Source organism: Micromonospora sp. NPDC050200 (genome assembly GCF_040656135.1).
Classification (GTDB): Bacteria; Actinomycetota; Actinomycetes; order Mycobacteriales; family Micromonosporaceae; genus Micromonospora.
This window is the reverse complement of the sequence record NZ_JBFALG010000048.1, coordinates 1-51,249: the sequence shown is the minus strand read 5'-3', so window position 1 is coordinate 51,249 and position 51,249 is coordinate 1. Positions and strand designations below refer to the sequence as shown.

At 69.2% G+C, this 51,249-nt stretch carries 30 protein-coding genes and 8 pseudogenes; 22 read left to right on the top strand and 16 right to left on the bottom strand.

Annotated features, from left to right (window positions below; genetic code table 11):
• Positions 1–1,110 precede the first annotated feature (1,110 nt).
• The 4 genes and pseudogenes from AB0I41_RS26170 to AB0I41_RS26155 all read right to left on the bottom strand — a co-directional run bounded on the left by AB0I41_RS26170 (position 1,111) and on the right by AB0I41_RS26155 (position 4,100).
• Positions 1,111–1,617: a hypothetical protein gene (locus tag AB0I41_RS26170; RefSeq protein ID WP_357112672.1), complete on the bottom strand. Its 507-nt coding sequence runs from the start codon at positions 1,615–1,617 to the stop codon at positions 1,111–1,113.
• Between the two features lie 336 nt (positions 1,618–1,953).
• Positions 1,954–3,188, bottom strand: a pseudogene (locus AB0I41_RS26165) (IS3 family transposase).
• A 33-nt stretch (positions 3,189–3,221) separates the two neighbouring features.
• Positions 3,222–3,497 (bottom strand): hypothetical protein, encoded by a 276-nt coding sequence (locus tag AB0I41_RS26160; protein ID WP_357112669.1) that lies wholly within the window; start codon positions 3,495–3,497, stop codon positions 3,222–3,224.
• Positions 3,498–3,833: 336 nt separating this feature from the next.
• Positions 3,834–4,100: a hypothetical protein gene (locus AB0I41_RS26155; protein WP_357112666.1), complete on the bottom strand. Its 267-nt coding sequence runs from the start codon at positions 4,098–4,100 to the stop codon at positions 3,834–3,836.
• Positions 4,101–4,309: 209 nt separating this feature from the next.
• On the opposite strand from AB0I41_RS26155, the gene AB0I41_RS26150 reads away from it, so the two are divergent.
• On the top strand, positions 4,310–4,777 hold the full coding sequence (locus AB0I41_RS26150; RefSeq protein WP_357112663.1) for a hypothetical protein: 468 nt from the start codon (positions 4,310–4,312) through the stop codon (positions 4,775–4,777).
• A 608-nt stretch (positions 4,778–5,385) separates the two neighbouring features.
• Here the strand turns inward: AB0I41_RS26150 and AB0I41_RS26145 are convergent.
• Entirely contained in the window at positions 5,386–6,336 is a 951-nt protein-coding gene (locus AB0I41_RS26145; RefSeq protein ID WP_357112660.1) for a tyrosine-type recombinase/integrase, read from the bottom strand.
• Positions 6,337–6,777: 441 nt separating this feature from the next.
• Here AB0I41_RS26145 and AB0I41_RS26140 point away from each other — a divergent pair, with 441 nt between their 5' ends.
• Positions 6,778–7,017 (top strand): hypothetical protein, encoded by a 240-nt coding sequence (locus AB0I41_RS26140; RefSeq protein ID WP_357112657.1) that lies wholly within the window; start codon positions 6,778–6,780, stop codon positions 7,015–7,017.
• Here AB0I41_RS26140 and AB0I41_RS26135 read toward each other — a convergent pair whose 3' ends face one another.
• On the bottom strand, positions 7,018–7,269 hold the full coding sequence (locus tag AB0I41_RS26135) for a helix-turn-helix domain-containing protein (RefSeq protein ID WP_357112655.1): 252 nt from the start codon (positions 7,267–7,269) through the stop codon (positions 7,018–7,020).
• Between the two features lie 295 nt (positions 7,270–7,564).
• Between AB0I41_RS26135 and AB0I41_RS26130 the strand changes: the two genes are divergently transcribed.
• Complete coding sequence (locus AB0I41_RS26130; RefSeq protein WP_357112652.1) at positions 7,565–8,551, top strand: hypothetical protein; 987 nt, start codon at positions 7,565–7,567, stop codon at positions 8,549–8,551.
• A gap of 519 nt (positions 8,552–9,070) precedes the next feature.
• Here AB0I41_RS26130 and AB0I41_RS26125 read toward each other — a convergent pair.
• Positions 9,071–9,247, bottom strand: a pseudogene (locus AB0I41_RS26125) (IS30 family transposase); the annotation flags it as partial.
• Positions 9,248–9,267: 20 nt separating this feature from the next.
• On the opposite strand from AB0I41_RS26125, the gene AB0I41_RS26120 reads away from it, so the two are divergent.
• From AB0I41_RS26120 to AB0I41_RS26105, 4 genes and pseudogenes are all read left to right on the top strand, one after another.
• Positions 9,268–9,624, top strand: coding sequence for an IS3 family transposase (locus tag AB0I41_RS26120; RefSeq protein ID WP_357112650.1), 357 nt, complete (start codon positions 9,268–9,270; stop codon positions 9,622–9,624).
• A gap of 53 nt (positions 9,625–9,677) precedes the next feature.
• Entirely contained in the window at positions 9,678–9,842 is a 165-nt protein-coding gene (locus AB0I41_RS26115; RefSeq protein ID WP_357112647.1) for a hypothetical protein, read from the top strand.
• Positions 9,843–9,990: 148 nt separating this feature from the next.
• Positions 9,991–10,417, top strand: a pseudogene (locus tag AB0I41_RS26110) (response regulator transcription factor); the annotation flags it as partial.
• A gap of 113 nt (positions 10,418–10,530) precedes the next feature.
• Positions 10,531–13,470 carry a M20/M25/M40 family metallo-hydrolase gene (locus AB0I41_RS26105; protein WP_357112645.1) on the top strand — a complete coding sequence of 980 codons (2,940 nt, stop codon included), beginning with the start codon at positions 10,531–10,533 and terminating at the stop codon, positions 13,468–13,470.
• A 1,122-nt stretch (positions 13,471–14,592) separates the two neighbouring features.
• Here AB0I41_RS26105 and AB0I41_RS26100 read toward each other — a convergent pair.
• Together AB0I41_RS26100 and AB0I41_RS26095 are read right to left on the bottom strand one after the other, a co-directional pair.
• Positions 14,593–14,820, bottom strand: a pseudogene (locus AB0I41_RS26100) (IS5/IS1182 family transposase); the annotation flags it as partial.
• A 22-nt stretch (positions 14,821–14,842) separates the two neighbouring features.
• Positions 14,843–15,259: a DUF2809 domain-containing protein gene (locus AB0I41_RS26095; protein ID WP_357112642.1), complete on the bottom strand. Its 417-nt coding sequence runs from the start codon at positions 15,257–15,259 to the stop codon at positions 14,843–14,845.
• Positions 15,260–15,849: 590 nt separating this feature from the next.
• On the opposite strand from AB0I41_RS26095, the gene AB0I41_RS26090 reads away from it, so the two are divergent.
• The 3 genes and pseudogenes from AB0I41_RS26090 to AB0I41_RS26080 form a co-directional block, all read left to right on the top strand.
• A complete protein-coding gene (locus AB0I41_RS26090) occupies positions 15,850–25,500 on the top strand; it encodes an RHS repeat-associated core domain-containing protein (RefSeq protein ID WP_357112639.1) in 9,651 nt (3,216 codons plus the stop codon).
• A 10-nt stretch (positions 25,501–25,510) separates the two neighbouring features.
• Positions 25,511–27,814, top strand: coding sequence for a hypothetical protein (locus AB0I41_RS26085; protein WP_357112636.1), 2,304 nt, complete (start codon positions 25,511–25,513; stop codon positions 27,812–27,814).
• A gap of 111 nt (positions 27,815–27,925) precedes the next feature.
• A pseudogene (locus AB0I41_RS26080) lies at positions 27,926–29,329 on the top strand (BTAD domain-containing putative transcriptional regulator); the annotation flags it as partial.
• Between the two features lie 396 nt (positions 29,330–29,725).
• Here AB0I41_RS26080 and AB0I41_RS26075 read toward each other — a convergent pair.
• Positions 29,726–32,932, bottom strand: coding sequence for a LamG-like jellyroll fold domain-containing protein (locus AB0I41_RS26075; protein WP_357112633.1), 3,207 nt, complete (start codon positions 32,930–32,932; stop codon positions 29,726–29,728).
• Between the two features lie 129 nt (positions 32,933–33,061).
• On the opposite strand from AB0I41_RS26075, the gene AB0I41_RS26070 reads away from it, so the two are divergent.
• On the top strand, positions 33,062–35,812 hold the full coding sequence (locus AB0I41_RS26070; RefSeq protein WP_357112630.1) for a BTAD domain-containing putative transcriptional regulator: 2,751 nt from the start codon (positions 33,062–33,064) through the stop codon (positions 35,810–35,812).
• Positions 35,813–36,155: 343 nt separating this feature from the next.
• Positions 36,156–36,941 (top strand): AAA family ATPase, encoded by a 786-nt coding sequence (locus AB0I41_RS26065; protein ID WP_357112628.1) that lies wholly within the window; start codon positions 36,156–36,158, stop codon positions 36,939–36,941.
• On the opposite strand, the gene AB0I41_RS26060 is transcribed toward AB0I41_RS26065, so the two are convergent.
• Together AB0I41_RS26060 and AB0I41_RS26055 are read right to left on the bottom strand one after the other, a co-directional pair.
• Positions 36,834–37,901: an integrase core domain-containing protein gene (locus AB0I41_RS26060; protein WP_357112625.1), complete on the bottom strand. Its 1,068-nt coding sequence runs from the start codon at positions 37,899–37,901 to the stop codon at positions 36,834–36,836. The two genes, AB0I41_RS26065 and AB0I41_RS26060, sit on opposite strands and share 108 nt — an antisense overlap.
• Before the next feature lie 556 nt (positions 37,902–38,457).
• Entirely contained in the window at positions 38,458–39,666 is a 1,209-nt protein-coding gene (locus AB0I41_RS26055) for a hypothetical protein (RefSeq protein WP_357112622.1), read from the bottom strand.
• Between the two features lie 271 nt (positions 39,667–39,937).
• On the opposite strand from AB0I41_RS26055, the pseudogene AB0I41_RS26050 reads away from it, so the two are divergent.
• A pseudogene (locus tag AB0I41_RS26050) lies at positions 39,938–40,069 on the top strand (IS5/IS1182 family transposase); the annotation flags it as partial.
• 47 nt (positions 40,070–40,116) lie between these two features.
• On the opposite strand, the gene AB0I41_RS26045 reads toward AB0I41_RS26050, so the two are convergent.
• The gene (locus tag AB0I41_RS26045; protein ID WP_357112619.1) at positions 40,117–41,067 is read right to left on the bottom strand and encodes a LysR family transcriptional regulator; all 951 of its coding nucleotides are present in this window, start codon (positions 41,065–41,067) and stop codon (positions 40,117–40,119) included.
• 74 nt (positions 41,068–41,141) lie between these two features.
• Here AB0I41_RS26045 and AB0I41_RS26040 point away from each other — a divergent pair, with 74 nt between their 5' ends.
• The 9 genes from AB0I41_RS26040 to dapB all read left to right on the top strand — a co-directional run bounded on the left by AB0I41_RS26040 (position 41,142) and on the right by dapB (position 49,721).
• Complete coding sequence (locus AB0I41_RS26040; RefSeq protein ID WP_357112616.1) at positions 41,142–42,347, top strand: FAD-dependent oxidoreductase; 1,206 nt, start codon at positions 41,142–41,144, stop codon at positions 42,345–42,347.
• Complete coding sequence (locus tag AB0I41_RS26035; RefSeq protein ID WP_357112613.1) at positions 42,344–42,655, top strand: (2Fe-2S)-binding protein; 312 nt, start codon at positions 42,344–42,346, stop codon at positions 42,653–42,655. The genes AB0I41_RS26040 and AB0I41_RS26035 overlap by 4 nt, the downstream gene beginning before the upstream one ends.
• Positions 42,540–44,060: an NAD(P)/FAD-dependent oxidoreductase gene (locus AB0I41_RS26030; protein WP_357112610.1), complete on the top strand. Its 1,521-nt coding sequence runs from the start codon at positions 42,540–42,542 to the stop codon at positions 44,058–44,060. Before AB0I41_RS26035 ends, AB0I41_RS26030 begins: the two co-directional genes overlap by 116 nt.
• Entirely contained in the window at positions 44,057–45,499 is a 1,443-nt protein-coding gene (locus tag AB0I41_RS26025) for an aldehyde dehydrogenase family protein (RefSeq protein WP_357112608.1), read from the top strand. The genes AB0I41_RS26030 and AB0I41_RS26025 overlap by 4 nt, the downstream gene beginning before the upstream one ends.
• A gap of 37 nt (positions 45,500–45,536) precedes the next feature.
• Positions 45,537–46,379 carry a transporter substrate-binding domain-containing protein gene (locus AB0I41_RS26020; RefSeq protein WP_357112674.1) on the top strand — a complete coding sequence of 281 codons (843 nt, stop codon included), beginning with the start codon at positions 45,537–45,539 and terminating at the stop codon, positions 46,377–46,379.
• Between the two features lie 112 nt (positions 46,380–46,491).
• Complete coding sequence (locus AB0I41_RS26015; protein WP_357112605.1) at positions 46,492–47,211, top strand: amino acid ABC transporter permease; 720 nt, start codon at positions 46,492–46,494, stop codon at positions 47,209–47,211.
• Positions 47,208–48,035 (top strand): amino acid ABC transporter ATP-binding protein, encoded by an 828-nt coding sequence (locus AB0I41_RS26010; RefSeq protein WP_357112602.1) that lies wholly within the window; start codon positions 47,208–47,210, stop codon positions 48,033–48,035. The genes AB0I41_RS26015 and AB0I41_RS26010 overlap by 4 nt, the downstream gene beginning before the upstream one ends.
• 11 nt (positions 48,036–48,046) lie before the next feature.
• Complete coding sequence (gene dapA, locus AB0I41_RS26005; RefSeq protein WP_357112599.1) at positions 48,047–48,946, top strand: 4-hydroxy-tetrahydrodipicolinate synthase; 900 nt, start codon at positions 48,047–48,049, stop codon at positions 48,944–48,946.
• Positions 48,947–48,950: 4 nt separating this feature from the next.
• Positions 48,951–49,721 carry a 4-hydroxy-tetrahydrodipicolinate reductase gene (gene dapB, locus AB0I41_RS26000; protein WP_357112597.1) on the top strand — a complete coding sequence of 257 codons (771 nt, stop codon included), beginning with the start codon at positions 48,951–48,953 and terminating at the stop codon, positions 49,719–49,721.
• 124 nt (positions 49,722–49,845) lie between these two features.
• On the opposite strand, the gene AB0I41_RS25995 is transcribed toward dapB, so the two are convergent.
• From AB0I41_RS25995 to AB0I41_RS25985, 3 genes and pseudogenes are all read right to left on the bottom strand, one after another.
• The gene (locus AB0I41_RS25995) at positions 49,846–50,616 is read right to left on the bottom strand and encodes an integrase core domain-containing protein (RefSeq protein ID WP_357112595.1); all 771 of its coding nucleotides are present in this window, start codon (positions 50,614–50,616) and stop codon (positions 49,846–49,848) included.
• 66 nt (positions 50,617–50,682) lie between these two features.
• Positions 50,683–50,988 (bottom strand): annotated as a pseudogene (locus AB0I41_RS25990) (hypothetical protein); the annotation flags it as partial.
• Between the two features lie 155 nt (positions 50,989–51,143).
• Positions 51,144–51,249 (bottom strand): annotated as a pseudogene (locus AB0I41_RS25985) (electron transfer flavoprotein subunit alpha/FixB family protein); the annotation flags it as partial.

Below are 51,249 nucleotides of genomic sequence, written 5' to 3'. Positions count from 1 at the left end.
GCGACGAGTCGCAAGCACGGTTCGGGCGGGCGGCCTGCGGAAACGGACTGATGGCAACATCAACACCGCGCCGCAGGCCGACCCCACGGCGGCCCGCAACGGGCCGCACGCGCCGCCGCCAGGGCGCGCGCCGGCCGCTGCCGCTGTCGCTCTGCGACCGTCACGCCTGATGCCCGGCGGCTGGCGCGGAGAGCGGGGAGCCCGGGGCCGCCGCAGACGGGATAGCGGGGAGAGTGGTGGAGGTTCGTTGCCGGCAGCCGGCCGCGCCGCGCCTGAGCAGCGCGGCGCAGGAGAGGGCGCGCCGGGTCCGCGCGGCAAGCCCCAAGCATGGGGGCGGTGTCCGCCGAGGGCATGCAGATCGTCCAGGAGCCGGGTCCGCAGCCGCTGAGGGTCAGGTCAACCGCTCACCTGGGAGGGGGAGGGTGGCCGCCGGTGGCCAGGTCCGACCCCAGGAGCCGGGTCCGTGCCGGGCGAGGTTGGGTCAACTGCGCCACTGTGGCGGTGTCCGCCGGGGACGCGGTCCGTGACACGAGAGCCGACTCAGTCTGTTCCGGCAGGGTCCGTACGTGCGTCAAGATCCGCTTGACGTGGCGGACCGGGCGCGGCTCGACGAGAGGCCGGACCTACCACCACTTTGGATACCACCTGAGCACCTTCTCCGCTGGCTCTGGCGCCTGCGGTTCTCGGGATGACTCGCGTCGGCCGAAGCCATACGACCACTGGATAGCGAGCATGCCTGCGCCCATGAGGAGCCAGGCCACGAAACCCCGGTGCAGCAACTGGCCGACGACGCCCGCTGCGAGGAAGAGCGCCCAGCCAACGAATGCCGATGCCCTGCGAAGGCGCGCGTGCGTCACAAGTTGATCCTAGAGCAGCCACCTTGACACGGCGATGGTCCGCCGGTCGTTGCATATAGCAGCGTGAGGTGGGTGACTATCTGGGTGACGACGGGTACGAGCGGTGGTGGACGTCCACGGACTCTGGTGGAAGGTAGCCACAGCTTAATCCCTTGGCGGTGCAGGTTAGCGAGCCGTGTTGGTTGCCTGGGGGTCAAGGTCGACTATCGGGCACGGGCACGGTCAGCCTCGTTCGCCGAGGATCATCGATCATCTACGGGACGGCCTCGAAATCCTCCGGCACTTTGTACCGCTTGGCCAAGTGGCCAACGAATGCCGCCAATGCAAAGGCGAAGCCAGCCAGTGCGTCAGCCCAGAGAAGACTGAGTTCACCGTCGAATGCGGCCATGTATGCCGCGATCGACGTCGCGACCCAACAGACATAGCCAACCGGCGAGGCCACCACCAGCCAGCGAGGGGTATCGTCACGCCACCGCCACGTGGGCGGCTCCAGCCGACGGCGTCGGCTCCGCCGATCCCACCACTCCAACAGCGACGCGGCCACTGCCATCATCACCCATGTCAGCGCGAACCCGCCCAGGCTGAACTCTCGCGGCGGCACCTCACCGCGGAGCAGGTTCATCACAAGTACCAGGACGTGCCAACTGCCGACCGCGGCGACCATCCCGAACAGTAGTGCCCACCAGCCGAAGCGCTGGCTCAGTCTCCTCACCAATGGCGTGCTGTGGCCCGCGTCGGTGCTGCCCTCCGCGGGGATCATGGAATGCAGTATATGGGCCGCGTCTACGTAAGACAGGCCCTCCCGGCCCAGCTCCGTGCCCGCCGCGTGCCCGTTCGGTCGGTCGGCAGGGGGCAACAACGGAGTCATCGACCGGACGGCCCGACACAGAAAGTTACGGCTACTCCTGGTCAACCGCCCTGCCCGAGGGATCAAAGGTGCACCTTCCAAACTGACGGTGGCTGCATGAAGATCGAACTCACGAGGTTGAGGAAGCTCGGACGACCCGAGGGAGCAGGCGTGAAGCACAGGCGGCGCGACCGCAAACGTTGGGAGCAGGTCGTGGAGTGTCAAGCCCCGGGTTTGGTGGAGAGTTGGTTAGCTGGTTTTCAGGTGTGCGGTGACCGGGTGGGTCATCGCGTGTAGGGCCTCGTGTTCGGCGGGTGGGACGTGTCCGAGTTCGCCGTGCAGCCGGCGGTTGTTGTACCAGTCGATGTACTCGACGGTGGCCATCTCCAGGTCGTCGAGTCCGCGCCAAGGCCCCTTGTTGCGGACGAGTTCAGCCTTGTACAGCGAGTTGAACGCCTCGGCCATCGCGTTGTCGTAGGAGTCGCCCTTGGAGCCGACGGAGGCGACGGCGCCGGCCTCGGCGAGCCGCTGACTGTAGCGAATCGCTCGATACTGGACTCCCCTGTCGGAGTGGTGGACCAGGTTGCGCAGGTCAGCGCCCTGGCTCTCGCGGCGCCAGATCGCCATCTTCAGCGCGTCGAGGGCCAGATCGGTGTAAAGGCTTGTCGAGACCTGCCAGCCGACGATCATGCGGGAGTACACGTCGAGGACGAACGCGGCGTACACCCAGCCCACGCTGGTACGCACGTAGGTCAGGTCCGCGACCCACAGCTGGTTCGGATGTTCCGCGGTGAAGTTGCGTTTGACCAGGTCAGCGGGCCGGCTGGTCTCGGGCGCGGGCCGGGTCGTACGCGGCGACTTGTCGCGCAGCAGCCCACGCAGCCCGGACTCACGCATCAGCCGCTCGACGGTGCACCGGGCCACCCGCATGCCACGCCGGAGCAGCTCGTGCCAAATCTTGCGGGCGCCGTAGACGCCGTAGTTCTCCGCGTGGATCTGCTCGATCAGCGCGGTCAGCTCGTCGTCGCGCCGTGACCGGGCGCAGGCGGGGCGGGTCTTGGCGGCATAGTAGGTCGACGGTGCGATCTGTGCCGGCGTGCCTTCAAGCGCCTGCAGGACCGGCTGGACACCGTGTTCGACCCGCTGGGAGTCGACGAACTCGACCTTCATCGCGACGGACGGTCCAGCTCCGCCGCGAAGAAAGACGCCGCGGAGCGCAGGATCTGGTTCGCCCGCCGCAGCTCACGCACCTCCCGCTCAAGAGCGGCGAGGCGTTCCGCGTCGCTGCTGCTGGTGCCCGGCCGCTCCCCGGCGTCGGTCTCGGCCTTCTTCACCCACGTACGCAACGCCTCCGGATGAACCCCGAGCTGACCAGCGATCCGCCGGATCGCTCCGACCGCGCTGGCCGGATCCCGGCGGGCCTCGACCGCCAACCGGGTCGCACGCTCACGCAGCTCATCGGAGTACTTCTTCGGTGCAGGCATCGCTGGTGTTCCTCCCAGGTTTCGATGTCTCCATCAAACCCGGTGCGGGACAGACAGTCGGACGGATCCCTCGGAGGCCGCGCTTCCAGAGTCGGCCGATTGAGGGAAGGCCACGAATGCGACCACGACGTTCCGTTCCCGCTGATCACGCGAGTCTCGCAGTTGGCTGACACCGAAGCCGCCAAGCACAACGCCGACCACGAAGGCGGCGACGAGGCGCAGGGTCATCTTCTGTCTGACCACGAGACGGTCATGGGCGGTGGTATCCGACTCCGCCGACTGGTGATTGTGCTCGTCCAGGTCGATCACTGCATGCTCCCCGACATGGGCGTCAGCCTAGGGTCTCTTCACACCAGCAGGTCGCCCGGCCGTAGAGCCGCCCGTACAGCCAAGGCCATCCGCAGACGCCGACCAAGCCCGACAACGACGGACAGGCTGCCCAGGCCTGCAAAGCCGGACCAGCCACCCCTGATGTTCTTCTAACCGGAAGGCCAGCATGGGCCATCCGTGGGCCAGTAACCGTGGCGCGCAGCGGGCACGAGCGGGCATGAGACGCAACCGGACCGGCCGCCGCCCGCAGGCGTCTCGGGCATCGCGACCGCCTGAGCGCACTCTTCCAAACTGGCGCTCCGGGTCCAGCGCCAGCTACGCCGACAACTGCCGATATGCCGCGAGAATTAGCAGAGCGATGCCGACCACCGTGGTTGCCCAGCCGGCGCGCAAAGTTGCCGTTGGATGGCGAGGCCACCAGCCGCCCGGAGCCCAGGCAGGAAGGAGCGGTTCCTTGCCGCGGGATCGACGCCGCCGGTACACATAGCCTTGCCCAACGGAGATGAGGCCAAGGACGATGACCAGCAGCGCGGCGAGCGCCAGTTCGAACGGCCGGGCTTCGGCTCCCGCTGCAACACGCATGGCTGCGACGGTAGGCAGAGCTGCCCTTGCCCGCCACCCTCTGGGGCCAGCCGTACAACCATTTGTACAGCCAAGCCTGCCGGCGAGCGCCGACGCTGCCCGACAAGGACGGACGGGCTGACCAGGAGCGCGATCACCTGACCAGCCATCCGCGATCTTCTTCTAATCCCAAGGCCGGCGCGCTTACGGCACCCCGATACGGTGCGGCCATGCTCAGGGAGTTTGCGCGGCGGGAGTTCTCCAGGCTGACTGCATGGACTGGCGACGACGGTCCGGTGCCGGCTGAGGCTGACGTGGTCGGTGTTGAGTACCGGGGCCGCCTCGGGCATCCGTCCTCGTACGGCTTGCTTATGGCGCGTGCTGCCGACTCTCCAGGGGTGCAGATCGACCTCAGCCCGATGTCCGTCGCGCTGTCCGTTCGAGGTGATGAAGTCACGCTCGGGCTGACCGAGCCGGAGTACGCCGGCGCCCTTCATACCGCGGGCCGCTCGCTCTGTAGAAGCTTGGTCATCACGGGCGTAGGCGAGGGTCTGTATGGTTCCTCGGTTGTGGTCTTCACCCGTCTGGTGGCTGTCGTATCCCTGCTGTTGGCAGCAGGCCTCATGCCGGTCGACGAAGCCGACCTCTGGGCAACCTGGGACGACGCTTGGCCTGACCCGCCGGCAGTGTGGCGTTAGGACGAGGCGCGCCAGCGCGTGGCTTGCTGCTTGGTTGCCGTGGAGCGTCGGGCCATCCACGGGCCACAAGGTGGTGTCACCAGAGGCCAAACAAGGCCGTCGACGGCCAGGCCGACGAGGCGACCGTACGCCGCACCGGTCTTGTGCGATTCCCACGCTGACAGTCGCGTGCCCCTTGCGTGCCCGTTCGGATGGGTGCCGACGGTCAACGGCGGTCAGCTTTTGGACGTGGCGGCCAGCGTGGCGAAGCAGGTCAAGCCAGGTCACTGCCGAGCGGCTTCCGCCCGTGTCCACACTTCCTAAACCGCGTGCTGCGGTCGCCGGAGCGTGCCAGCGCCCGGGGACCAGGTGGGGACCACACGTCGTGCGCGATGGTGGCCGGCATGCCGTCGACTACACGGCCTGATCTTGGGGACGGCGTGCGTGACGTGCGCAGACGTGTGCCGAATCGTCCTGGGGGTCAAGGGGTCGTCGGTTCGAATCCGGCCGTCCCGACAGTAAAACAGCAGGTCAGGGCCTTGATTCACTTCGGTGGGTCGAGGCCTTCTTGCTGTTCCGTCTCACAGTTCATCACGTACGCGCGTACTGCTGAATTTCGGACGCTGGAGTCACCTGAACAGCCCTGATTCGAGGTGCTCGGCTGCCACCTTCAGGTGGCTGCTGTCCGGGTGAACGTAGACCCGCTTGGCGAGCGTGCCGCCGTCCGCGTGACCGGCCCAAGCCGCCAGCACGACGTCCGGCACTCCGGCGCCGGCGAGGTAGGTCAGGCAGGCGTGGCGGGCGTCGTACGGCCGGACCTTGCGAACCCCCACCTTGGCCATCAGCTCGTACACCCGTCGACGGAGCCAGTCGGTGCGTTGCGGCTGGCCGAGTTCGTCGACCAGGACGTACCCACTGTCGACGTAGACATCACCCGCCTTCAGGCGCTCCTTCTTCTGCAGGGTGTGGAACGCCTTCAGCGCCTTCGCGACCCTCCCCGGCATCGGAAGGCCGCGTTTGCCAGCCGCCGACTTGGCCTCCTTCTCCTCGATCTCGCCGTCGACGAGCGTCCGCGTGTTCTCCCCGGCCGCGATCGTGCCGGCCTCGAAGTCGACATCGGACCAGCGCAGCCCGCACACCTCGGCCGGCCGGAGGCCCATCAGGGACAGCAGGCAGGGGGCGTAGAGGCGCTCGCCCGTGATTCCCGTCAGGAACGCCTTCACCTCCTCCTGCGTCCAGGGCTTGCGCTCCGCCCGCGCGTCTGCGGCGGCCTTTGCTGCCGCCCTGGGAATGGTTACGAACGCGGCGACATTCCGCACCACGAGCTGACGCCGAACCGCCACGTTCAGCGCGGTTTGAAGGCGGCCGAGCGTCAGGCGCACCGACCGGACACCGAGCCCCGTTCCCGGCTTGCCGCCGCGTCGCCGGCCCTCCGTCAGCATCCAGTCGATCAGAGCCTCGATGTCGGCCTCGGTGACGTCCTGGAGTGTCTTGCTGCCAAGGCGGGCGCGGACCGGCAGCAGCGCATCGCGGTAGTTGGCGGCGGTGGCCTTCTCGACATCGCGGGTGGCAGACGTCAACCATTCGTCGAGGAAATCGTCGACCGTGATCTTGCCGGGTTTGACGTACGTGCCGCGGTCGCTCTCGTGCTTGATCCGGGCGTACTCCGCCTTCGTTTCCTTCCTGGTGTCGAAGGTGTAGGTCCGCTGGTCCCGACGTCCGTCCGGCTTGCGGCCGACGTGAACGACGAACCGGTAACGGGTCTTGCCGCTGCGAAGCGTGACCTTCTTGATCGGGTTCCGAGGTGCTCACGTGGTCCTGCTCCTTTCGCGAGGGAGGGGCTAACGCCCTGCCTTCAGTGCCTGAAACGGCGGCGAGCTTGATGGCCATGGTACCCAGAAGTGGTACCAAATTGCGGTCCCGAGGTAGCCCGTGCGATGGCGGTTGGTGATAGGCGATGTGGAATGTGGGAACCTCAACTCGTCGTTCAGCCGTTCGAGCGCTCGCCGAGGAGTTGAGGCATGCCGCGACAGCGTCCTGTCGCCGAGAACCTGCCGCCGTTGCCGGCGCGCGAGAAGCGGGATCAGCAGGTCAAGATCCGGCTCACGCCTTCGGAGATGGAGAGGCTGGCGGTGATGCGGCCTGACCTCACGCCATCCGGGATTGTCGCGTTGCTCGTCGATGACGTGCTCGCCGGGCGGTACCGGCCGGCGTGGGCGGCCGCTGCGCCCGACGAAGCCGGCCGTCAGCGAGAGGCGTAGTCACGGGTCCGTCCGGGCTGGAGGTTCCTCGCGGCCGGGCTGCTGCCGTTCGATGCCGACGATCCTGAGCAGGTCCGCTGTGCGTACGCGGTAGGTGGTTCCGATCCGAAGCACCGGGCAGGGGAAGGCGCCGCTCTTCGCCAGTTCGTAAGCCTTCGTGCGGCCAACGCCGAGAGCGCGAGCGGCGGTCGCGAGATCGATCATCGCGGGTAGTTGGAGTAGCTCGTCCCGGTTGAGAGTGCTGACGGTCATCACCCTGCTCCTTAAGTCGAGGGAAGCGGACGCCGGGCGTCCGGCTGGAGAGGCACGGTCTGACTTGCCTCGACACGACCATCCGGTCTGCGCGTTGCTTGTGGCACTACCTCTCCTTGGCTGCGTGACCCGGAGCGTTGGTAGCGCCTCGTTCATCCGGCACCGGCCGCCGCTGAACGCGTCGACAGCAACGCAACCGGCAGGACCGCAGATTCGCGGGATGGGAGTTCGGCAGCCTGATCACGCGAGGTGGGTGATCCCGTGGCTGGTGAGGGTCACCTAGACTCTCTCGATCATGGGAGAGACCTTGTTGCTCGGAGAGGTGACGTGCCCGTCAGGAGAACTCGTCCTGATGGACGGTGGTTACCTCGAGTTGTGGTCCGGAGACCGGTCACCCGACGAGGTCGACGGCATCAAGGACATGCCAGCGTCCGACTTCGAGATCGTCGGCCCCGACGCGGACGCTGCGGCGAGGTCGTTCGATCGCCAGTCCGGCCGGATGCTGTACGACATCCCGCAGCACGGTACCGACGAGTTCTCGAGGCTGTTCGCCCAGCATTGCCGTGAACACGCCCATGACGCTTCGCTGCGCCCGTTCCCCCAGCGGATCTCGCATCGGGACCGAGTTCGACGGGCAATCGCCGAGGGGGATCCTGACTTCCTGATCACGGGTGTGCCGGTCGTCCCCGTCGGGGGTGTGCCAACAGACCGGCCGTTTCCGGTGACCGCGGTGCCGGGGGAGTGGGGCTGGTCGCAGGTCCGCATCGGGCTGCGCGAGGACGCTGCCGTGGCTACCCGCCGGCTCGGCAGTGTCGGGGTGGACTACGCCCGGTTCGTCTTTGCCGACGCGGACGCACTCGGTTCATGGGTGCACGAGCATCCCCTTGACGGGCTCGCGGACGTGGTGTTCTGGGGGCGGGACGAGGAGCAGGTCGCGGCCGAGTTCGGCGCCCAGCGCACTGGTACGCCGGGGGAAGACGGCTACGGTTGGCTCAACCTCCCGATACGAGATGCCTACGCGCGGGCGGTCGTGCTCAACGACCGCAAGAACGCTGCGCCGCCCCGAAAGTTCGCCTTCGATTTCCGTCCACACTCACACCACTGGCAGGTCATGGCAGGCGTGCGCGCGTCCGAGAACGAGGCCGCCACCATCGGAATCGGCGGTGCTCAGATCATGATGGCAATGACCTCCGTCGGCGACGGTTTCTTCCCCGTCGACCTGGACGTCAACGCCGCAGGGAATCCCGTCGCCGTCCGGGTCACGGTGGAGGGAGACGACTGACACCGCCGGCTCGGCCGTGCTGTTCTACGCGCAACGGCTTGCAACTTCGACGGCTGCGAGGCGATGCCGACCACCGCTGGGTCGAAGTCGAGCAGCATCAGGTGGTCGCGCTCCAACCACGACTCGTACCCGACATGCCCGCCGGTCGTCGGCGACCACCACAGACCCGGAAAGTTGCGCTGCCGCTTGTACGACGGGAAGCCGCGTACCGGCTTCACCAGCTCGAACCGCACTCCAGCCGAGTCGATCAAGGAGGCACGGGCCTCCGTCCCCTCGGCGCCAACGAACCCGACCTCGAACTCAGCCGTCAGCGGCTCACCCAGGCCCGGCACCGCGCGCAGCACCCCGGCACCGTACCGGAGGTGCCACCTTGGCGTGTTCGAGGCCTGACCCATAGCGACACTGGCCGTAGAGCAGGCATGTGACGGCAGCCCCTATCGTGCTGGGGTGCGATGGATTCGGTGGATAGCGACTGCCCTGGCGGTCGGTTCGGCGCTGGGCACCTGCGCGGCTGTGGTCATACCCGACCGGCGACGACACACCCGCCCCCGCGGCCGCGTCCTCGGTCATCACACCGCGACTGATCGCAGCCCAGAACTTGACCCGGTCCTCACGCCACGCCACCGTCGGTCGACCCGGCGAAGGAATCTGACCCCGATACTCCCGAACCCGCTTCTGCCCCGGCCCACTGCCCACCGCTTCACCCTTCCGACAAGGTGTTGCGACGACCGGTTGAATCCGCCAACTACACATCGTTCCGCTTCACGGAACGCTTGCAGGACAACGGGATCCTGCCGTCGATGGGCTCCGTCGGCGACTCGTACGACAACGCCCTGATGGAAAACTTCTGGTCCACGTTGAAGATCGAACTCGTCTACTGCACGAGCTGGCGCACCCGCGACGAGGCCGAGAACGCGATCTTCGCCTACATCGACGGCTGGTACAACACCCGCCGCATCCAGAAGGGACTGGGCTACCTTAGCCCCGACGAGTACGAAACCGCCTGGCACACCCGCCAGCACAACCCAGCCGAACCAACTGTCGCTACCCCTGCACCAGCCGGCAGCAGGTAACCACCGCTCCATCAAAGCGGGGGGAACTCAACCTGGCCGAGGAGATCGACCAGGTGGTCACCCGAACCCTCGCCCAAACATGGGACAACGCAGACGCTCGCAACCGAGGCGTCCGCCGCGCCACCGCCGCCGTCTTCCGTCGGTACATGTTGAAGCCGGTCGGGGAGCCGTACGACTCCACCGTCGCCTACATCGAAGCCCACTACCTCGTTGACTGACGAATGCACGGCGTACCGGCAACCTGTGGTGTTCGCCGGACTCGTCGCACGCTCGGGCCTGCCACCTGGCCCTGGGCCACCGACCTCGCCAACGCCATCGAACGCATCCGCCGCCTGCCGATGCCCGCCACCTGACCACCCGCCCCACCGCCCCGACGACCAGGACCGGGTGGCGGGGCTCCGCGCGGGCGCCGACGACTATGTGGTGAAGCCGTTCTCCATGGCGGAACTGCAGGCCCGGATCGAGGCGGTGCTGCGCCGGACCGCCCGCGCCGCGCGGGCCGAGGCGACGCTGCAGGTCGCCGACCTGCGGGTCGACCTCAACGCCCGGCAGGTCTGGCTCTCCGACCGGGAGGTGAACCTGACCCGCAAGGGGTTCGACCTGCTGATGGCGTTGGCCCGGCAGGCGGGCACGGTCGTGTCCCGCGAACGGTTGCTGATGGACGTATGGCAGACCACCCGGAAGGCCGGACACACCCTCGACGTCCACGTCGCGGCCCTGCGCGGCAAGCGTCGACGACGCCGGCCTGGTGGAGACCGTACGCGGGGTGGGCTACCGGCTGCGGCCGAGCTGACGGCACCGGCCGATTCTCAGATCATCCTCAAGAAATCCCGCCCCGTCGGCCGCTGGCGGCACGGCTGGTGTGTGCTGTCGCCACCGTGTCATTCCCCCTGTTCTGGAGCTTCTATGAGAGACAGACGGACGACCATCTTCTCCGTCCTGCTCGCCGCGACCCTCGCGGCAACCGTTGCGCCCACGCCCAACGCGTCCGCGAGCAGCTTCGGCGAGGAGCGCTTCCAGCCGGGTGTCACCTACGATCTGTCGGTGACCGACGCCGAGCGGGACGCGATCCACGCGGAAGTCGAGGCGTTGGCTGGACGCGTCAACAGCGCGCGGGCGGGGGACGGCACCTACGACCCGCTCAGTCTGATCGGGGCGATGCTGGACGGGTCGAGCTACGACTCCATCTCCCGAGGCGGCACGGCCGCGACGGCGTACCCCTTCCCGGTCAGCAACACCGAAGCCAACCAGAACGAGTATGACCGCAAGGTCGCCAAGCTCGCCTGGGTGGTCAAGCTGGCCACCGACCTGGGTTTCCCGGTGGTCGTCCAACGCCAGCCCGACAAGTACATCTACGCAGAGATCGGTGACCCGGACGCCCCGGAGATGGTCATGGCGTTGAGCCACCTCGACTCGCCGACGGCTTCTGTTTCGGCAGCCCAGCTGGCGCGCTGGCGGGACGCCGATGGCAACCTCGGCACTCCTGGTGCGTACCACTCGCCCTATGTCCAGGACGGCTGGGTCTACGGGGCGGGCGTGCAGGACGACAGCGGCCCGACGCTGGCGACGCTGCTCGCGGCCAAGGCGCTGCTCGAGGCGGGGTTGCCCCTTGACCGACGCATCCGCATCGTCATGGGAATCTACGAAGACGGCGGTCCCGGCACGCCCTCGACGACGAACACCGCCACCTTCCAGTCCATCCCGTACAACTCGAACCCGAGCTTCTACGACAACTGGGCCTACAAGAACCTCAACCGGGAGGAGATCCCGGTCGCGGCCTACACCTCCGACTCGCGGTTCCCGGTCATCGTCGGCAACTCCGGATCGGTGACCCCGTCGGTGTCGATGAGCTTGTCCGCAGACAGCACCAAGGCCTTCCGGCTGACGGATGCCACAGCCGGCGTCACCCTGCGTGAAGGCGATCCGACGCTCAAGGACATCGCCTACGGCAGCACCACGCAGATCGCCTCGCGGGCCATTTTCACCCTCGACGTGGCGGGGGCCGGCTCCGCCGAGCGCGACCGATTCGTGTCGGCGATCACCGCTGCCGCGACCACGAAGGGTTGGCTCCCGGCTGCTCCCCGCACCACGCCCAAGGTGCAGACCACGATCACCGGCGACTCGCTCACGCTGGAGATCAACACCGATGTGGCGATGGAGATGCCGACCCCGCAGTATGGCAAGAATGCCGTCGTGTGGGGAATGTTCCTCCTCTCCAAGGGACTCGGCGCATTGGGAATCACGGCCGCCGACATGCAATTGAAGAAAGCCGCCGACGGCATCGCCGACCTGTTCTTCCGTGACGGTGTCGAAGGCGAAGCCTATATCGGCAAGTACATGGGCATCCCGGCGAGCCTGTTGCGCAACCCGAGCAACGGCACCCCGAACCTGACCTTTGCCCTCATGGGAGGCATCAATTCGGAGACCCCGACGAGCTTTTACACGGACGCCTCCGGCAGCCTCAGGATGCCGATGTATGTGCGCAGCATGCACGTCACCGCGGCTGACTCCGGCCAGGCAACGGCGGCGGTCACGGCCGCCTTCCAGGCGAAGGGGTTCACCATCGACAACCTCGGCTCGCCCGTCGGCGCCGGGTTGTACGTCACTCACGACAACCCGCTGACGGCTCTTCAGTTCGGGAGCTACCAAGCCTCGATCAACCGCAACCCGGAGGAGTTTGCGGATCCATATTCCCTCAGGGACGTGGTCTATCCGCAGGGCACGACCGGTGGCACCCTGGCCAGCAGCTTCCGCAATAAGATGACTGCCTTCGGCGCGGTGATCCCGGGTAACGAGCGCTGGTGGCACACGGCCAACGAGCGGATGAAGGTCGACTCGGCAGTGCAGATGACCAAGATCATGGCCGATGGCATGCTGGAGATGGCCCGGTACTCCGGGCCCGCCGGTGCCAAGTTCATGGGGGCAAGCATCCCGGGGCTGAACGCCGACCGGGCGGACCTCGACCTGCTCGACGTCACGATCGGAACCTACAAGGACGCGTCGGCCGCTGTCGGCACGAGCCAGTTGGGCACCCAGGCCCTGCTCGGCGCCACCTCGTTCAACATCCCGATGTGGAACGGGCGCGGCAACTCGACCCCGACGGCGTCGGCTTTCGCACTGGGGCACGGCCCGGGAGGGGTCTACTTGCCCCTGACCGACGCCGAGTACCTGAACACCACGTACGTGGCGCCGATGCGTCTGGAGTTCAAGGTGGAGCGCCCCGACTACATGTCGGACGCGGCTTGGGCGAAGTTCGTCGCCGGCGGCTACGGCGACTTCCAGTTCAACATTCTCGTCGGCGACGCGGTTGTGCCGCTGGCCGTTCCTGCGGGGCAGAGTGCGGACAAGTACTTCTCCTCGCGCATCTCGGCCAACAACCCCGACGCCATCTACCTGTCGGTCAACCTCGCGATCACCGATGCACCGTACACCGGGGTGCAGGCCATCCTCGCGGATTCCAAGACGGACCTGTACACGGTCAATCCGACATACTTGGCCTCAAACCCGGATCCGTTCCCCGGGCGCGGAGCCATCGAACAACGGGGCTTCTTCCTGTTCGGTGATGGGCACAAGAACGCGGAGTTCTCTTCGCCCGACGCGGTCTACGTGACAGTCGCCAACGCGGTCATCGATGCCGAGCCGTCGGCGGTGGTGAAGAAGCTGGAGGGGAACACGAACGAGTTGACCATCACGGTGAAGCAGACCCACATCGACGGCAGCGAGTCTCCTGTGACGGCCACGGTCACCATCGACAACAACGCTGCTGGCACCTACACCGTCGGCGATTACAAGGTATACGTCGAAACCAAGGGCAACACCCAGGTGCGGTCGATCTCCATCGTGTGACGCGTATGAACCGGAAGTTCAGCGCGCGCACGAGAGGGCATGCGCGGTGGCAGGATGCCTCGACTCGGGGTCAGCGGCCGCCGGGGTGCGAGGCACATTGACAACGGAGTGGAGCCATTGCCGTCGGTAGTGGTTCCACTCCGTTGTGCGCCATTGGGCGTGGCTGTTCCTGTGGGTTGCTGTCAAGCACTCCGCACGTATGGAAATCTATAGATTATCGCTGGCCTGATCCCGGCAGCGGCCAAGGGTTGCCGATGGTGCGGCGCGTAGCATCGCGGTGTCGATCCCCGGAAGCAACGACGGATGCAGCTCTGGTGGCGAGGGAGGAGTTGCCGCGACGGCCTGGCCGCCAGCAGCGGCGCCCGGTGTCCCCGATCCTCGTTCCCCGCCCAGTCTGGTGTTGCTTGCGTCTGCCGGGTTTGGGTGGTTTGTTGCGTGGGCGCGTGCGAGTTCGCTGGGGTCGAACTGCCGCCGACGGCGGATCCCGCGCACCGGCCGGACCGGCGGGCGTTGGCGGCGCACCGCCGCGACCACGGCGTTGAGTGACGATTTCCGCAGCCGACCGACATCCGGACGGTGCGGTCGACCGCGGGTATGGCTCGACGGTTGCCCAACTGTGCTGGCCTCCAGCACTGGCGTTGAGCTCGGCCGTGCTGCTGCTTGCCAACGGGGAAGTGTTCCGATCCTGAAACCGTAACGATCGCCGGTCCGAACTCCCAAGCGCCGGCGGATGTGGCGCCACGTGTCGGCGAGGGTGGTGACGGGCGGAGCAGCACGACTCCTTTACTCGGCCGGTTTATGCTTCAGGCGACCTGGTAAAACGTGCGTGAGCATGCCGCTGGGCCACCGGACTACTGGGAGTCAAGGGGTCGTCGGTTCGAATCCGGCCGTCCCGACCGGTTGACGTGGGGAGATGGAGATCTCCCCAGGTAACGGCGGTAACATCCGGTAACGGATGATCTTCGACTGCGGTAACCGTGCCGCGGATTGGCCGTCGTTCCCCTCGCGTTCATCGGCTCTGGCCTGCGACTTCGCGCTGATGGCGGATGGAACGGCATGTTGCTTCCTTGATTTCGCGTTAAGAGCGTCCGCCAGTAGGTCATCGGATGCGAGGGCTGCGGGTCAGGTGTCCCACCGGTAGTGCTTCCACGCTCGTACGATGAGGCTGCGGATGGTGATGAGGATGCAGGCTGCGGCGAGGTAGAAGTCCACGTATGCGCCGCGTCGTTCGGTGTTGCGTCTGATCTTGCCGAAGTTGTTGCACCAGGAGTTCGTGCGCTCGATCACCCATCGGCCGCCGGGTTGGATGGGGGTCTTCTCGCCCTTGGGTGCGATGTCCGACTGAACTCGCCCACGCCAGCGCGGGAGGGGGCTAAGGCTCAGCGGGTGTCGGGTTTGGTTGGGAACGTGTGCGGGCACGGAGGAACCAATGCGCGGCGACCAATGGGATGACGCCGACGGGGTACCAGGCAACATCAATGAGGTCGAACTGGGCGCCTAGCAGCTGGCGGGCGAGCCAGCTGCGTTGGGAGAGTGCCGCGGGTATGGGGGTGAGCTGTGCAAACTCGATGAACCAGCAGTATGCGATCGCGGCGCTGCCGGCGGGCAGTGGGGAGATCAGCGGCCATATGAAGATCACTATCGTGTAGACGATGGCCGCGGACAAGGCGGCGCCTGAGTACTGTTCGATAGGCCCGTCCATCGCGGCGCGGATTGCGAAGGCCGCGCCTGTAAAGCCGGCTGCCGATACCACCATCAGCAGCCGAGTCCAGCGCACTGCGAGCGACATCGCGCAATCATAAGTGGCAGCGCAGCTAAGGTGGCACCTGGTCTGCTGAGCTTGGACGGGCCACAGCTCACACATCGGATTACTATCCAGCCTTATAGCTGTTACGCACCGTCACCACCGGATTTGAGCCAAAGCCGTGTGTCTCACAGCCACCTACGGCTTGCGGACGCTTATACCCGCGCCACGGGGGCCGGTCGGAGGAAGTTCCCCGCGCCGCTTGGCGGTCTCGTGCACGCCAACTGCTGTGCCTCCAGTAAGACCCATGCTAACCATGATGTACCGGTCAAGCTCGTAGGCGCAGTTGGCGCATACCCACCCGTAGACGGGCTTGTCCGTTCGACAGCCTTCACCGCACCGCTCGCATGCCCGCTTCGCCTGCTTCGGTGACACCGTCGCCGCCGCGTAGCGGGTCGGTCGCTCTGGCTGCTGCAGTGTGGCTTGCGGCGGCTGCGGTAGGGCGTCGCGGGGGCGGTGGAAGGAAAAGCCAAGCGATTTGCAAGATCTTTGGAGGAGCGCGCCTCTAGATTCCCCTCGGTTGCGGGGCCCGTCGGTGGCACTGGGCAACCGTGGAGTGATGGGGGCGAGGCGTGATGTCGCGGTCGAAGGTCGGTCGGTTCGCGAGCCTGGTGGGGCTTCTCGGGTCGGGCGCGACAGCGAAGGTGCTGGCGGTCGGTGTCACCGTGGCGGTGGTCGCGGGCATGGCCGGCAGCGACGTGCCGCGGTCCGAGCGGCCGCAGGACGCCGCGGGTGGGGACCGGCAGTCCGCGCAAGCCGCGCCGGCTCCTGGCCAGCGCTGGGCGCCCACGGCCGCCTCCGCCGCCGCGCCCGCCACAGGCGGCAAGAACAAGACGCTTCCGGCGTCGCTGCGCGGCAAGTACCCGGCCGTCAAGTGGAAGCCCCAGTCCAACAAAGCCTCCATGACCGTCGCCCCGAAGCGGACCCTGGGCGGGTACGACAAGGAGACCAGCGTCCCGGCCGCGACGCAGCCGGGCCCGTTCGAGAAGTTGTACGACAACGCTGACGGCACGCAGACCACCGAGTTTTCCGGTAGCCCGGTGAACTACCGCAAGGCGGACGGGACGTGGGCACCGATCGACACCCGCCTCGTGCCGGAACAAAAGGACGGCGGCTGGCGCAACACCGCCGACTCGGTCGGCCTGAAGCTCGCGGGCTCGGCCACCGCCACGGAACTGGCCCGGGTCACCTTCGACGAGCGCCACTCCGTGGCGTACTCGATGGCGGGAGTGAGCGGCGGCATCGCCGACGCCGCGGGCAGCGCGGTGACCTACCGCGGCGTCGCGCCCAGTGTCGATCTGCGGCTGGAGGCGCGCCCCGGCGGGCTGAAGGAGACCGTTGTGCTGGCGTCGGGCCAGGCCCCGGCGTCCTTCCTCTTCCCGCTCGAGCTGACCGGGCTGACCGCGCGGCTCGACGGCGGCCAGGTGGTGCTCGCCGACGAGACGGGAGCTGTTCGCGGCGTGATCCCGGCCGGGACGAGCCTGGACGCGGCCGGCGAGCCGGGCACGGTCGGCTACGAGCTGATCGAACAGGGCGGCGCGCCGGCGTTGAAGGTCTCCGTGGACGAGGACTGGCTGCGGGACCCGAAGCGCGCCTTCCCGGTCGAGGTCGATCCCACCGTGCAGGTGCCGGTGGACGGCGCCGCCTCCGACAGCAGCATGTATGTCAAGGGCGGCAGCTCCGCCTCGGGCAGCGACCAGCTGCTCGCCGGCACGGTGGACGGCGCGAACTCCGCCTCGTACGTGAAGTTCGGCAGCCTGGTCAGCAAGCTGCAGAACCACACCATCTTCGGCGCGAAGCTGTGGGTGGTGAACTACGACGCCGACTCCTGCCGCCCGCGACAGGTGACGGTGCACCCGGTGACCGGCTCGTGGTCCGCGGGGGCGGGGTACTCCTATCCCGGCCCGGCCGTCGGCGGCTCGCTGGCGAGCAAGTCGTTCGCGCACGGATACATCGCGTTCGGGCAGTCGTCGTCGGCCTGCCCCACCGCGGGCGAGCTGATCGACCTGGGCACCGGCGGGCGTGACCTCGTGCAGCGCTGGGTCAACGGCACGCAGGCCAACTATGGGCTGTCGCTGCGGGCGTCGACGGACTCGCTGTCGGGCAAGCGGTTCGCCGGGTCGGGGACGGCCAACGCGCCCAAGCTCTACGTCACCCACACCCCGTACTACGCGACGTACTCCGTCCCGAACCCGGTACCGAACCCGGTCGTGCTGCAGAACCAGGATGGCAAGATCAAGGTCGCGGTGACGAACAAGGGCGCCGGCGCGTGGGCGCCCGGTGACTTCTACCTCGCTTACCGGGCGTACAAGGCGTCCAACGGCGCGGCGGTCACCCAGCAGCGCTCGGCGAGCCTGACCTCGACCGTTGCCCGCGGCGGCCGGGTCACCCTCGACGCGACCATCAAGGCGTTGCCGCCGGGTAAGTACTTCCTGGACTTCACGATGGTGAAGACCGGCGGCCCGGTCTTCACCGACTACCAGGTGCCGCCGGCGCGGCTGGTGCTCGAGGTCTTCAACATTCCGCCGGTCGTGCAGGAGCTCTATCCGCCCAACGGATACCAGGCGCCGACGCTGACGCCGCAACTCTGGGCGCGGGCGCTGGACATCGACGCGCCGCCGAGCTCGTCGCTGCAGTACAAGTTCGAGGTGTGCGACCGCGACGCGTCGGGCAACCCGGTGAGCTGCACCAACTCGGGATACACCACGAAGACCGCGTGGACGGTACCGGCCGGGCGGCTGGTGTGGAGCAAGGCGTACCTGTGGCGGACCTTCGTCAAGGACGCCTCCGCCGAGGTGGCCTCGCCGTACTCGACCGTGCTGACCGCCGTACCGCAGCCCGAGATCACCTCGCGGATGTCCGGCTCGGAGTTCTCCGGCGACGACCAGGACTTCGACCCGCAGGTCGGCAACTACAGCACCGAGGCGCTGGACGCGTCGGTCGCGACCGCGGGACCGGAGCTGCGGCTGATCCGTACGTACAACAGTGCCGATCCGCGACGCGACGCCCTCTTCGGCGCGGGCTGGACCAGCCGGTACGACATGAAGGTGGTACCGGACGACGACGGCTCGGGCAACGTCGTGATCACCTACCCGGACGGGCGGGCCGTGCGGTTCGGGCGCAACGCCGACGGCACGTACGCGGCACCGGCCGGGCGTATCGCGAAGCTGCAGCTCAGCATCTCGGGATGGCAGCTCACCGACGCCGACGGCAGGGCTTACCAGTTCTCGCTCACCGGGCAGCTCGCCAAGATCCTCGACGTGCTCGGGCGGGCCGTGACGCTGACCTACAACACCGCCGACGGCAAGCTGTCCAAGGCGCAGGTCTCCAACAGCCAGACCAACACCGCTGGGCGGTCGCTGACCTTCACCTGGAGCGGCGGCCACGTCGCGAGCGTGGCCACCGACCCGGTCGACGGCACGCGGCTGACCTGGAACTACACCTACACCGGCGACCTGCTGAGCCGGGTCTGCGCGCCCGGCGGGGGCTGTACCTCGTACGAGTACGCGGCTGGCTCGCACTACCGCAGCACGGTGCAGGACTCCCGCCCCGAGTCGTACTGGCGGCTCGGTGAGCCGGACGGCACCGCCGCGGCCAGCGAGGTCGCGGTCAACCTCGGCGAGGACGCCGGAACCCTCAAGAACGTCGTGCTCGGCCAGGCCGGCGTGCTGGCCGGCACCGGCAACACCGCCGGGCTGTTCAACGGCGCCACCTCGGCGGTCGACCTGCCGAAGGGGACGCTGAAGAAGAGCCGGGACGCGGCGGTCGAGCTCTGGTTCAAGCAGTCCACCAGCGGCTCCGGCGGCCCGCTGCTGGGATACCAGGACAAGGCGCTGGGCTCGGCGTCCACGGTCGGCGTGCCGATTCTCTACGTCGGCACCGACGGCAAGCTGCGCGGCCAGTTCGCCACCGGCACGATCGCACCGATCACCTCGGCGGTCGCGGTCAACGACGGCCGCTGGCACCACGCCGTGCTCTCCGCGATGGGCACCACCCAGACCCTCTACCTGGACAACGTCAAGGTCGGCACGCTCACCGGCACGATCGAGCACTCGCTGCTGACCTTCAACCAGATCGGCTCGGCGTACGCGAGCACCCCCGCGTCGTGGCCCGGCTGGGGAAGCACCGCGCAGCGGTCGTACACCGGAACCATCGACGAGGTCGCGTACTACACCCACCCGCTGGGCGCCTCGTCGGTCGCCGGTCACTACAAGGCCATCGCGCAGGCCGACCAGCTCGCGAAGGTCGTGCTGCCCAGCGGCAAGGTCGCCGGCACCGCCGCGTACGACACCGACCTCGACCGGATCGAGGAGCAGACCGACGCCGACGGCGGCACCTGGAAGATCGGTGCGCCCACTGTGTATGGCGGCGATACGGACCTGCGGCGCAGCGTGGAGGTCCGGGACCCGGCCGGCCGGCCCAGCCTCTACGAGTACGACGCGATCGGCGGCTGGCTGCTGCGGCTCGGTCAGCCCCTGGGCATCGAGGCGCGCGACGACGACGACGTGACCGAGCCCAGCCCGTCACCGTCGGCCCCGCCGACCGAGACGTGTGCTCAGCCGGACCCGAACGACCCGGCGTTCTGCACCACCATCCCCGGCGACGCCGGCGGCCCGGTCTTCGTCCGCTACGACGCCGACGGCGTCAGCATCCGCACCTTCGCGCACAACGAGGACGGCAGCGTCGGCACGGTCACCGACGAGAACGGCGACACGGTCACCCTGACCTACAACAGCCGCGGCAACGTGACCTCCACCAAGCAGTGCCGCACCGGCACCCAGTGCTACACCAGCTGGACGACCTACCCCGCGACCGTCACGAACACCACCGACCCTCGTAACGACCAGCCGCTCGAGATTCGCGACGCCCGGTCGGCGAGCGCGACCGACACCACGTACCGGACGGTGTTCACCTACCACGCCAGCGGGCAGCCGGCGACGCAGACCAACCCGGACGGCGGGGTGGTCCGCAACACGTACACCACCGGCGGCGAGGGTGCGACCGGCGGCGGCCTCGTACCGGCCGGCCTGCTGGCCACCAGCACCGACCCCCGCAACAAGGTGACCAGGTACGCCTACTACGCCAACGGCGACCTGGCGAGTGTGACCGCACCCTCCGGCCTCGTCACCAGCTATACCTACGACGCGCTCGGGCGCAAGATCAGCGAGAAGCAGGTCTCCGACACCTTCCCGGACGGGGTCACCACGACCTACACGTACGACGGGATGGGACGGCTGCTGACCCGGCTCGACCCGGCGACGACCGACGCTGTCGGCGGCAAGGCGCACCGGCAGCGCGCCACGTACACCTACGACGCCGACGGCAACGTGACCAGCGTCGAGGCCGCCGACGCGTCCGGCGGCGACCCGGCCCGCGTGACGGCCTACGAGTACGACGACCACAACCGGCAGACCCGGGTCACCGACGCGGAGGGCAACGAGACCGAGTACGGCTACGACGGCTTCGGCAACACCGTCTCGATGACCGACGCCAACGGCAACCGGTACGACTACGCGTACACCGCCCGCAACGCGCTCGCCGAAGTGCGGCTGCGCGACTGGCGCAGCGACCCGGCCGGCGCGCCAGCCACCGGCACCGGCGACTACCTGGTGCTGCGCGGCTACTCGTACGACCTGGCCGGCCGCGCGGTGAGCGTGACCGACGCGATGGGCCGCCGGGTGGAGAACACCTACTACCGCGACGGTTCGCTGCAGAAGAGCGTCCTGAAGAACTTCCACGACCCGGGCGGCAGCACCCGCGACATCGTCCTGCAGGACAACGTCTACGACGGCGCCGGCAACCTGACCAAGCAGGTGACCGACAACGGCAAGCGGACCGTCGAGCACACCTACGACCGCGCCGGGCGGGTCGCGACCACGGTCGCCGACCCGGGCGGCCTGGCCCGCACCACCACCTACGGCTACGACCTCGCCGGCAACGTCACCCGCACGGTGATGTCCGGCAAGGCGTCGAACGTGCCGTGGACGATGCCGACCACCCCGGAGACCGTGGACTACGTCGTCGACGACGCCGGCAACGTCACGAAGGAGACCGCCACCGACGGCTCCACGACCCAGGTGACCACCTACGCGTACGACCAGCGCGGCCTCAGGGTCGCCGAGACCGATCCGCGCGGCAACGCCGACGGCGCCGACCCGGCCGCGTTCACCACCACGTACCGCTACGACGAGAGGGGACAGCAGGTCGGCGTCACCGGCGCGCCGGTGCCCACCGAGACCGGCGGCGGCCAGCCGGTGACGGCGAAGCCGGCCGTCACCACCGGCTACGGCGCGTTCGGCGACACGGCCGCCACCCGCGACGCCCTCGGCCAGGTCACCACGATCGACGTCGACAAGCTCGGCCGTCCGGTGCGCGTGGCCGCGCCCTCCTACCTGCAGCCCGGCGTCTCCGAGCCGATTCAGCCGGTCTCGCTGACCAGATACGACGGCAACGGCAACGCCGTGGAGACCACCGACCCGCGCGGCAACGTCACCCGCACCACGTACGACCAGCTCAACCGGGTCGTGACCGTGGACGAGCCGGGCGACACCAACGACGAGCGGGCGGTGTGGTCGTACACGTACACCCGTACCGGGCAGCCGCTGTCGCAGGTGGATCCGACCGGTGCGCGCGTCGAGGCGACCTACGACGACATGGACCGGCAGGTCACCAGCACCGACAAGGAACGGCGGCCGGTCGCCGCCACCTACACGACCGTCGGCACGTACGACGACGCCGGCAACCTCACGCGGGTCGTGTCGCCGACCGGTGCGCCGACCGCGAGCCGCTACGACTCGCTCGGCCAGCTCATCGAGGCCACCGACCCGAACGGCGTGGTGACCCAGCTCGGCTACGACTACTCCGGCCGCCAGGTCCGCACCGTCGACGGCCTCGGTGCCACGCGCACCACCTACGACCTGTTCGGGCAGAAGGTCGGCGAGTCGCGGCTCGAGCCCGACGGCAGCGTGGTGAGCACCGTCGGATACCGCTATGACCTCGCCGGCAACGTGATCGCCGAGATCGACCCGAAGCAGGTGACGACCTCCTACGCCTATGACGCCGGTAACCGGATGACCCAGCAGGCGCAGCCGGTCAGCGCCACCGAGTCGATCATCACGGCGTACGGCTACGACGCGGCCGGGAACCGGACCCGGTTCACCGACGGCCGCGGCAACTCGACCATCACGACCTACAACACCCTCGGCCTGCCGCAGTCGCAGATCGAGCCGGCGACCGCCGCGCAGCCGGCCGCCGCGGACCGCACCTGGACGTCGACCTACGACGCGGCCGGCAACGTGATCGCCGAGGTCGCTCCCGGCGGGGTGCGCAGCACCGCTGAATACGACGCCGCTGGACGGATGCGCACCAGCACCGGCACCGGCGCCGAGTCAGCGACCGCAACGAGGACCCTCCGGTACGACCTCGCGGGCCGCCCGATCGAGGCGAGCTCCGGGACGGGCGTCAACGCGTACGGCTACGACGACCGGGGCAACCTGCTGAGCACGGCCGGCCCGGGTGGCAGCGCGACGTTCCGCTACGACGGCGACGGCAACCAGACCAGCCGCGCCGACGCGGCGGGCGCGGCCACCTTCGGCTACACCAAGGCCCGGCTCAGCAGCGTCACCGACGCGGTCACCGGCACCACCCAGCAGGTCACCTACGACAGCGGGGGAATGCTCAGGACCATCGGGTACGGCGCCGGCCGCACCCGCACCTACACCTACGACGCGCAGGGCCAGGTGTCCGGCGACACGCTGACCAACGCGGCCGGTACGACCGTGGCCGCCACGACCTACCGCTACGACGAGGCGGGACGGCTCTCCGCCGAGACCCGGGACCGGGAGACCACCTACACCTACGACTACGCCGGCCGGCTGACCGGCCAGACCACGGCGGGCGCCACCACCGCGTACGAGTGGGACGCCGCCGGCAACCGCATCAAGGCCGGTGCCAAGACGGCCGGGTACGACGAGCGCGGCCGGCTGCTCTCCGACGGCGACTACACATACACGTACACCGCGCGCGGCACGATGAAGACCCGTACGAGCTCAGGGCTGACCGAGCAGTTCGCGTTCGACGCGTTCGACCGGCTGACCGACGCCGCTGGGCAGAAGTACACCTACGACGGGCTCGACCGGGTCGCGTCCCGCAACGGCGTCGGGTTCTCGTACGCGGGCCTCGACGACGAGGTCGTCGCCGACGGTACGTCGGTGTACGGCCGCGGGCCGGGCGACGAGCTGCTAGCCACCGGCACCGGCGGCACGGAGCGGCTCGCCCTGTCCGACCGGCACGGCGACGTGGTCGGCGGCTTCGACCCGGCCGACACCACGCTGGCGAAGCTGCCGGACTCCACCGCGTACGACCCGTTCGGGACGGTCACGCAGAAGACCGGCAGCACCGGGGCGATCGGCTTCCAGGGCGACTGGACCGACCCCGGTACCGGGCAGGTCGACATGGGCGACCGCTGGTACAGCCCCGCCACCGGCGGTTTCACCTCCCGGGACAGCGCGGACACCAGCGCCGGCGCGGACGGCGGCAACCGGTACGCCTACGCTGCCGGCGACCCGTTGGGCCGCATCGACCCCGACGGGCACTCCTCGTGCTGGCTGCCGTGGGTGCACTGCAGCAGCGCCAGCGACACCGTCGTGCCGTGCTCGTCGTACATCTTCTGCTGGCTGCAGAACGAGATGCCGTACAATATCGCCGACGCGCTCAGGGCCCAGGCCGACGCGCAGCGACGCGCGGCCGGCGGCAAGAAGGACAAGCCGAGGCTGCCCGGTGGCAGCTACCCGTCGTACGCGCCAGGCCGGGCAGGCTCCGGCGGCGGCAACGGCGTGAGCTGCGGGTACTGCTACCGGGAATCGCCGTACGAGCGGGCGAAGAAGGTCTCCGACGCGGCCCGGTCGGCCAACGCGTACGCGGCCAAGCACAAGCCGCTGCCGGTGTACGACTCCGCGCTGCTGCCCCTGCTGAACATGGCGCAGCCGGTCTCCTCGAAGGCGTCCGCGCCCGCGAACACGACCGCCACCAGCAAGGACGTCGTCTCCGACCAGCGCAAGGGCACCACCAAGATCTACAACGCCGCGGTCGACAAGGCCGGGCCGGTAGTCGAGAACGTCTCGGGAGCCGCGTCCACGACGTACACGTACACCTGGACCGACCGCATCAAGGGCTACCTCGGTCTCGGCGGCGGAGGCGGCGAGGAACACAAGCCCACCAAGTGGGCCGGGCTCCGCGACGAGGCCGTCGACGTCTACAACGCCCTCGGCGGCGACGACATGGAAAGGCACTGCGACGAGGGCAGCGGCCTCGGCGACTTCTTCAACTGCGCCCTCGACGTGGGCCTGCTGCTGGCGCCGGAGTTGCGCCTTGCCAAGCCGGCCGCCGTCGGGGTCCGGGCTGCGGCCGGCGCCGTGGGCCGCGAGGTGGCCGAGAACGTCACCGGTGTGGCCTGTGCCGCCGCCGGCAACAGCTTCACCGGCGACACCCGGGTGCGGATGGCCGACAGTTCCGTCAAGCGGATCGATGCGGTTCGGGCGGGGGAGAAGGTGCTGGCCACCGACCCGACGACCGGCCGCAGCGGCTCCTTCGAGGTCACCGGGGTGATCATCGGGACCGGGGAGAAGCACCTGGTCGAGATAGCGGTCGACGGCGGCGGCACGGTGACGGCCACCGACGGGCACCCGTTCTGGGACGCCGAACGGGACCGCTGGGTCGAGGCGGGGGACCTGGCGGTCCGCTCCTGGACCGAGCGGCAGACCGTCTACAACCTGACGGTCGACACCCTGCACACCTACTTCGTCGTCGCGGGCTCGGAAGACCTGCTGGTCCACAACATCGACTGGCGGAAGTGCGGTAGGGCGCTGACCGCGCCGTTCCGGATGGCCGGCGCGGCCGCCAAGGGCGTCTACAACCACGTTCTGACCCCGATCGGCCATGGCATGACCGCCGCCGGCCGGGGGATCGGCCACGGCATCACCGCCGCCGGCCGGCGGATCGGCAGCGGGACCGCCACCGCGGGCCGCAGGGTCGCCGGCACTGGGATCTACAAGTACGTCGTCGCCAACCCCAAGCGTGCGGCGGTCCAGTGCCTCGGCGGCAACGCCGTCGCCGGCGGCGGCGGAGCGATCCTCAACGGCGGCAGAGAGCCGCTCCTGATCGCCGTTCCCGCTCTCCTCGGCTGCTTCTTCACGACGTGGAAAGACTCCATCCCAACCAAGAAATGAGGAGCACCTGTTGTTCAACCATGATCGCCGGGCGCCCGGCGCCCGGCGCCCGGCCCGTCTCGTCCTCGCCGCCCTGCTCGCGGCTGCCGCGGTCGCGTTCACGCCGACTGCGCCGGCCGCGCACGCCGACGCGGCCGGCCAGGGCGGCGATTACGTCCCGCTGTCCAGCGTGTCCAAGGTGCTCGACACCCGGGACGGCACCGGCGGCGCGACCGGCGTGCGCGGCGCGGCCAGCACCACCGTCTTTCCGGTGCTGGGCGCCGGCGGTGTGCCCGCGACCGGCGTCTCCTCGGTCATGGTGCGGATCGCGACGCTCGCACCAACGGCGCCGACCTTCCTGATCATGTGGCCGGACGGTCAGACCAAGCCGGTGACGACCACGCTGTCGGTCGGCACGGGCGAGGACCTCTCCACCATGGCCGCCGTCGACGTCGGCGACAACGGCAAGATCGCCGTCTTCAACAACGCCGGTAAGACCGGCATCGTCGTGGAGGTCCAGGGCTACTTCAAGTCGTCGCTGGGCAGCACCGGCGGCGGGTTCGTCCCGCTGCAGCACGCCCGGCTCATCGACACCCGCAGCGGCACCGGCACCTCGGCCGGCGCCCTCGCCGCCGGCGCCAGCCGCACCATCACGCTCACCGGCGGGGTGATCCCGGCTGGCGCCGCCGCCGCGGCCGTCAACGTGGCGACACCGAACGCCACGACGGCCGGCTGGCTGGCCGTCGCGCCCGCCGGGGGTACCGCCCGGCCGCTGATGAACTACGAGAGCGGTTCCACGCACACGTTCGCGCCGCTCAAGCTCTCGGCCGACGGCAAGGTGACCGTCACGAACAAGGGCCCCGCTGCGGTGGACCTGATGATGCACGTCGAGGGCTACTGGTCGGCCAGCCCGACGCAGGGCGCCGGATATCACAACGTCGGCAAGCGGCTGCTCAACACCCGTACCGCCGGCGCCGGCCTGCCGCTGGCCGCCGGAGCCACCGTCGACGTGCAGGTCAGTGGAACCAACGGCCTGCCGACCAGGGGCGTCGCCGGCGCGCAGCTCGGCGTCACCGTGACCCCGGAGGCGGCCGGGTACCTCAAGGCGTGGCCGGTCGGCCAGACCGAGGCGTCGCTGACTCTGATGGACTTCAAGGCGGGCGCCTGGCGGTCGCAGGGGATGATCGTCAAGCCGGGCACCGACGGCAAGATCCGCTTCCGTAACGGCAGCGGCAGCACCATCCACTTCATCGTCGACCTCCAGGGCTGGTACGCCGACACGATCCCGCAGGTGCCGATCGCGAAGAGCACCCGGGTCAGCGTGATGCAGATGGCCCCGGTCGCGGGCGCCACCGCCGGCGTCATCAAGTACGCGTACGTCGACGACGGCGGCCGGGTCGTCACCGGCAACCAGCCGTACCCGGAGAACTTCGGCTACGTCGAGTGGACGGTGATCTCCGGCAACGAGGCGTTCACGGGGCAGCCCGCGCTGGCCGAGACCTCCGACGGCCGGTTGCAGGTGACCGCGCAGAACACCGACAGCAACGTCTGGTCCGCCACTCAGACCGCGGCCGGCTCCGCGACCTGGAACGCGTGGGCCAACTTCGGCGGGTCGATGGCGACGCCGCCGACCGCGATCAGGCTCGGCAGCGGCGTGCTCGCCCAGCTCGCCGTCGACGTCGACGGCAAGCTGTGGTCCTACGAGCAGGACGGCACCCCCGCCTGGCGCAACCTCGGCGACCAGAACCTGACCGGGCAGGTCACCGCGGTCAAGGTCCGCGACGGCGTGCGCGTCTTCGGCGTGGACACCGAGGGCGCCGTCTGGACGGTCGAGCTCTACGACGACGGGTCGGTCTCCGGCTGGACCAGCCTCGGCGGCGCCGGCCTCAGCCAGCCCGCGGTCGTGGTCCGCCCGGGCTACGTGCTCCAGGCATTCGCCCGCGGCGCCGACAACACCATCGTCACCAAGGTCCAGGAGAGCGGTGGCGTCTGGTCGGCGGACTGGACGAGCATCGGCTCCTTCGGCACCGAGGAGGCGCCGGCCACCTTCACCGCGACAGGCGCGCCGGCGGCCATCGTGGACCCGCAGCTCGGCCGGATCGCGGTGGTGGTGCGCGGGGCCGACGACAAGCACGTCTACCAGCTCTGGGAGACCTCGGTCGGCAGTAACACCTGGGGTTCCTGGCACGAGTCGATCCCGGCGGCGGGCGAGGCGGCGGCCAACGACCCCACGGTCGCGCCGTACTCACTCGGGACCAGCCAGGGTTTCGCGATCGTGTTCCGCAACGGCAATGGGTCGGTACGGGTCTACGACCGGTCGCTCGACAACCTATGACGGCCTGATCGGCGGCCGGGCGGGCCTGTTCTCCCGCCCGGCCTTTCGAAGTGTTTTCGAAGCGCCACTCCATAAGCTTCCAGTCGATCATCGACTGCTGGAGTGAACGAGATGCGATACGTGCTGCTGGGGCCCGTGGCGGTCATCGGGCCGGAGGGTCCGCGGGCGCTGGCCGGGCCGAAACAGCGCTCCCTGCTCGCCGCCCTGCTGCTGCGGGCCAACCAAGTCGTCTCCGACGACCAGCTCTGCGGCCTGGTCTGGGGCACCGACTGGCCCGCCAACGGGCGTGCCCAACTGCAGGTCTACATGTCCGGCCTGCGCAAGGTCGTCGGCCGGGGGAAGATCAGCCGGAAGCTGCCGGGCTACCAGATCCACGTCGAGCCCGGTGAGCTGGACCTGCACGTCGTCCGGGCCGCGCTGGAGCGGGCGGCGGCCGACCTCGCCGCTGGACGTGCCGAGCCGGCTGCCCGGGATCTGCGCGACGCCCTCTCCCGATGGCCCGGCCCGGCACTCGGCGGTGCCGCCGAGCCGCTGATCCACAGCGAGGGCGCCGCGCTGGAGGAGTTGCGGCTCACGGCGTACGAGCAGTTGGCCGACGCCGAGCTGGAACTGGGCCGGGCCGAGGGGCTGATCGGCGACCTCGGCCGGCTCGTGCAGGAGCACCCGTTCCGGGAACGGCTCGCCCTGCACCTGATGCGGGCACTGCACGAGGCCGGGCGCACCCCGGAGGCGCTGGCCGCGTACGCCGCGATCCGCGTGCACCTGACGAGGGAGCTGGGCATCGACCCCAGCCCTCGCCTGCGCGACCTGCACCAGAGCATCCTGCGCGGCAACGACCCCGCTACCGATGTTCTGCCGGGGGCGGCCACCGACCCGGTGTGGCTCGCACCGGCCCAGCTGCCGCCCGCGCCGGCTGTTCTCGTCGGCCGCGACCGCGAACACGCGGAGCTCTCCGCTGCGGCCGGGCGGTGGGCGGCGGAGGACGACCCGTCGGTACGCCTGTTCGTCCTGCACGGCCTGCCCGGTGTGGGAAAGACGGCCCTCGCCACGAGCTGGGCGCACGACGTGCGCCACCTGTTCGCCGACGGCCAGATCCACGTCGACCTGCACGGCTTCCACCCGCACCGCCCGCCGCTGCCGGCCGCCGAGGCGCTGGCGCAGATGCTGCGAGCTTTGGGCGCGGCAGCCGACCGGCTGCCGGAGACGGTGGAGGAACGGTCCCGGTTGCTGCGCTCGCTGCTTGCCGGGCGCCACGTGCTGCTGCTGCTCGACGGCGCCACGAGTGCCGACCAGATCCGTCCGCTGCTGCCCGGCAACCGCGCCGTCGTCGTGGTCACCAGCCGGTACCGGCTCGATGACCTGGTCGTCCACGACGGCGCCGTCAGCGTCCCGGTCGGCCCGCTGCCGATCGCGGAGACGGTCACGCTGCTCCGCGCCGAACTGGGCGCCGCATCGGTCGACGCCGATCCCGAGGCGGCCGCGGACCTCGCCGGCATGTGCGGCGGCCTGCCGCTGGCGGCCCGCATCGCCGCCGCGAACATCACCGTCCGCGGTGGCGGCCCGCTGCGCCCGGCGGTGGCCGATCTCGTCTGGGACGGGGTGCTGGAGGCCCTGAGCCTGGACGGCGCGCCGGACAACTCGTTCAGCGCCGCCGCGGCCGCCTCCTACGCGCGACTGCCGTCCGAGCAGCGCCGACTCTTTCGGCGCCTCGGCCAGCTGGCACTTCCCGAGTTCACGCGCGCCGCGGCCGAGGCCGCCGATCCCGGCGACGACCCGGCCGCGACGCGGCGACGGCTGCGGGCGCTGGTCGCGGCGAACCTGCTGCACCCAGCGGGACGCGACCGCTATCGGATGCACGATCTGGTCCATCGCTACGCCCGGTCGCTGCCCGCGCTCGTCCCCGCAGCACGGTCACATCCGCGGGTATCCGGTGGCGGACACGACCTCGAACGGCAGCCGCAGCACGGTGGGCGACCCCAGGTCGGCGTTGTCGCGCACCCGGGCCAGTTCCTCGTCGGACAGCGCGCGGTCGAAGACCCGGACCTCGTCGAGCGCCCCGGCCAGGCGGTCCACGCCGTCAAGCCGTGCGCCGAGCTGTAGGCCGTCCACCTCGAACGTGTCGCCGTAGGTCAGCGACCCGGAGATCGGCGCCGAGGACAGCACCTTGCCGTCGACGCTGAGCGAGAGCACGCCCGCGGCGCGGGTCAGCGCGACGTGGTGCCAGGCGTTGTCGCCGAAGGCCACGGACGCCGAGGCGTCGAGCGCGGCGACACCGGCCGGCCCCACGTCGGTCTGCGCGTACGCCATCAGCCGGTCCTTGCCGGGCTGGGCACGCAACCACAGTGCCCGCTCGGTCGCGCCGACGCCGTACGCCCAGAAGACGACCTGGTCGCGGCCGCTCGCGGCGCTGTATCGCAGCCAGGTGGCGACCGTGAAGTCGCGGTCACCCAGCGCCAGCGGTGCACCGTGGGCGAGCTGCACCGCGTCGTCGACGCCGTCGAAGGCCAGCGCGCTGCCGTACCGCCCGGCGGTGAGCGTCGCCCCGCCGCGTACGTATGCGTGCTTGCACCGGGCCGAGTGGTCCGGGGTCGCCGGGCCGTCCGGTGCGGGCCGGACAACGTCGTGGTAGGTCGTGAAGTTGCCGTCGAACGACCACCACACCGACGGCAGGTCCGCCGGGTACTTCGCGGCCACCGCCGAGGTGAGCTCCGCGTCCGACAGCGCCCGCCGGTACAGCCGCAACTCGTCGACGGCGCCCTGCATGATGTCGGTGCCGCCCGGCTTGGAGCCCAGGCGCAGGCCCAGCAGCCCGTCCGCCGGGTTCGCCGTGAGGGAGCCGGTCAGCCCGGACGCCACCGCGCTCGCGCCGTCGACACCCACCCGGACCTGGTCGCCGCTGCGCCGCACGGTCAGCAGGTGCCAGGCGCCGTCGCCGAAGCCGGCCGCGGCCGACGTGTCCGGCACCGGGATCGACACCGTCGCCTTGTCGGTCTGCACCCAGGCGTAGACGCGGTCCTGGCCCGGCTGGGCGCGGACCCAGAGCGCCCGCTTGCCGCTCGTGGCGCCGTACGCCCAGATGAGCGCCTGGTTCGCCGTCCCCGTGTACCGGAACCAGGTGGCGTACGTGAAGTCGCCGCCGCCGACGTCCAGCGCCGGGGTGTACGGCGACTCGGCGCCCGGATGCGTGGCGTCGACCGTCAGCGCCGCCGTGCCGTTCAGGCCCGTGGTGACGGTGCGCCAGCCACCGAGCAGCGTCGCCGCCGTGCAGTGGCCGGAGACGTCGTCGCTGAGCGTCACCCGGACCCGGGCCGGGGTCACGGCGGTGTCCACGATGGCGAAGGGCAGCACCACACCGGGCAGCCGCACGTCGGCCAGGGAACCGGCGAAGGCGTCGCTGGCCGTGCCGTCCTGCTTCGCGCCCAGCCGGATCCCGCTCGGCGCTGCGCCGGCGACCGGGCCCGCGATGCCCGTGGCGGAGGCGGTCAGCGTGCCGTCCACGGTGAGCGTGATCTGCCCGCCCGAGCGGGTCAGCGTGAGCTGGTGCCAGGCATCGTCACCGAAGGCCGCCGCCGCGGAGCCGTCCTTGAGCGCGACCGCGGCACCGCCCTGTGTGCCCTGCACCCAGGCATAGGCCTGGTCCTGCGCGGGCTGCAGCCGCACCCATACCTGTGGCACCCCGGCTCCGGTGCCGTATGCCCACAGCAGCGCACGCTGCGGTGTCGCGGCCGTCGCGGCGTGCTTGAATCGCAGCGACATGGTGAAGTCGGCGGCGCCCGGGTCGAGGCTGCGGGCGTACGGCACCTCGGCGTAGTCGCCCGCACCGTCCAGCACCAGGCTCTGCGCGGCGACCGTCGCGTCGCCCGTGAGGTACGCGTCGTTCGCCTGGGCCGAGGTGTCCGGGGTGGTCCGTCCCGGTGGCGTGGACTGCTGGGCCGAGACCGAGCCGGTGAAGGTGCCCGGAATGCCCAGCGCGGCCGGGGAGAACCGGTTGAACCGCAGCTCGTCGGCGGAGAAGGTGGTGCCGCCCTCGTAGAGCACGCCGATCTCGCCGCCGCCCATCTCGGCCAGGTCGGAGTATCCGGCCCGCTGGTCGGTGAGCTGCCCGCCCGGCGCGCGCGCCCAGGTCCGGCCGCCGTCGACGGAGTAACGCACCTGCATGACCTGCCGGTCGGTGGGGCTGGCGGGGCCCGTGTAGAGCAGTGTGTCGCCCGGGGTGGACTGGTAGAACGCCCGCGGTGCCAGGACGGCACCCTGCACGTCGGGGGAGACCAGCGACGGCAGGGCGGTGAAGGCCGGCATCGTCGTGCCGCCGTCCGTGCTGATCGCGTACGCCCGGTGGTTGCTCTCGTCGGCGTCGTTGCGGGCCGCCGCGTAGACGGCTCCGCCGGGCAGCTCGGCGACGGAGATCTCGCCGACGCTCAGCGCCGTCGGCGACAGCACGGCACTGGCGGACCAGGTGCCGCCCCCGTCGTCGCTGTAGAGCACCCCCGGGTACGCCTTCCCTCCGGTGATCTGGTGCGCACCGACGACCAGCCGGCCGGAGTGCGGCCCGCCGCGCAGCTGAACGCCGTGCGACGGGCCGGTCGCGAACCAGCCGTCGGGCGTGCCGGCGAAGTTTACGTCCAGGGGCCGGGCGGCGCTCCACGTCCGGCCCTCGTCATCGCTGTGCTGAACCCACGGCAGCCGGCGGCCAGTCGGCGTCTGGTTTCCGGAGGTCGACACGAGCAGCACCCGGCCGGTGGTCTCATCCACGACCGGCGCCGGATTGCCCCGGACGGCCGGCGCGGACGAATCCGAGGGTGACCCGGCCAGCACCACCTGGATGGGGCCCCAGGTGCGGCCGTCGTTGGTGGACCGGCGCATCACGATGTCGATGTCACCACGGTCGGAGCAGGACGGGGACTTGCGGCCCTCGGCGAAGGCGAGCAGCGCGCCCGAGCCGGTGCGGACCAGCGCGGGGATGCGGAAGCAGCCGTAGCCGCCGGTGCCGCTGCGGAACAGGACCTGTTCCGCGCCGACCGGGGACGGCGAGGTGGCGGTGCCGCTCGCGACGGCCGGGGACCCGGTCAGAGCGGAGGCCAGCAGAACGGTGAGGAACGCGGGGAGAAGGCGAGGCACCGCGCCAGGCTAGGGACTGGCGCTTTGCCGGCGCTTTCAATCTGCTTAACCGGCAACGGACGGCGAACATGAGGTGAACGTCGGCGAACATCGATCAATTGAGGATGATTGCGCTGGCATGATCGTCCGGTGCGTTACCGCGTGCTCGGACCGGTGGCGGTGGACCGCGACGGCGTGTCCCTGCCGCTGGGTGGCCCGAAGCCCCGGGCCGTGCTGGCGGCTCTGCTGCTGGAGGCCGGCCGGGTGGTCTCCGAGGAGCGCCTCATCGCCCTGGTCTGGGGGGACGACCCGCCGCCGACCGTGCGGGGCCAGCTTCAGGTGCACGTCTCCGGCCTGCGCAAGCTTCTGGGCGCCGACCGGATCGTGCGGCGCCCGCCCGGCTATCTCATCGACGTATGCCCCGGCGAGCTGGACCTCGACGACTTCACCGAGGCGGTCGAGCAGGCCCGGCGTACCGGAGCCGGGGACGCGGCGCGGCTGGCCGATGGGCTGCGCTCGGCGCTGGCGATGTGGTCCGGGCCGGTCGTGGGCGGCACGCCGGAGTCACTGCTGAGCCGGGTGGCCCCGGCGCTGCGAGAGCGCCGGTCGGCCGTGCTGGAGGAGCTGTTCGAGGCGGAGATCGCCGCCGGGCGGCACGCCGAGGTGGTCGGTGAGCTGGTGCAGGCGACCCGGGACCACCCCTTCCGGGAGGGTCTGCACGGGCTGCTGATGACCGCCCTGCACCGGGCCGGGCGCACCGCCGAGGCGCTGGAGGTCTACGCGGCGCTCCGCGACGGGCTGGCCGACGAGCTGGGCGTCGAGCCGGGTGCCCAACTGCAGGAGGTACGGCTGCAGGTCCTGCAGGGCACGCCGGCTACGGACGACGCCTCCCCGATTCCGCGCCAGCTTCCGGCCGACCTGCTCAGCTTCGCCGGGCGGGCCGAGCCGCTGGCCCGTCTCGACGCGCTGCTCGGCGACGCCGGCGCATCGGTCCGCATCGCCGCGGTCGTGGGCACGGCGGGCGTCGGCAAGACGACCCTCGCGGTGCACTGGTCCCATCGTGTGCGGCACCTCTTCCCCGACGGACAGCTCTACGTGAACCTGCGCGGGTTCGACACCGGCGGCGGCGAGGTCGAGCCGGCCGAGGCCGTCCGAGGCTTCCTCGACGCATTCGCCGTGCCGCCCGAGCGTCTCGGGTTCAGCGTCGAGGCACAGGTGGGCCTGTACCGCAGCATCATCGCGGGCAAGCGAGTCCTGATCGTGCTGGACAACGCCCGTGACGCCGAGCAGATCCGCCCTCTGCTTCCCGGGACGTCCGGCTGCTTCGTGGTGGTGACCAGCCGCGCCGACCTCACCGGCCTGGTTGCCGCCGAGGGCGCGTACCAGACGCGACTGGATCTTCCGTCCGACGACGAGGCGCGGGAGATGCTGGTGCGCCGGCTCGGCGCCGCCCGGGTCGCCGCCGAGAGCGAGGCAGTGCGCGCGATCATCACCGCCTCGGCGCGGCTGCCGCTGGCCCTGGCCGTCGTCGCCGCCCGCGCGGCCAACCACCCGGACTTCCCGCTCACCGCGATCGCCGGGGAGCTGACCGACCGGGCGGACGTGCTGGACCTGTTCGACGGCGGCGCCCCCGGCACCGACCTGCGCGCGGTGCTGCACGCCTCGTACCAGATGCTCGGACCCGACGCCGCGCGGGTCTTCCGCCTGCTGAGCCTGCACCCCGGGCCGGACGTTACCGTGCCCGCCGTGGCCGGCCTCGCCGGTCTTCCCCGGCGGCAGGCCCGCCGCGCCGTCGTCGAGCTGACCCGGGCCAACCTGCTGACCGAGCGGGTCCTCGGCCGCTACACCTTCCACGACCTGCTTCGCGGGTACGCGGCGGAACTCGCCGACGATGAGAGCGAGCATGAGCTCCACGCGGCGCGGCAGCGCCTGCTCGACCACTACCTGCACACCGCACTCGCCGCCGACCGACTGCTGAACCCGCAGCGCGACCCCATCACGCCGCTGCCGCCCGGTCCCGGCGTGGCACCGGAGGAGTTTCCCGGTCATCAGCAGGCGATGGCGTGGTTCACGGCCGAGTACGCGGCCCTGGTCGACCTGATCGAGCGGGCGGCCGGCGACTTCCCCACCCACGCCTGGCAGCTGGCATGGACGCTCGCCACCTTCTTCGACCGGCAGGGGCACTGGGACGACTACGTCGCGTCGCACCTCGCCGCCCTGGAGGCCGCGCGCCGGCTCGGCGACCACAGCGGCCAGGCGCACACCCACCGCAACCTCGCCCGGGCGTACACGCGGCTGACCCGGTACGCGGACGCCGACGCCCAGCTGCGCCAGGCACTCGCCCTCTACCAGCAGATCGGCGACCGTACCGGGCGGGCGGAGGTGCACGGCAACCTGTCCTGGCTGCTCGAGAAGCAGAACCGGAACCTGGAGGCGCTCGCCCAGTCCCAGCAGGCGCTGGCGCTCTACCGGCAGCTCGGCGACGCGACGATGCAGGCCAACGCCTTGAACACGGTCGGCTGGCAATATGCCCTGCTCGGCCGCTACGAACGGGCGATCAAGCACTGCGGACAGGCGCTGGAGCTGCTGGCGGCCGCCGGCGACCGCTTCGGCGGGGCCGTCACCTGGGACAGCCTCGGCTACGTCCACCAGCGGCGCGGCGACCACGCGCAGGCCGTCGAGGCGTACGAGCGCGCGCTCGGGGTCTTCCGCGAGCTGGGCGACCGTACGAACGAGACCAAGACCCTGGTCCAGCTGGGCGACACGTTCCGGGCCGCCGGCGACCAGGATCGCGCCCGCGCCGCCTGGCTCCGGGCCGCCACCATGCTCGACGACCTGGGCCTGTCCAAGGCGGCAGAGGTACACGCCCGACTTCGCGGCGACTTCACGATGATTCCGTAGCGAAGATCGAGCGCGGATTCAACCGGTCGTCGCAACACGAGGTTGTTGGAGCGATCGTAGGTGTTCGTCGAGGCTTCGGCTGGTGTCTTCCAGCGGGCGAGCGCCTCGTAGAGCGCCGAGATGCGTACCCAGTCGGTTCCCCCGGCGGCCCGTTCCCGGCCGCGTGGCGATGCTGCCCGCGTACGCACCCTCTACAGGCATCAGCTAGGTTTCACACCAATCACCACAAATAGGATTTGTTGCCGCTACTGGCCACGATCTTGGGCGTTCGGGCTGGTTGACAATGAGGCAGGGACATAAAGAATCAAGGGCGTATATTTGATCTAGACCGAGGGGCCCTGTGATGTCGGGTTCAGCCGGTACGTGCGGTGACGGTGCCGCGCGGTTCCCCCGGTTGGCTTCGCCGGCCTTTGTGGGTCGTGCCAGGGAGCTGACCGCGTTGGCGCAGGCGATGGCGCAGTCCTCGGCTCTGGTCTTGGTCGAGGGAGAGGCCGGGATCGGTAAGAGTCGTCTGGTGCTGGAGTTTCTGGCGTCTCCGGCGGTGCGGGCGCGGCGGGTTCTGGTCGCGGTGTGTCCGCCGTTTCGTGAGCCGGACACGCTTGGCCCGTTGTTGGATGCGATACGGCAGGCGACCGAAACGGTTGCGGGTCTTGGGCTGAGCGCGCTGGCTGGGACGCTGCGCCCATTCTTTCCCGAGTGGGCAGCGGACCTGCCGCCACCGCCGGAACCGCTCGATGACCCGCGTGCGGCGCGGCACCGGTTGTTCCGCGCGTTGGTGGAGCTGCTGGACCGGCTACGCATCGCAGTACTGGTTCTAGAGGACGCGCATTGGGCGGATGAGGCCACCGTGGAGTTCCTGCTGTTCCTCGTCACGCGTCCGGTTGCCCGGTACAGCTCTCGCCCAGGGCTGCTCGTTACGTACCGGCCGGAGGACCTGCCCGCGGATACGCCGGTGGTGCGGCTGTCCTCGCGGCGGCCTGCGGGGTTCCATTACCCTGTCACCGAGCCTGAGCTGGGCTTTCTACGCGGCTCGTTCGTACTCGTTGATGAGTCCGCCGAGGACGGGTCTGCGTTTGATCCGCTCTTTGGACAGGTCGATGACGGGTCGGTCGGACTGTGGGGGCTGTAACTGCAGGGCGCGATGGGGACGCCGCCCGTTGTAGTGCCTTGCGTACTCGTCGAGTGTTCGGCGTAGGTGCCGTTCACCGTAGATGAGCATCTGGTCGGTGACCTCGCTGCGGGCGGTGAGCACGAATCGTTCCGCGTAGGCGTTGGCTCGCGGGCTGCGTGGTGGGATCTTGTACGCGGTGATGCCGGCATCGGCCAGCACGGTGTCGAAGGGCGCGGTGAACTGACCGGCCCGGTCCCGGATGAGGACATTGAACCGGTCGGCGCGCTCGCCCAGATCCATCAGCAAGTTGCGAGCCTGTTGGATGGTCCAGGCGCCGTCGGGGTGGGCGGTGACGCCGAGGATGTGCACGTACCGGCTGCCGACCTCGATCACGAAGAACACGTACAGGCGTTGGAGGGTGAGCGCGCAGTCCACGTGGAAGAAATCACAAGCGAGGACGGTCGACGCCTGGGTGCGCAGGAAGCGTCGCCAGGTGGTGTGATCATGGCGTAGCGGCGCTGGTGGTATGCCCAGCCGTTTGAGGATTCGGCGGATGGTGGATGCGCCGACGCGGTGACCGAGGCCGAGTAGCTCACCTTGGATGCGCTGGTAGCCCCAGCCGGGATTGTCCCGGGCCATCTGTTCAACCAGAGCGGCCACCTGCGGGTCGACCGGTGGGCGTCCGGGCCGATGACGGTAGGTCCAGTGGCGAGCGACCAGCCGCCGGTGCCAACGTAGGACGGTGGCTGGGGTGACGAGCCGATGCGCCTTCAATGGCCGAGGTAGGAGCTTGATCAGGGCGGCGAGTATCGCTCGGTCGGCCCAGTCCAGACGCGGCGTGGGGTTCTGCCGTCGAAGGATCGCGTTTTCGTGACGGAGCACCAGGATCTCGGCATCTTTGGCCGCGTCGGTCCGGCTGAGGAGGGCCAGCCAGCCGGCAATCCGGCAGAACACGAGGTAGATCAGGCGGGGCGACACAAGTATCGATGGTGGCCGACATGTTCGCTGCCAGGCAATACGGCCGGCCAGGTCAGCTGCGGTGGCAGGGTTTCGGAACCCCACAGGGCGAGCTGCGCGGCGTAGGACGGTGCCTCGACCAGGGGGCGAAGTCTGGTACCGCCACGTGCCACCCGGCCGCTTCGAGGTGCGGCCGCAGGGCGTCCCACATCGCCGGGGTGAGGAGCGGACTGTGGACGAGGAGCATCGTCGGTTCGACGAGCACAGTCCCATCTTGGTACATCCGGTGTAACCGGAGGCCAAACCGGGCTACTGGTGACTTCGCCGGCTGGGCTACATGCAGTGACAGGGCACGACCTTGTCCCATCCGGGGGCGTCCGGTCCGGTCCAGTGGGCGCTGGGGTTGATGATCACCACATCAATCATCGAGCGTCGATTCTGTTGCCTGGCGGTCCGGCTGCCCTCTGTGGGTCCGCCTCCTAATTAGATAGTGCGCTTGTCGTCGCTGTTTGGAGCGTCCCTCATCGCCTACCTTGAGGCCACGCCAATTTGGGCTAGCGCCGTTGACGTGGTGTTGCTACCCGTCCTCGCCAACGTAGGCGCGCAGCGCCTCGTAGGTCGTCGGCAGGCCGTGTTGGCGGAGCGGACCGGCCGGGCCCGACGGGCCGAACACGTGCGGATTCTGCGTGAGCCAGAGGACCACTGCCCGCTGCGCCGCCGTCAGTTCCTCGAAGGTGCGGCCGTGGTCCGAATCCATGTGCGGAAACGCGTAATCCAGCACCACGTTGAAATGGTTGTGCCAGTTCGACGCGGGTTGGTCGGCCAGTACCGCGGCAACAAGGTCCGAACGCACCTGCTCAGCCACCGGCCCGGCGACGCGGTCGAGCACTTCGAGTGCCACATCGGCGGGGTGGGCTTCCCAGATGGTCGGCTCGGTGTTCCGTTTACGGATGATCGCCCACGAGCGGAGTTCGGCTACTGCAGAGTTCGGTGCCCCTTCCCCTGCCAGGAGCGCCCACGCCAGAGCAGCCGACCACTTCAGGTGGGAATCTGTGCTTGCAAGCTGTCGGTCGAGCAGGTCTGCCACAGGCTGTGTACACGGACCGCCGACGAGTCCCAGGGCGACGAGCGCGGCTCCCGCTATCCGCAGTGGCTGCTGGTCGTCTGAGGCGATTTCGAGGAGTCCGGGGCGGATGCCGTCCTTCTCCTCCGGGATCCAGGCCAAGGCCTGGATCGCTTCGCCGGTCACCTCGGCGTCGGAGTCTGCCAGGCAGTTCAGCAGCACCGGGACGCCGGCCCGGACGGCGTCGTACGCGGCGAGCTCATGCCGGGTCTCCAGCAGGCGCCGCTCGGCCTTGGCCAGCGGCATGGGCTGTCTCTGCCCCGTGCTGACGACGTCGTGCCAGTTCTTCATCGCTTGCGACCAGCGCTGCCAGGTCTCCTCGGGGACTTGGGCCACGGCGTTCCGCAATTCGGTGACCGGAAAGCCGGTGGCCAGGTGGTAGTGCCCGTAACCGACAGCGAGGCTGGAGAGCAGGTGAATGACTTCGTGTCGGGCTGGCGCGGTGGGGTCGGCCACCAGTTCCAGCAGGAACGGGACTGTGTATGCAGTGGCCTCGTAGCGGCTGCCCTGGTGGAAGATGTTGCCGTACAGCTCGTACATCGCCGCGCTGCGGACCTCGCCGTCGGCCGACCGCAGGTCACGGATGAGGCCGGGCACGTCCTCAGCGCTGCCGTATGCGTGCGTCAACGACGCCCAGTCGATGCTGTTCAGGTCAAGTTGCACGCGGCGGATTCTCCACTATGCGAGCGCAGCGTGGGTGCTGGCGGCAACCGCGGCCGGCATCCTCGCCGCCGGTTGGGACCAGATCGCGACCAACACCGTCACGCCGCCGGCAGCTATCGCGGCCGAGGCTGCCGCTGGCGCGTGGCTGAAGGAGCTACTGGGGATCCCGGCGTCGGCATCGGTCGGGTTCGTCACAGGCTGCCAAGCGGCCAACACCGCCGGGCTCGCCGCTGCCAGCCACCAAGTGTTGGCGGATGTGGGTTGGGACGCCGACCGCAACGCCAACATCATCGACTTCTACCTTTACCTGGCCGCAGGCTTCGTCACAGTCCGTCAACTCATCCGTCGCGCCCGTACCCTCTACCGCTGGGACACCCGACCCACCACCCGCAGGCTCACGTAACACCAATTGCCGGTCGCTCTAAATCTGAGACGGGGATGATCAGCTACTCAGTGCGACCGCTGCCTTGCCGGCCGGAACGATGTTGCCAGTTCCACGGCGAAGTCCCGGATGCGGGCGGGTACCCCGTCGCGCATCCAGGCAGCGTAGAGGTCGAAGGTCAGGGGCTTGCCGCCGGCGTCGAGGAGTTGATGTCGTCGCAGGGCGAAGCCGCGTAGGTCGGCGGTATCGCCGAAGACGGCGACTCCGAGCCCTGCTTCGGCTATCGCCGCCAGCGTCTGTCCTGCGCTGCACTCGTAGACCACGTTGATTTGGATGCCGGCGGCGTCCATCGCCCGCATCAGCAGGCCTGTCGACGGGAAGCTTTCTCCGTTGACCAGCAACCTCTCGTCGGCGAGGTCGACCACGCTGACCGGGCCATCGGTGCCCGACATCCGGTGCTCGGGCGGGAACAGTGCGATCACCTGCACAGTGGTGATGTGGAGAGAGTCGAGGGACGGCGAGATCGGGCTGGAGATGATGGCGACGTCGCAGTCGCCGTTCTCCAGCCTCGAGTGGAGCCGCCGTTCGCTGTCCTCGATCGCGGTGACGTGGATGTCTGGATGGTCCGGAATCCATCGCGACAAAAAGGGCGCAAGAATCGTGCGTGCCGACGTGGCGGTGGCGCCGAGCCGTAACGTGCTGGATCCGGGGGTGGACACGTCGTGGCGCAGGTCAGCCATCGCCGTCAAGACCCGTCGTGCGGCGGAGAGCAGCACCTCACCGTGGGTGGTCACCTGAACGCCGCGAGGTCCGCGCTCCAGGAGCGGGACCCCGAGTTGCCCCTCCAGCCGGGCGATCGAACGGGACATCGTCGGCTGAGAGGTGAACATCTGGCTCGCCGCCGACCGGAAGCTTCCGGATCGTGCGACGGCCATGAAGACCCGTAGATCCTCCAGCCGTATCGCCTCCGGCCGGAGCTCGTCGTGGCCATTGGGTGATACAAGTTCCGGATCACTCATGCCGAGAGTGTAGAACTCCTGGTTCATCTGGCTGCATAGGTTCTCCGTCAACACCCCTGAGTGAAGTAGGGCACATGACGAACTCGCCAAGCCGGCAGATCGCCAGCGCGGACGTCGCGGTACTGGGCGGCGGCATCATCGGAAGCGCGGTGGCGCGCACACTCGTACGTCGTGGCGTGGACGTCGTGCTGGTCGAGGGCACCGGCCTCGGCGCCGGCACGTCGACCCGCTGCGACGGCAACGTGCTGGTGCAGACCAAGCACGACGAGCTGACGGTACGCCTCACCCAGCGAAGCATTGAGGATTACCACCGCTGGGCCAGCGAGCTGAGCGTCGACATCCGGTTCGAACAGCAGGGCAGCCTCGTCTTCTTCACCGATCCAGGTCAGGTCGAGCAGGCGCAGAACCGACTGGAATGGCTGCGGGCCGCCGGGGTGAAGGCCGACTACATCGGTCCGGCGGAGGTTCGCGACCGCGAGCCGGCCCTGCGGGGTGACCTGGTCGGGGCGATCGACTGTTACGACGACGCATCGGTGTATCCGCCCGCGGTGATCGCCGGGCTGGTGCAGGATGCGCGCCGTCACAGCTGCCGGGTGCTGACCGGTGCGGACGCGCGGCGACTCGTCATCGGTCGACAGGGCCGGGTCGAGGGCGTGGAGACCAGCCGCGGACTGGTGGCCGCCCCGGTCGTCGTGAACGCCATGGGTGTGTGGTCACCGCAGCTGGACACCTCCGGCCAGGTCGTACTGCCCGTGCGGCCCCGGCAGGGCGTCCTGATCGTGACCGAGGCCGCGCCGGGCCTGGTCCGGCGTGCGGTCACCGAGGCTGTCTACATGGCGAACCGGGCCGGAGCGGGAGACGGGGCCCAGGCCGAGGTCGCTTTCGTGGCCGAACCCACCTATCGGGGCAACATCCTGCTCGGTAGCAGCCGGCGGTTCTGCGGTTACGACACGACCGTGGACGGCGGGATCTTCGCCGCGATCGTGACCCGGGCGGCCCATTTCATGCCTGATCTGGCGCGGCTGCAGCTGATTCGATCATTTGCTGGGCTGAGGCCCTGGACCCCGGACAACAAGCCGGTCATCGGCGCCGCGAGCGAGCTGCCCGGATACATCCTCGCCACCGGGCACGAGGGCGAGGGGATCGGACTGGCGCCGATCACGGCCGAGTTGGTGGCCGCCTGCGTGTTGGGCAGTGTGCCGGACAGCCTGCATGCCGAAGCGCTCGAAGCGTTCAGCCCGGACCGCCTCGCCCAGCAGAGCCAGAGGAGGGCTCGGTGACCTCACCACGTTTCCCCTCCGCTTCTAGGGCCGTGCCGCCGGCCACGTCCGTGCTGCTTGACGGAGCGTTGACCGACGTGCCGGCAGGGGTGTCGATCGCCGCCGCCCTGGCCCTCGCCGGGCGCCGCGCGTTGCGGACCAGCCGGCCGAGCGGTGAACCCCGTGCGGTCTTCTGCGGGATGGGTAGCTGCCATGAGTGTCTCGTCACGGTCGACGGGATCAGGGGCGTCCGTGCCTGCATCACTCCGGTCGCTCCCGGGATGCGGATCGACACACAGGTCAAGGAGCTGTCCGATGAGCATCGCTAGGAGCGAGTGGGCGGGGGACGTACTCGTCGTCGGCGCGGGGCCCGCTGGCCTCGCCGTCGCGGCCGAACTCGCCGGGCAGGGCTTGAGCGTCCTGCTCGCCGACGAGAACCAGCGCCCCGGCGGCCAAATCGGCCGGCAGCGTTTTCTCCGCTCGTCGCAGGCCGGACCCGATGCGGCCGGACATCACGACCCGATGCTCCACCCCGGGATCACCTACCGGCCCGGGACCGTCTGCCACGGCTTCCGTGACGGTCAGCAGGCGTTCCTCACCACGCCGGCCGGGCCGATGATTACCCGGACGCGCGCGGTGGTGCTGGCCACCGGTGCAGCCGAGCGGGTGATTCCGGTCCCCGGATGGACGCTCCCCGGCGTCATGACCGTCGGCGCGGCCCAGGCGTTCCTCAAAGGTAGCGGCCTTTTCCCCTACCGCCGGGTGGTCGTGGCGGGAACGGGCCCACTGCTGCTCGCGGCCGCGTCCCAGCTGGTCTCGGCGGGCGTCCAGGTGGTGCGCGTGGTCGAGGCAGCCTGTCCGGGCCTGTCCCGGTGGCGGGATGCCGCGCGGCTTGTCGCCGGCGCACCGTTGCTGGCGCAGGGTGCCGGCCACCTCCTGTCCCTTGCCCGGGCAGGGGTGTTCCCCAGGACGGGCGTGGGTGTGCAGGAGATTGTGGGGGAGGACCAGGTACGCGGCGCCCGGCTGCGGCGGTTGCGGCGTGACTGGTCGTTCGCCGACGCGCCGCCGGAGCTGGTGGAGTGTGACGCAGTCCTGCTGAGCCACGGCTTTTCCTCGGTCACGGACCTGGCGTCCCAGCTCGGGGCGGACATCGAATGGGACCAGCAGCGCCAGAGTTGGCGGCCGGTGCGGGATCAGGGCCTTCGTACCACGGCGGCGAACGTCTGGGCCGTCGGGGACTGTGCCGGAGTCGGCGGCGCGCAGTTGGCGGAACTCGAGGGGCGACTGGCCGGCTTGCTGATCGCCGCGGACCTGACGGGCCGGCCGGTCCGGGAACGCCGGGTCCGCGTGCTACGCCGCCGGATCGCCAGGCTGGAAGTGTTCCGCCGGGGAATGGACATGCTGTTCGCCCCCGGGACGGGAATCAGCGGCTGGCATGACGGGTCCACGCAGGTGTGCCGCTGTCAGGAGTCGACAAGGGCGGACATCGACCGGGCACTCGACGATGGTGTCGAGGACCTGCACGGATTGAAGCTGTGGACCCGGGCGGGTATGGGTCCTTGCCAGGGGCGCGTGTGCGGGCCCGTCCTGACCGCCATTCTCGCCAGTCGGGGATGTGACGTCAGCCAGCTGGCCCCGCCGAGAGCCCGCTTCCCGGTGCGCCCGCTCTCGGTCGCCGCCGTCTGCGACGCCGCAGAATCCTGCCCGCCCAGTACTCGCAAAGGAATGCCATGAACACGTTCGGACTTTTGATCAACGGCAAGGAGATCGAGGCCAGCGCGGGCGCGCACTTCGCCAGCTATGACCCCGCCACCGGGGAGGTGGTCGGGCAGTTTGCCCGGGCGCGGGCGGCCGATGTGATGGCGGCCGTCTCGTCAGCGCGGGCGGCGTACGAGGACGTCTGGCGTGACGTCTCGGCAACGGAACGTGGCCGGCTATTGCAGGAGGTGGCGCGCCGAATCCGGAGCCAGGCGGAACGGTTGGCGATCGACGAGGCCCGTGACTGTGGGAAAGTTCTGTCTCAGGCACGAAACGACGTGGCTGTGGCAGTCCGGTACTTCGAGTTCTTCGGCAGCGTCGCCACAGCTCTGCACGGTGAGCAGATTCCCGTCGGACCTGACGTCATCGACTTCACGGTCCGTGAGCCCTACGGGGTCTGTGCGCAGATCAACGCCTGGAACTTCCCGCTGAACATGGCCGCTCGTAGCCTCGCGGCCGCGCTGGCGGCGGGCAACACGGTGGTGCTCAAGACGCCGGAGTTGGCGCCGTACAACACGGCCGTCCTGGGGCGGATCGTCACCGAGGCCGGGCTGCCGCCCGGCGTGGTCAACATCGTGCACGGCTACGGCGGTGAGGCTGGTGCTGCGTTGAGCGGACACCCTGACGTGGACCTGGTGACCTTCACCGGTTCGATCGAGACCGGCCGCACGGTCGCGGCGAGTGCGGCCGCGAACATCACCCCATGTGTCCTTGAACTGGGGGGGAAGTCGCCGACGGTGGTGTTTCCCGACGCCGACCTCGACGAGGTCGCCGGGCGGCTCGCACGCGGGTTTGTGGAGGCCAACGGGCAGAGCTGTGACCTGCCGTCGCTGGCCGTTGTGCACACCGATGTCCATGACGAATTTGTGGACCGGCTGGTGCGACGGGTGGAGAAGTTCACGGTGGGGCCGGCCGGGGAGGACCCCGATGTGGGTGCCCTCATCAGCGAGGCGCAGCGCGCACGCGTCGAGGGGTACCTCACCGCCGCGGTCGAGCAGGGCGCCCGGGTCGTTGCCGGAGGGGGTCGCCCCAGCCGGGCCGATCTCGGCTCTGGCTGGTATGTCGAGCCCACGGTGCTCGTGGACGTGACCCCAGGAATGACGGTGGCATCCGAGGAGATCTTCGGCCCGGTGCTCTGCGTCGTGAAGTTTGCCACGGAGGACGAGGCCGTCGCGATCGCGAACGGCACGGCCTACGGCCTGGCCGCGTTCGTCTGGACGCGCGATCTCGGGCGCGGCGTGCGGCTGACCCGCCGGATCCAGGCGGGTCAGGTCTACCTCAACTGCTTTACCAGCGGTGATTCGGTCATGATCCCGTTCGGCGGCTTCAAGAGCAGCGGCTACGGACGGGAGAAGGGCTTCGAGGCGCTCCGCACCTATACGCAGGTGAAAAACATCTGTATTTTCGCTCGATGATTACATAACCGAAACTTCCGGAGGAAAAGTGACTTTCATGAGGAGAGCGTTTGCATTCCTCGCCGCCGGGCTGATGATGATCGGCGCCGTCGGCTGCACCGCGGGTCCACAGGCGGCGGCGTCGGGAGACAGCGGCCTGGCCAAGGTGCAGTCGTCCAAGCAGCTCCGTTACGGCGTGATCGTGGGAGAGGAGCCCGGCTTCATCAAGGACGCGAATGGTGAGTGGCATGGCTACCTGGCCGACACCGCCCAGGAGATCGCCAAGGAACTCGGGCTCAAGCCGGTCCCGGTCGAGACGACCTGGGGAAACATGGCCCTGGACCTGAAGACCAACAAGATCGACCTGGCCATCGGCGCGCAGCCGACCGGGAAGCGCTCCCTGGTGGTCGACTACACGACCCATCCGATCTACACCAACTACTTCAGCCTCATCGTGGCCGGCTCAAAGCGCGACTTGTCCAAGTGGGCCCAGCTGAACAGCAAGGACGTGAAGATCGGAGCGCAGACCGGCGACTCCACGCTGCAGCCCATCCAGCGCTTCGCTCCCACCGCCCAGACGGTGATGTTCGACAGCCGCGACAAGGGCCTGCTCGCCCTGCAGGCGGGTCGGACCGACGCCCAGGCGAACACACTGCTCAACTCACTGATGGCGGTCAAGTCCCGCACGGATCTCAACGCGCATGTCGTCGTGCCTGAGCCGCTGGTAGCCGCACCGAGCGCCGTGATGGTGGCACGCAGCGCCGACCAGGCACTGCTCCACGCCGTCGACGCCGTCGTGTGGAACCTCAACGCGTCCGGATTTGTGCGATCTTCGATCATGAAATACCTCGCCGAGTACGGAATCACCGAGGCGGATTTGCCGGAGAACGCCGTCCTCTGACCCGATCGACAACTGAGTCCGCTGACGGAAACCGCCCTCGCGCCACGGGTGCAGCGGTAAACAGTATTCCCGTGACGCCGGCCAGTCATCGATAAGAAGAAAGGAGAATTGCGTGGGTTACGATTGGCAGTGGAGTGCGATCACTGACAACTGGCACCTGCTCGTCAGCGGGCTTTGGCTGACCATTTTCTACACCGCCACCTCCGCCGTGCTCGGACTGCTCATGGGCAGCTTCCTGGCCATGGGTAGGCTCTCCGCCCGGCTGTGGTTGCGGATACCGGCAACCATGGTGCTGGAAGTCCTCCGCGGCGTCCCGCTGCTGGTGCTGCTCGTCTGGATCTACTACGCGTTGCCGCTGTTCAGCGGTCTCTCCATCTCAGCGCCGGTCGCCTCGGTCATGGCCCTGAGCCTGTACGGGGCCGCGTACTACGGCGAGATCGTGCGCGGTGGGATCCTGTCGATCGACCCGGGCCAGACCGACGCCGGGCTGTCGCTCGGCATGACGTACGGCGAGCGAATGCGGCGCGTCGTCCTGCCGCAAGCGTTCCGGCGGATGGTTCCGCCGCTGGTCAACCAGAGCATCATTCAACTCAAGAACACGTCCCTGGTCTCGGTGCTGACCGTGGCGGAACTGACGTACCAGGCGCAGCAGATCAGTTCATCGACGTACCGGTCGCTTGAGATCTACACCACGGTGGCGTTCCTGTATCTCGCCATGGTGATCCCATCGTCGATGCTGGCTCGCCGGCTCGAGGTGAAGAACAGGCGGTTCGGTGCGGCGAAAAGGCGAACGCTGAAGCCGGAGAAGCAGAAGGCAGGTGTATTCGCGTGAACTCGACGCCATCTCCCGTCCTGAGCGTCACAGGGCTGGAAAAGTCGTACGGGGATCGTAAGGTCCTGGACGGCATATCCCTCGACGTCAATTCCGGCGAAACACTGGTGCTCATCGGAGCCAGCGGATCCGGAAAGAGCACCCTCCTGCGTTGCATGGGTCTGCTCGACCCGTTCGAGGCGGGTGCGGTGTCGCTGCACGGCGAGGTCCTCGCCATCGGGGGCAGCCACCGGCGGCACGAATCGCGGGCCGAGGCCCGCCGCCGGGCCAACTTCGGCTTCGTGTTCCAGCAATTCAACCTGTTCGGGCACCGGACGGCGCTGGAGAACGTGATGGAGGGCCCGCGGGTCGTCCGCGGCATGGACAAGGCCGCGGCGCGCAAACTGAGCATCGAGCTGCTGGAACGGGTCGGAGTCGGGCACCGGCTGCACGCGGCCGTACCCGAGATGTCCGGAGGCGAACAACAGCGGGTGGCGATCGCCCGCGCGATGGCGATGGAGCCCCAGTGCCTGTTGCTCGACGAACCGACCTCCGCCCTCGACCCCGAACTGGTGGCCGAGGTCCTCGATGTCGTCGCGCAACTGTCCCATGAGGGAACGACGATGGTGATCGTCACGCATGAGATGGGCTTCGCGTACGAGGCCGCCGACCGGGTCGTCTTCATGTGCAACGGCACAGTGCATGAACAGGGACCAGCCAGGGCCGTGCTGGAGTCGCCGTCCTCGACCGCGCTCAAGTCCTTCCTGCGCCGGTTCCACTACTCCTCGTTCCCGTCCACCCAGCCTGGCGGCGCCTCGCTGGTGCCCGCACACGACCCGCACTAGAGGAGCCGTCGATGAGCACATCAGCATTCGGATCCGTCATCACCGCGATGGTCAGCCCCTTCGACGACGAGCACCGGCTCGATCTCGACACCGCGCATGAACTCGCCCAGTGGTTGACCAGGCCGGGGTGGAACGACGGCCTGGTCGTCAACGGGACGACCGGTGAGTCGACCACCACCACGGACCACGAGAAGCAACAGCTGATCGAGGTCGTGGTCCAGGCGGTCGCCGGCCGGGCGAAGGTGATCGCCGGGGTGGGTACCAGCGACACCCGACACAGCATCGAGCTGGCTCGGGCGGCCGAAGCCGCGGGTGCGGACGGATTGCTCGTCGTCACGCCGTACTACTCCAGGCCGTCACAGGACGGGATCCTGCAGCACCTGCGGGCGATCGGCGACAGCACGACACTTCCGATCATGTTGTACGACATCCCCAAACGGGCCGGGGTCGCCCTCGAGCCGTCGACTCTGGCGGCCGCCGGCGAACACGAGCGGATCGTGGCGCTGAAGGACGCCAAGGGCGACCTGGAGTCGGCCTCCTGGGTCATCAGCCACACAGACCTGGCCGTGTACTCCGGGGACGACGCTCTGAATCTGCCACTGCTGTCAGTCGGTGCCGTCGGATTCGTGAGCGTCGTGGGCCACGTGGCCGCCGGCGAGTTGCGCGACCTGCTTGACGCCTACACAGCCGGGGACGTGGCGCGGGCCCGTCTGCTGCATCAACGGCTGCTCCCGATCTACCAGGGGATGTTCCTGGCCCCCGGGGCCGCGTCCGCCAAGGCCGCGCTCGCCACGATGGGCATGGGCAACGGGCAGGTCCGCCCGCCGCTGGTAGGCCTGAGCCAGCAGGAGCGGAACCTACTGGTCAAAGCGCTCACGGAGGCCGACTGCTCGCCGGCGCTGGTGGTGTAGCGAGGTGCCGGATGTCGGATCGGAGCAATCTCCACTACCGGTCGCTGTCTTCGGCGCGTACGGGCGGATGGGTGCCCTGGTGTGCCGCGCCATCGAGGCGAGCCCGGACCTGCAGTTGGTGGCGGCGCTCGGGAGAGGTGATCTCCGCGAGCGAGCAAAGCCGGCGTCCGTGGTTGTCGACTTCACCCACCCCGACGCGGTGATGGGGAACGCGACGTGGGCGCTCGAAAACGGCAAGCACCTCGTTATCGGGACGACGGGATTCGATGAGGCGCGCCTGTCGGCCCTGCGTACCTGGTTGGATGCCACCGAGCCACGTCTTGGCACGTTCGTCGTGCCGAACTTCAGTCTCAGCGCGCTACTCGCCACTCGCTTCGCGGCGATGGCGGCGCCGTACTTCACGTCGGTCGAGATCTTCGATTTCAGTCACGAGAAGAAGGCCGAGGCACCCTCTGGCACTGCCACAGAGACGGCACGGGCGATCGCGCAGGCACGGGCCGCGGCGGGCTCGCCACCCGCCACCCCGGACCTGCCCCCACCGGAGGCGGCGGGCGCCCTGGTCGAGGGCGTGCCCGTCCACTCGGTACGGATGCAGGGGCTCGTGTTCCATCAAACGGTGCTCTTTGCAAGCGGCGGTGAAGTGCTGCGACTGAGGTTCGACGCGCATGATCGTGTGGCGTACGTTCCGGGGGTTCTACGGGCGGTACGGGTGGTCGGAAAAACCCCGGGACTGCACCTGGGCCTCGGCTCCCTGTATGACCTCGGCCTCCTCTGACGCCCGTCAGCCCCGTGCCCAACGTGGGCTGCGGGTTGGCCGCTGACAAGGCATACGGCTCGCGGGTCCACCGGGAACACTTGCGCCAGCACGGCATCAAGGCCACCATTTCCATCAATACCGATCAATCAACCGGCCGGCGCGGGAAGGAATCGAAAGGCGGCCGGCCCCGACCTTCGACCGTCAGATCTACCAACGCCTGTGCCTGCCGAAATTCATCCGCGCAGGTCACGCGGCGTGTTGGTACTCGTGCAGGATGCCGCCGAGGCGGTCGCGTCGGCGGACGGCCAGGCTCGACCCTTCCCGGTTCGGTGATCGGCGTGGGGAGCGGACGCAACGGACGGGTGTTGGCGATGCCCTGGTGCGGCCTGTGCTGGTTGTAGTGGCGCTCGAACTCGTGGAGGGCGTGCAGCAAGTGGTGCTGGCTCCAGATCAGGGTGCGGTCGAGCAATTCGCGGCGGCATGTCTGCACCCACCGTTCCATGATCGCGTTCATGTGGGTCATCCTCACAGCGGTGAGGATGACCTCGATGCCAGCGTCGGACAGGATGGTGTCGAACAGGGCGGCCGGCCTCGGTGTGCCGTGGGGGTCGCCGGTGCCGAGGAACGACAGTCTGGGTCGCGAACGCGCGGCGTGTCGGCGGGCGAGCAGGTCCCGATGCCAACGCAGAACGGTGTCCGCACATACCAGCAGCCGCAGCTGACGCAGCGTCTGCCGTTGCAGTGGGTGCAGTAGCGCGGCCATCAGGGCCCGGTCGGTGGGCATGAGCTGGACCCGTTGACCATCGAGCTGCCGTCGCAGCACATCGACCTGGTGACGCAGCGCAAGGATCTCCACGTCCTTTTCCCGGTCGCTGGCCGGCAGCAGGCGTAGCAGGGCGAACGTGTGGGACATCGTTAGGTAGGCCAATCGCAGCAGCAGGTTCGGTCATCATGCCCGGGGGAGCAGTATGCCTGCCGAAACGTACCGCCAGACCCCGTTGACCTTCACGTACGTCTCATCGACGAACCAGCGGTCTCCCGGTGAGTGACGGCACAACCGGGCGGCGTCGGCCAGCAGTGGGGTGAACCGCTGCACCCACCGGAACACGGTGACGTGGTCGACCTCGACCCCACGTTCGGCCAGCAGTTCCTCAACGTCGCGGTAGGAGAGGTTGAACCGTAGGTACCAGCGCACCGCGAGAACGATCACCTCGGGTGGGAACCGGAGCCCGGCGAACGCCGACCTCGGCGGTGACCAGGACCGAACGCGAGACGATGACCTCACTGGTCCAGCCTGACCGTACCGATCAAGCCGTGTTCGATCTTGCTCGCGCCCAACGCAACAGAGCCCGGCTACGCGCCACGCTGGCGCGGCGAGGTGGGACACGGCGAGAGCCGCCGCCCGCTCCCCACGCGGCGGCAATTTCGGGATCGTGACGATTACCTGCGTCTGCGGATCTCCTCGGCGGCCTGCGGCACGACCTTGAACAGGTCGCCCACCACGCCGAAGTCGGCCAGCTCGAAGATCGGGGCCTCGCCGTCCTTG

Excerpts from the sequence above, each read along its gene's own strand:
- AB0I41_RS26170 (WP_357112672.1), bottom strand. The coding sequence starts at position 1,617 with ATGATCCCCGCGGAGGGCAGCACCGACGCGGGCCACAGCACGCCATTG.
- AB0I41_RS26155 (WP_357112666.1), bottom strand. The coding sequence starts at position 4,100 with ATGCGTGTTGCAGCGGGAGCCGAAGCCCGGCCGTTCGAACTGGCGCTC.
- AB0I41_RS26150 (WP_357112663.1), top strand. The coding sequence starts at position 4,310 with ATGCTCAGGGAGTTTGCGCGGCGGGAGTTCTCCAGGCTGACTGCATGG.
- AB0I41_RS26140 (WP_357112657.1), top strand. The coding sequence starts at position 6,778 with ATGCCGCGACAGCGTCCTGTCGCCGAGAACCTGCCGCCGTTGCCGGCG.
- AB0I41_RS26135 (WP_357112655.1), bottom strand. The coding sequence starts at position 7,269 with ATGACCGTCAGCACTCTCAACCGGGACGAGCTACTCCAACTACCCGCG.
- AB0I41_RS26130 (WP_357112652.1), top strand. The coding sequence starts at position 7,565 with ATGGGAGAGACCTTGTTGCTCGGAGAGGTGACGTGCCCGTCAGGAGAA.
- AB0I41_RS26105 (WP_357112645.1), top strand. The coding sequence starts at position 10,531 with ATGAGAGACAGACGGACGACCATCTTCTCCGTCCTGCTCGCCGCGACC.
- AB0I41_RS26095 (WP_357112642.1), bottom strand. The coding sequence starts at position 15,259 with ATGTCGCTCGCAGTGCGCTGGACTCGGCTGCTGATGGTGGTATCGGCA.
- AB0I41_RS26090 (WP_357112639.1), top strand. The coding sequence starts at position 15,850 with ATGTCGCGGTCGAAGGTCGGTCGGTTCGCGAGCCTGGTGGGGCTTCTC.
- AB0I41_RS26065 (WP_357112628.1), top strand. The coding sequence starts at position 36,156 with ATGTCGGGTTCAGCCGGTACGTGCGGTGACGGTGCCGCGCGGTTCCCC.
- AB0I41_RS26045 (WP_357112619.1), bottom strand. The coding sequence starts at position 41,067 with ATGAGTGATCCGGAACTTGTATCACCCAATGGCCACGACGAGCTCCGG.
- AB0I41_RS26040 (WP_357112616.1), top strand. The coding sequence starts at position 41,142 with ATGACGAACTCGCCAAGCCGGCAGATCGCCAGCGCGGACGTCGCGGTA.
- AB0I41_RS26030 (WP_357112610.1), top strand. The coding sequence starts at position 42,540 with ATGAGTGTCTCGTCACGGTCGACGGGATCAGGGGCGTCCGTGCCTGCA.
- AB0I41_RS26025 (WP_357112608.1), top strand. The coding sequence starts at position 44,057 with ATGAACACGTTCGGACTTTTGATCAACGGCAAGGAGATCGAGGCCAGC.
- AB0I41_RS26020 (WP_357112674.1), top strand. The coding sequence starts at position 45,537 with ATGAGGAGAGCGTTTGCATTCCTCGCCGCCGGGCTGATGATGATCGGC.
- dapA (WP_357112599.1), top strand. The coding sequence starts at position 48,047 with ATGAGCACATCAGCATTCGGATCCGTCATCACCGCGATGGTCAGCCCC.
- AB0I41_RS25995 (WP_357112595.1), bottom strand. The coding sequence starts at position 50,616 with ATGTCCCACACGTTCGCCCTGCTACGCCTGCTGCCGGCCAGCGACCGG.